The sequence below is a fragment of the Prescottella defluvii genome (assembly GCF_000738775.1).
GTDB lineage: Bacteria > Actinomycetota > Actinomycetes > Mycobacteriales > Mycobacteriaceae > Prescottella > Prescottella defluvii.
Genome location: NZ_JPOC01000036.1, coordinates 1 through 56,203, shown reverse-complemented (window position 1 = coordinate 56,203; position 56,203 = coordinate 1). Strand labels below are relative to the sequence as shown.

At 69.1% G+C, this 56,203-nt stretch carries 52 protein-coding genes and 3 tRNA genes (1 of these 55 cut by a window edge); 38 read left to right on the top strand and 17 right to left on the bottom strand.

Annotated features, from left to right (window positions below; genetic code table 11):
• The 5 genes from IJ15_RS0114175 to IJ15_RS0114155 form a co-directional block, all read left to right on the top strand.
• Window positions 1-246 carry the end of an ABC transporter ATP-binding protein gene (locus IJ15_RS0114175; RefSeq protein WP_031939000.1) on the top strand. 585 nt of this gene lie to the left of the window's left edge, so only the last 246 of its 831 coding nucleotides appear in the window; the start codon falls outside the window, past its left edge; it ends in the stop codon at window positions 244-246.
• A gap of 121 nt (window positions 247-367) precedes the next feature.
• Window positions 368-1,186 (top strand): NUDIX hydrolase, encoded by an 819-nt coding sequence (locus IJ15_RS0114170; RefSeq protein WP_051918889.1) that lies wholly within the window; start codon window positions 368-370, stop codon window positions 1,184-1,186.
• Between the two features lie 10 nt (window positions 1,187-1,196).
• Window positions 1,197-1,976, top strand: coding sequence for an enoyl-CoA hydratase/isomerase family protein (locus IJ15_RS0114165; RefSeq protein WP_031938998.1), 780 nt, complete (start codon window positions 1,197-1,199; stop codon window positions 1,974-1,976).
• A 130-nt stretch (window positions 1,977-2,106) separates the two neighbouring features.
• On the top strand, window positions 2,107-3,090 hold the full coding sequence (locus tag IJ15_RS0114160) for a class I SAM-dependent methyltransferase (RefSeq protein WP_031938997.1): 984 nt from the start codon (window positions 2,107-2,109) through the stop codon (window positions 3,088-3,090).
• A 17-nt stretch (window positions 3,091-3,107) separates the two neighbouring features.
• Entirely contained in the window at window positions 3,108-4,265 is a 1,158-nt protein-coding gene (locus IJ15_RS0114155; RefSeq protein WP_031938996.1) for a THUMP-like domain-containing protein, read from the top strand.
• 3 nt (window positions 4,266-4,268) lie between these two features.
• On the opposite strand, the gene IJ15_RS0114150 is transcribed toward IJ15_RS0114155, so the two are convergent.
• Entirely contained in the window at window positions 4,269-5,576 is a 1,308-nt protein-coding gene (locus IJ15_RS0114150; protein WP_031938995.1) for an outer membrane protein assembly factor BamB family protein, read from the bottom strand.
• 131 nt (window positions 5,577-5,707) lie between these two features.
• Here IJ15_RS0114150 and ald point away from each other — a divergent pair, with 131 nt between their 5' ends.
• From ald to IJ15_RS0114135, 3 genes are all read left to right on the top strand, one after another.
• Complete coding sequence (ald, locus tag IJ15_RS0114145; protein ID WP_031938994.1) at window positions 5,708-6,832, top strand: alanine dehydrogenase; 1,125 nt, start codon at window positions 5,708-5,710, stop codon at window positions 6,830-6,832.
• 113 nt (window positions 6,833-6,945) lie between these two features.
• Window positions 6,946-7,275, top strand: a complete 330-nt coding sequence (locus IJ15_RS0114140) for a hypothetical protein (RefSeq protein WP_031938993.1) — start codon at window positions 6,946-6,948, stop codon at window positions 7,273-7,275.
• A 53-nt stretch (window positions 7,276-7,328) separates the two neighbouring features.
• Window positions 7,329-8,120, top strand: coding sequence for an acyltransferase (locus tag IJ15_RS0114135; RefSeq protein WP_031938992.1), 792 nt, complete (start codon window positions 7,329-7,331; stop codon window positions 8,118-8,120).
• A 19-nt stretch (window positions 8,121-8,139) separates the two neighbouring features.
• Here IJ15_RS0114135 and IJ15_RS0114130 read toward each other — a convergent pair whose 3' ends face one another.
• The 3 genes from IJ15_RS0114130 to IJ15_RS0114120 are packed head-to-tail and all read right to left on the bottom strand — an operon-like array spanning window position 8,140 to window position 11,788.
• Window positions 8,140-9,384: a glycosyltransferase family 4 protein gene (locus IJ15_RS0114130; RefSeq protein WP_031938991.1), complete on the bottom strand. Its 1,245-nt coding sequence runs from the start codon at window positions 9,382-9,384 to the stop codon at window positions 8,140-8,142.
• Entirely contained in the window at window positions 9,384-10,922 is a 1,539-nt protein-coding gene (locus IJ15_RS0114125) for a 1,4-alpha-glucan branching protein domain-containing protein (RefSeq protein ID WP_031938990.1), read from the bottom strand. The genes IJ15_RS0114130 and IJ15_RS0114125 overlap by 1 nt, the downstream gene beginning before the upstream one ends.
• Before the next feature lie 41 nt (window positions 10,923-10,963).
• Window positions 10,964-11,788: a class I SAM-dependent methyltransferase gene (locus IJ15_RS0114120; RefSeq protein WP_031938989.1), complete on the bottom strand. Its 825-nt coding sequence runs from the start codon at window positions 11,786-11,788 to the stop codon at window positions 10,964-10,966.
• A 240-nt stretch (window positions 11,789-12,028) separates the two neighbouring features.
• Between IJ15_RS0114120 and IJ15_RS0114115 the strand changes: the two genes are divergently transcribed.
• Both IJ15_RS0114115 and IJ15_RS0114110 read left to right on the top strand, forming a co-directional pair.
• Window positions 12,029-12,829, top strand: coding sequence for an electron transfer flavoprotein subunit beta/FixA family protein (locus IJ15_RS0114115; protein WP_031938988.1), 801 nt, complete (start codon window positions 12,029-12,031; stop codon window positions 12,827-12,829).
• A 44-nt stretch (window positions 12,830-12,873) separates the two neighbouring features.
• Window positions 12,874-13,830, top strand: coding sequence for an electron transfer flavoprotein subunit alpha/FixB family protein (locus IJ15_RS0114110; RefSeq protein WP_031938987.1), 957 nt, complete (start codon window positions 12,874-12,876; stop codon window positions 13,828-13,830).
• A gap of 136 nt (window positions 13,831-13,966) precedes the next feature.
• Here the strand turns inward: IJ15_RS0114110 and IJ15_RS0114105 are convergent, their stop codons facing one another.
• Window positions 13,967-14,932, bottom strand: coding sequence for a hypothetical protein (locus IJ15_RS0114105; RefSeq protein ID WP_231569535.1), 966 nt, complete (start codon window positions 14,930-14,932; stop codon window positions 13,967-13,969).
• 220 nt (window positions 14,933-15,152) lie between these two features.
• On the opposite strand from IJ15_RS0114105, the gene IJ15_RS0114100 reads away from it, so the two are divergent.
• The 7 genes from IJ15_RS0114100 (at window position 15,153) to IJ15_RS0114065 (ending at window position 23,241) form a co-directional block, all read left to right on the top strand.
• Window positions 15,153-15,965, top strand: coding sequence for a GNAT family N-acetyltransferase (locus IJ15_RS0114100; protein ID WP_031938985.1), 813 nt, complete (start codon window positions 15,153-15,155; stop codon window positions 15,963-15,965).
• Window positions 15,962-16,810 carry a lysophospholipid acyltransferase family protein gene (locus tag IJ15_RS0114095; RefSeq protein ID WP_031938984.1) on the top strand — a complete coding sequence of 283 codons (849 nt, stop codon included), beginning with the start codon at window positions 15,962-15,964 and terminating at the stop codon, window positions 16,808-16,810. The genes IJ15_RS0114100 and IJ15_RS0114095 overlap by 4 nt, the downstream gene beginning before the upstream one ends.
• Before the next feature lie 53 nt (window positions 16,811-16,863).
• Entirely contained in the window at window positions 16,864-18,081 is a 1,218-nt protein-coding gene (locus IJ15_RS0114090) for a cysteine desulfurase family protein (protein WP_031938983.1), read from the top strand.
• The gene (gene mnmA, locus IJ15_RS0114085) at window positions 18,082-19,170 is read left to right on the top strand and encodes a tRNA 2-thiouridine(34) synthase MnmA (RefSeq protein WP_031938982.1); all 1,089 of its coding nucleotides are present in this window, start codon (window positions 18,082-18,084) and stop codon (window positions 19,168-19,170) included.
• Window positions 19,167-20,198 (top strand): methionine synthase, encoded by a 1,032-nt coding sequence (locus tag IJ15_RS0114080; RefSeq protein WP_031938981.1) that lies wholly within the window; start codon window positions 19,167-19,169, stop codon window positions 20,196-20,198. The genes mnmA and IJ15_RS0114080 overlap by 4 nt, the downstream gene beginning before the upstream one ends.
• 108 nt (window positions 20,199-20,306) lie before the next feature.
• Entirely contained in the window at window positions 20,307-22,412 is a 2,106-nt protein-coding gene (ligA, locus tag IJ15_RS0114075; RefSeq protein ID WP_031938980.1) for an NAD-dependent DNA ligase LigA, read from the top strand.
• A gap of 340 nt (window positions 22,413-22,752) precedes the next feature.
• On the top strand, window positions 22,753-23,241 hold the full coding sequence (locus IJ15_RS0114065; protein ID WP_031938979.1) for a GNAT family N-acetyltransferase: 489 nt from the start codon (window positions 22,753-22,755) through the stop codon (window positions 23,239-23,241).
• A gap of 9 nt (window positions 23,242-23,250) precedes the next feature.
• On the opposite strand, the gene IJ15_RS0114060 is transcribed toward IJ15_RS0114065, so the two are convergent.
• Window positions 23,251-23,901 carry an ACT domain-containing protein gene (locus IJ15_RS0114060; RefSeq protein WP_031938978.1) on the bottom strand — a complete coding sequence of 217 codons (651 nt, stop codon included), beginning with the start codon at window positions 23,899-23,901 and terminating at the stop codon, window positions 23,251-23,253.
• Window positions 23,902-24,114: 213 nt separating this feature from the next.
• Between IJ15_RS0114060 and gatC the strand changes: the two genes are divergently transcribed.
• Window positions 24,115-24,414, top strand: coding sequence for an Asp-tRNA(Asn)/Glu-tRNA(Gln) amidotransferase subunit GatC (gatC, locus tag IJ15_RS0114055; RefSeq protein WP_031938977.1), 300 nt, complete (start codon window positions 24,115-24,117; stop codon window positions 24,412-24,414).
• Window positions 24,411-25,895 (top strand): Asp-tRNA(Asn)/Glu-tRNA(Gln) amidotransferase subunit GatA, encoded by a 1,485-nt coding sequence (gene gatA, locus IJ15_RS0114050; RefSeq protein WP_031938976.1) that lies wholly within the window; start codon window positions 24,411-24,413, stop codon window positions 25,893-25,895. The genes gatC and gatA overlap by 4 nt, the downstream gene beginning before the upstream one ends.
• A 472-nt stretch (window positions 25,896-26,367) precedes the next feature.
• Here gatA and IJ15_RS0114045 read toward each other — a convergent pair whose 3' ends face one another.
• Genes IJ15_RS0114045 through IJ15_RS0114035 form a run of 3 tightly spaced genes read right to left on the bottom strand, consistent with a single transcriptional unit; the run spans window position 26,368 to window position 28,909 of the window.
• Window positions 26,368-26,895 carry a mycothiol transferase gene (locus IJ15_RS0114045; RefSeq protein ID WP_031938975.1) on the bottom strand — a complete coding sequence of 176 codons (528 nt, stop codon included), beginning with the start codon at window positions 26,893-26,895 and terminating at the stop codon, window positions 26,368-26,370.
• Window positions 26,896-26,939: 44 nt separating this feature from the next.
• On the bottom strand, window positions 26,940-28,292 hold the full coding sequence (locus tag IJ15_RS0114040; protein WP_031938974.1) for an alpha/beta-hydrolase family protein: 1,353 nt from the start codon (window positions 28,290-28,292) through the stop codon (window positions 26,940-26,942).
• Window positions 28,289-28,909, bottom strand: a complete 621-nt coding sequence (locus IJ15_RS0114035; RefSeq protein ID WP_031938973.1) for a membrane protein — start codon at window positions 28,907-28,909, stop codon at window positions 28,289-28,291. Before IJ15_RS0114035 ends, IJ15_RS0114040 begins: the two co-directional genes overlap by 4 nt.
• Before the next feature lie 168 nt (window positions 28,910-29,077).
• On the opposite strand from IJ15_RS0114035, the gene IJ15_RS0114030 reads away from it, so the two are divergent.
• The 5 genes from IJ15_RS0114030 (at window position 29,078) to IJ15_RS0114010 (ending at window position 34,836) form a co-directional block, all read left to right on the top strand.
• Window positions 29,078-30,253, top strand: coding sequence for a sensor histidine kinase (locus tag IJ15_RS0114030; RefSeq protein WP_051918885.1), 1,176 nt, complete (start codon window positions 29,078-29,080; stop codon window positions 30,251-30,253).
• A 9-nt stretch (window positions 30,254-30,262) separates the two neighbouring features.
• Window positions 30,263-30,925 carry a response regulator gene (locus IJ15_RS0114025; protein WP_031938971.1) on the top strand — a complete coding sequence of 221 codons (663 nt, stop codon included), beginning with the start codon at window positions 30,263-30,265 and terminating at the stop codon, window positions 30,923-30,925.
• Between the two features lie 92 nt (window positions 30,926-31,017).
• Window positions 31,018-32,049 carry an ATP-dependent 6-phosphofructokinase gene (locus tag IJ15_RS0114020; RefSeq protein WP_031938970.1) on the top strand — a complete coding sequence of 344 codons (1,032 nt, stop codon included), beginning with the start codon at window positions 31,018-31,020 and terminating at the stop codon, window positions 32,047-32,049.
• A 22-nt stretch (window positions 32,050-32,071) separates the two neighbouring features.
• Entirely contained in the window at window positions 32,072-33,580 is a 1,509-nt protein-coding gene (gene gatB, locus IJ15_RS0114015; RefSeq protein WP_031938969.1) for an Asp-tRNA(Asn)/Glu-tRNA(Gln) amidotransferase subunit GatB, read from the top strand.
• A 23-nt stretch (window positions 33,581-33,603) separates the two neighbouring features.
• Entirely contained in the window at window positions 33,604-34,836 is a 1,233-nt protein-coding gene (locus IJ15_RS0114010) for a cation:proton antiporter (protein WP_031938968.1), read from the top strand.
• A gap of 3 nt (window positions 34,837-34,839) precedes the next feature.
• On the opposite strand, the gene IJ15_RS0114005 is transcribed toward IJ15_RS0114010, so the two are convergent.
• The gene (locus tag IJ15_RS0114005) at window positions 34,840-35,982 is read right to left on the bottom strand and encodes a PQQ-dependent sugar dehydrogenase (protein ID WP_051918883.1); all 1,143 of its coding nucleotides are present in this window, start codon (window positions 35,980-35,982) and stop codon (window positions 34,840-34,842) included.
• A gap of 111 nt (window positions 35,983-36,093) precedes the next feature.
• Here IJ15_RS0114005 and IJ15_RS0114000 point away from each other — a divergent pair, with 111 nt between their 5' ends.
• Window positions 36,094-37,020, top strand: coding sequence for a DoxX family protein (locus IJ15_RS0114000; protein WP_031938966.1), 927 nt, complete (start codon window positions 36,094-36,096; stop codon window positions 37,018-37,020).
• A gap of 81 nt (window positions 37,021-37,101) precedes the next feature.
• Here the strand turns inward: IJ15_RS0114000 and IJ15_RS0113995 are convergent, their stop codons facing one another.
• The 3 genes from IJ15_RS0113995 to IJ15_RS0113985 all read right to left on the bottom strand — a co-directional run bounded on the left by IJ15_RS0113995 (window position 37,102) and on the right by IJ15_RS0113985 (window position 40,671).
• On the bottom strand, window positions 37,102-38,007 hold the full coding sequence (locus tag IJ15_RS0113995; RefSeq protein WP_031938965.1) for a hypothetical protein: 906 nt from the start codon (window positions 38,005-38,007) through the stop codon (window positions 37,102-37,104).
• A gap of 155 nt (window positions 38,008-38,162) precedes the next feature.
• Window positions 38,163-40,004, bottom strand: coding sequence for a dihydroxy-acid dehydratase (gene ilvD, locus IJ15_RS0113990; protein WP_031938964.1), 1,842 nt, complete (start codon window positions 40,002-40,004; stop codon window positions 38,163-38,165).
• A gap of 187 nt (window positions 40,005-40,191) precedes the next feature.
• Entirely contained in the window at window positions 40,192-40,671 is a 480-nt protein-coding gene (locus IJ15_RS0113985) for a PH domain-containing protein (RefSeq protein WP_031938963.1), read from the bottom strand.
• Between the two features lie 268 nt (window positions 40,672-40,939).
• Between IJ15_RS0113985 and IJ15_RS0113980 the strand changes: the two genes are divergently transcribed.
• From IJ15_RS0113980 to IJ15_RS0113960, 5 genes are all read left to right on the top strand, one after another.
• Entirely contained in the window at window positions 40,940-42,892 is a 1,953-nt protein-coding gene (locus IJ15_RS0113980) for an acetolactate synthase large subunit (RefSeq protein WP_031938962.1), read from the top strand.
• A complete protein-coding gene (gene ilvN / locus IJ15_RS0113975; RefSeq protein ID WP_031938961.1) occupies window positions 42,889-43,392 on the top strand; it encodes an acetolactate synthase small subunit in 504 nt (167 codons plus the stop codon). The genes IJ15_RS0113980 and ilvN overlap by 4 nt, the downstream gene beginning before the upstream one ends.
• Window positions 43,393-43,468: 76 nt before the next feature.
• Window positions 43,469-44,470, top strand: coding sequence for a ketol-acid reductoisomerase (gene ilvC, locus IJ15_RS0113970; protein WP_197059830.1), 1,002 nt, complete (start codon window positions 43,469-43,471; stop codon window positions 44,468-44,470).
• 265 nt (window positions 44,471-44,735) lie between these two features.
• Window positions 44,736-46,328, top strand: coding sequence for a phosphoglycerate dehydrogenase (gene serA, locus IJ15_RS0113965; protein WP_031938959.1), 1,593 nt, complete (start codon window positions 44,736-44,738; stop codon window positions 46,326-46,328).
• Between the two features lie 112 nt (window positions 46,329-46,440).
• A complete protein-coding gene (locus IJ15_RS0113960) occupies window positions 46,441-47,454 on the top strand; it encodes a 3-isopropylmalate dehydrogenase (protein ID WP_031938958.1) in 1,014 nt (337 codons plus the stop codon).
• A gap of 70 nt (window positions 47,455-47,524) precedes the next feature.
• Here IJ15_RS0113960 and IJ15_RS0113955 read toward each other — a convergent pair whose 3' ends face one another.
• On the bottom strand, window positions 47,525-48,727 hold the full coding sequence (locus IJ15_RS0113955) for an MFS transporter (RefSeq protein ID WP_031938957.1): 1,203 nt from the start codon (window positions 48,725-48,727) through the stop codon (window positions 47,525-47,527).
• 127 nt (window positions 48,728-48,854) lie between these two features.
• On the opposite strand from IJ15_RS0113955, the gene IJ15_RS0113950 reads away from it, so the two are divergent.
• The 5 genes from IJ15_RS0113950 (at window position 48,855) to IJ15_RS0113930 (ending at window position 51,792) form a co-directional block, all read left to right on the top strand.
• Window positions 48,855-49,628, top strand: coding sequence for a fumarylacetoacetate hydrolase family protein (locus tag IJ15_RS0113950; RefSeq protein ID WP_031938956.1), 774 nt, complete (start codon window positions 48,855-48,857; stop codon window positions 49,626-49,628).
• A 93-nt stretch (window positions 49,629-49,721) separates the two neighbouring features.
• Window positions 49,722-51,197 (top strand): glutamate--tRNA ligase, encoded by a 1,476-nt coding sequence (gene gltX, locus IJ15_RS0113945; protein ID WP_031938955.1) that lies wholly within the window; start codon window positions 49,722-49,724, stop codon window positions 51,195-51,197.
• Window positions 51,198-51,336: 139 nt separating this feature from the next.
• Window positions 51,337-51,408: transfer RNA gene (locus tag IJ15_RS0113940), tRNA-Gln, on the top strand.
• A gap of 148 nt (window positions 51,409-51,556) precedes the next feature.
• Window positions 51,557-51,632, top strand: a tRNA-Glu gene (locus IJ15_RS0113935).
• 87 nt (window positions 51,633-51,719) lie between these two features.
• A tRNA-Glu gene (locus IJ15_RS0113930) sits at window positions 51,720-51,792 on the top strand.
• A 75-nt stretch (window positions 51,793-51,867) separates the two neighbouring features.
• Here IJ15_RS0113930 and IJ15_RS26440 read toward each other — a convergent pair.
• From IJ15_RS26440 to IJ15_RS0113915, 3 genes are all read right to left on the bottom strand, one after another.
• On the bottom strand, window positions 51,868-52,035 hold the full coding sequence (locus IJ15_RS26440) for a DUF5302 domain-containing protein (protein WP_197059828.1): 168 nt from the start codon (window positions 52,033-52,035) through the stop codon (window positions 51,868-51,870).
• A gap of 90 nt (window positions 52,036-52,125) precedes the next feature.
• On the bottom strand, window positions 52,126-52,623 hold the full coding sequence (locus tag IJ15_RS0113920) for a pyridoxamine 5'-phosphate oxidase family protein (RefSeq protein ID WP_031938954.1): 498 nt from the start codon (window positions 52,621-52,623) through the stop codon (window positions 52,126-52,128).
• Window positions 52,624-52,712: 89 nt separating this feature from the next.
• On the bottom strand, window positions 52,713-53,414 hold the full coding sequence (locus tag IJ15_RS0113915) for an IclR family transcriptional regulator (RefSeq protein WP_031938953.1): 702 nt from the start codon (window positions 53,412-53,414) through the stop codon (window positions 52,713-52,715).
• A gap of 118 nt (window positions 53,415-53,532) precedes the next feature.
• Between IJ15_RS0113915 and leuC the strand changes: the two genes are divergently transcribed.
• The 3 genes from leuC to IJ15_RS0113900 form a co-directional block, all read left to right on the top strand.
• The gene (leuC, locus tag IJ15_RS0113910) at window positions 53,533-54,966 is read left to right on the top strand and encodes a 3-isopropylmalate dehydratase large subunit (RefSeq protein ID WP_031938952.1); all 1,434 of its coding nucleotides are present in this window, start codon (window positions 53,533-53,535) and stop codon (window positions 54,964-54,966) included.
• Window positions 54,967-54,992: 26 nt separating this feature from the next.
• Window positions 54,993-55,604: a 3-isopropylmalate dehydratase small subunit gene (gene leuD, locus IJ15_RS0113905; protein WP_031938951.1), complete on the top strand. Its 612-nt coding sequence runs from the start codon at window positions 54,993-54,995 to the stop codon at window positions 55,602-55,604.
• 156 nt (window positions 55,605-55,760) lie between these two features.
• On the top strand, window positions 55,761-56,203 hold a 443-nt coding region (locus tag IJ15_RS0113900), incomplete at its 3' end, for an HU family DNA-binding protein (protein ID WP_031938950.1).

Here is a 56,203-nt window from a genome sequence, read left to right as displayed (position 1 = left end):
GACCTGGCTGCGGACCCGGACTCGCCGGCGACGGTCCTCATCACCCACCACGTCGAGGAGATCCCGCCGGGATTCACGCACGCGATGCTGCTCTCGGAGGGCCGCGTGGTCTCGCAGGGACTGCTCGACGACGTCATCACGGCCGAGAACCTGAGCTCGGCATTCAGCCAGGCGATCACCCTCGACCGTGTCGACGGCCGGTTCTTCGCCCGCCGCACGCGGCATCCCGGTCTGCACCGGGCCTGAGACCGCCCGCAGCACGGTGGGACTGGTGGTGAGGCGTCCGTCACTCGGGGCGTAAGTTCCCGGTATGGGAACTTCTCGAGAGTCGGGTGCCTCCACCGCCGGTGCCCCGCAGCAGGCCGGAATGTTCGACGAGACGCAGACGGCGGCGACGGCTCCCGCGCCGAAGGACGCCTCCACCGTGATGCTCGTGCGCGACGGTGACGCGGGTGTCGAGGTCTTTCTGCTGCGGCGCGTGGTCGGCATGGCGTTCGCGGGCGGAATGACGGTGTTTCCGGGCGGCGGTGTGGATCCGTCCGACGGTGACGCCGACGTCCGCTGGGCCGGCCCGTCGGTGTCGTGGTGGGCTGAGCGGTTCGGCGTCGACGAGGCCCGCGCCAAGGCCCTCGTGTGCGCGGCAGTCCGCGAGACGTTCGAGGAGTGCGGCGTCCTGCTGGCCGGACCCACCGTCGACACCGTCGTCGCCGACACCACCGGGTACACGCAGGCGCGGCGTCAACTCGAGTCGCGGGAGTTGTCGTTCGCGGACTTCCTCGCGCGCGAGAGCCTGGTCCTGCGAACGGATCTGCTGCGTCCGTGGGCGAACTGGATCACCCCCGTCCAGGAGGGGCGTCGCTACGACACCCGCTTCTTCGTCGCGGTGCTGCCGGAGGGGCAGTTGGCGGACGGCGACACGTCGGAGGCCGCGGAGGTCGTGTGGCGGACTCCGGCCGCGGCTGTCGAGGACTGGCGTGAGCGTCGCAGTGTCCTGTTGCCGCCCACGTGGAGTCAGCTCGACGCGCTCGGCCGGTTCGACGGCGTGGACGCGATTCTCGCTGCGGAGCCGGAGATCTCGCCGATCCTGCCCGAGCTGAGCTTCGTGGACGGCAAGCCTCGGGTGGCGTTCCCCGGAGACGAGGGCTACTACGGCACCGGGGCGCTGCCCTGGGGTGGCGACCAGTAGCCTCAGTCGCATGGCTGAGTTTGTGACCCTCGAGGTTTCCGAAGGTATCGGCACGATCCGTCTGGCGCGCCCGCCGATGAACGCTCTGAACCGTCAGGTGCAGGAAGAGATTCGGGCGGCGGCCCGTCAGGCGACGGTCGATGCGGACGTCAAGGCTGTCATCGTCTACGGCGGCGAAAAGGTGTTCGCCGCCGGCGCGGACATCAAGGAGATGGCGGAACTCGACTTCGTGCAGATGAGCGAGATCATCGCCGATCTGCAGTCGGCGCTCGGTGCGATCGCCGACATCCCGAAGCCGACGGTCGCGGCGATCACCGGCTACGCCCTCGGTGGTGGCCTCGAGGTCGCGCTCGGTGCCGATCGCCGCATCGCCGGGGACAACGTCAAGCTCGGTGTCCCCGAGGTGCTGCTGGGCATCATCCCCGGCGGTGGTGGCACGCAGCGTCTGGCTCGTCTGGTCGGACCGTCCAAGGCGAAGGACATGGTGTTCACGGGCCGCTTCGTCGGTGCCGAGGAGGCCCTGCAGATCGGTCTGATCGACGAGATGGTCGCTCCCGACGAGGTGTACAACGCCGCCCGCAAGTGGGCGTCGCAGTTCACCGGTGCCGCGAGCCGTGCGATCGCCGCCGCGAAGGCCGCGATCGACCAGGGTCTCGACACCGATCTGGCGACCGGTCTGAAGATCGAGCAGCACCTGTTCGCGTCGCTGTTCGCGACCGCGGATCGCACGATCGGCATGGAGTCCTTCGTCGAGAACGGCCCCGGTAAGGCGCAGTTCACCGGCAAGTAGTTCGTCCTGCGATTTGCGCACTTGTCGCGGATTCCCGGCCCTGGGGACCGCGACAAGTGCGCGAATCGAGGCCCGGAACGGCCCAAAACTAGAACTTGTTCATTCCTTACCATTGGGTAGGATTCGCTACATGACTGCAAGCCCGAACGACGGGATCGATCCCGCCCCGAACCCGCACGCAACCGCCGAAGAGGTCGAGGCTGCGCTGAAGGACACGAAGCTCGCCCAGGTCCTCTACCACGACTGGGAAGCGGAGACCTACGACGACAAGTGGTCCATCTCGTACGACGAGCGTTGCATCGAGTACGCGCGGGGCCGGTTCGACGCCGTCGCGGGCGACCAGCCGCTGCCGTACGAGCGGGCGCTGGAACTGGGCTGCGGAACGGGCTTCTTCCTGCTCAACCTCATGCAGGGCGGCGTCGCGAAGACCGGTTCGGTCACCGACCTGTCCCCGGGCATGGTGAAGGTCGCGATGCGCAACGCCGAGCACCTGGGCCTGCCCGTCGACGGTCGTGTCGCCGACGCCGAGACCATCCCGTACGAGGACGACACCTTCGACCTCGTCGTCGGCCATGCGGTCCTGCACCACATTCCGGACGTCGAGCAGTCGCTGCGCGAGGTGCTGCGTGTGCTCAAGCCCGGTGGCCGGTTCGTCTTCGCCGGCGAGCCCAGCACCGTCGGCAACTTCTACGCCCGCTGGCTCGGGCGTGCGACCTGGGCCGCGACCACCAACGTCACCAAGCTGCCGTTCCTGTCGGACTGGCGTCGTCCGCAGGCCGAGCTCGACGAGTCGTCCCGGGCCGCCGCGCTCGAGGCCGTCGTCGACCTGCACACGTTCGATCCCACCGACCTCGAGAACATCGCGAAGTCAGCCGGAGCGGTCGAGGTCAAGGCCAAGACGGAGGAGTTCGCCGCGGCGTTGCTCGGCTGGCCGGTCCGCACCTTCGAGGCCGCCGTGCCGCCGGAGAAGCTGGGTTGGGGCTGGGCCAAGTTCGCATTCGGCGGCTTCAAGACGCTGAGCTGGGTCGACGAGAAGGTGCTCCAGCACGTCGTCCCGCGCAACTTCTTCTACAACGTGATGATCACCGGCGTGAAGCCGGGCGCCACCGACTGAGCTGAGCCGAACGAACTTTGGGATACGACTTCACGACCGACGACGTCGGATACCTGCGCAGCACCGAAGGCATTGAGGCGCTGGCGGAGACCGCGGAATCGGAGCTGTCCACGCGCACGCGACTGGCCGACATCGGCCGGGCGCGTGCGCGTTTCGGTGACCGCACCGCACTGCTGATCGAGACGGTGCTGTTGCGTCGCAAGGCGCAGGCCAAGCTGGACGGCGCCGATTCCTGGCTGTTCACCGATGATGCGTTGCAGCAGGCGACGCCGATCGCGGTGGCGCGGCACCGCGGCGTCAGGCTCGCGGGCCGCCGCGTCCACGACGTCACCTGTTCGATCGGCGCCGAGCTCTCGGCTCTGGTTCCGGTGGCGGACACCGTGATCGGCAGCGACCTCGACCCTGTCCGGTTGGCGATGGCGGCCCACAACGTTCCGGGTGCGACGCTGGTGCGGGCCGACGCGCTGCGGCCCTGTACGCGAGACACCGTGGTGATCGCCGACCCGGCGCGCCGTTCGGGCGGCAGACGCACGCACGATCCGGCGGCGCTGATGCCGCCACTGCCCGACCTGCTCGACGTGTACGCCGGGCGGGATCTGGCGGTGAAGTGCGCTCCGGGGCTGGATTTCGACCGGCTCGACTGGGACGGCGAGGTGGAGGTGGTCTCGCTCGACGGTGGTGTGCGCGAGGCGTGCCTGTGGTCGCCGGGGCTGGCGGGTGCCGGCGTGCGGCGTCGGGCGAGTGTGCTGCGTTCGGACGGGACGGGGTGGGAGATCACCGATGCCGAGTCCGACGACATCCCCGAGCGCGAGCCGGGGGAGTGGATCATCGATCCGGACGGAGCGGTCGTGCGGTCCGGTCTGGTGCGGCATTACGCCGCGCGGCACGGGTTGTGGCAGTTGGATCCTCGGATCGCCTACCTCACCGGGGACAGCGTGCCCGACGGTGTGCGTGGTTTCCGGGTGCTGGCGCGACTCAAGTACACCGAGAAGGCGCTGCGGCAGGAACTCGCCGCGCGGGACTGCGGCTCGGCGGAGATCCTGGTCCGCGGTCTCGACATCGATCCGGCCGTGCTGCGGCCACGTCTGAAGTTGCGCGGCACGACGCCGATGTCCGTGGTGCTCACCAGGATCGGCCGGACTCCCGTCGCGTTCGTGTGTGCCGCGCGGGACTGACGGCTACTTCAGGACGAACAGTTCCCCGATCAGCGTCGGGGTGAGCACCTCGCCGTCCGGTCCGATGGAGGTGCCGACGGTGTATCCGGTGGCCCCGGGAAGAGTGTCCTGGTCGAGGGTGTCGCCGGTCCCGGTGTCGAATGTCAGAAGTGCCAGTCCGGTGTCGCCGTCGCGCACGACGGTGTACCCGGTGGCGCCGGCGGTCTGCGCGGGGACGCCGAGGTGTAGCAGATCGTTTCGCTCCCAAACCGGTTCGGCGCGGTCACCGCGGTCGCGCAGCGCAAGCAGTCGGCCGTTCTCCCCGCCGGCGGGGAGGATCAGGCCGTCGGCGGACGTGGACGGGGTACCCAGGGCCGGGTAGCCGAGGTCGTGGCTCCAGCGTGGTTCGCCGGTCTCCGCGTCGACCGCCCACAGGTGCCCGGCATTGTCGTTGGCGTACACGGTCTTTCCGTCTGCCGACAGGGCGGGTCCGCCGGCGGGTCCGCCCGGTAGCGTGCTGGTCGACCAGTCCTCGACGAGTCTCGGATTCTCACCGCCGGTGTAGCGCATCGCGACCAGGTCGGCCTGTGCGGCGAAGGGGCGCCAGAAGGTGAACACGACGCGGCCGGTGCCCGGATCGATCGCCGGGGTACCCGCGACCGGGCACTGCGGACCGCCGGCGAGGCACCCGTCGAGGCCCTGATCGTTCGGAACGGGCTCGATGTTGGCGCCCTGGGTGTACGACGCCGGCGGGATCAGGTCGTACGACGGTGCCACCGTGAAACCGGTCTGCGGGTCGAGGACGTTGACCTGGCCGAGGTGCGTCACGAACAGCAGGTTGCCGTCGCCGGTGAACTGAGCGGAGCGTGGGGTTCCGGATACCGGTGTGCGCCAGCGCAGTTGGCCACGCTGATCGAACGAGGTCATTGCACCCTCGTCGCCGATGTAGACGTTGGTGGCGGCGTCCACCACGGGAGTCGAGGTGGCGGCGCCGGCGCCGATCCGGGTGCACCAGCGCTTGCGTCCGGAGTCGATCTGGAACGAGAAGAGGTTGCAACCCTCGTCGGCCTGTGCGGTGAGGAAGATCTGCCCGTTCGCTGCCACCGAGGCGTTCGTCGGGGTGAGGCCGCCGAGGGGGCGGGACCACTCGAAGTCCAATGATCGGGACCCCGTCACGGCACTGGTATTGCTGTTGCGGGCGTCGGCGTGCATGCCCGGCCATCCGCCCGCGCCGAAGACGTCCGCGGTGCCGGAGTCTCCGCCGCATCCTGTGAGAAGGAGGGCCGAGATCGCCGTCAGCGTTGCCGCCGACGACCGTAGGGCACGCCGCATTACATCTCCTCGGGTAGGGATCTGCTCGGATCAGAGATTATCCCGGCCGCCATGTGCGGTCGTCGAACCGCCCCGGCGCATTTCGTGGGACCCTCGATGAAGGATCCGGTCTGCGTGTCGGAGGAGGCATCATGCGAATCGGTGTGCCGAAGGAGATCAAGAGCGGAGAACTACGGGTCGCGTTGACTCCGCTCGCGGTGACCGAACTGCGTGCGCAGGGACACGAGGTCGTCGTCCAACGTGGGGCCGGGGACGGTTCGTCGATGTCCGACGGTGCGTTCGTCGCCGCGGGTGCCCGGATCGTCGATCGCGCCGAGGACGTCTGGGCGGCGGCCGAGCTGATCGTGAAGGTCAAAGAACCCCTGGCGCCGGAGTTCGGACTGATGCGCCGCGGGCAGGTGCTGTTCACCTATCTGCATCTCGCGGCGTCGCTCGAGTGCACCGAGGCGCTGCTGTCGAGCGGGGTCACGGCGATCGCCTACGAGACCGTCGAACGCGCCGACGGTTCGCTGCCGTTGCTCGCGCCGATGAGTGAGGTCGCCGGACGCCTCGCCACCCAGGTCGGTGCGCACGCGCTGCAGTCCACCGCCGACGGACTCGGGCGCGGCATCCTCCTCGGCGGCGTTCCCGGCGTTCCACCGGCCCGGGTGGTGGTGATCGGCGCCGGGAGCGCGGGGACGCACGCCACCGCGGTCGCGGTGGGGATGGGGGCGCGGGTGACGGTGTTCGACCGTGACGTCGAGCGACTGCGTGCGCTGCACGCCCGCTTCGGTTCCCGCATCTCGACCGTGGTGTCGACCCGGACGGAGCTCGAGCGGACGCTGGTCGAAGCGGATCTGGTGATCGGTGCGGTGCTGGTGCACGGGGCCCGCGCCCCGAGGCTGGTCACGTCCGAGCAGGTGTCCCGGATGCTGCCGGGCAGCGTGTTGGTGGACATCGCGATCGATCAGGGCGGGTGCTTCGAGGATTCGCGTCCCACGACCCACGACCGACCCACCTATATGGTTCACAATTCGATTATTTATGCGGTCCCCAATATGCCGAGCGTTGTTCCCCATACTTCTACCCGCGCGTTGGTAAACGTTACGTTGCCGTTTGTCGCGATGATCGCGGAAATCGGTTGGCGCGCGGCGATGCGCTCCGACCCGACCTTGGCCATGGGACTCAACGCCTGGTCGGGTCAGGTGACGCACGCGCCGGTCGCGATGGCGCACGCACTGCCGTGTGTGTCGGTGGAATCCGCGCTGGCCGGTTGATTCGTCCTGTTGGTGTGGACGCCACGGATGTAATTCGTCGGGGAAATTATCGTTGTCGATCGTTTATCTGATTCTGCTGCGACACGCGGTGGAGAATTGTGTCTAATGGATCCATGCAGCCGGGAGCGCGGACAGAATCTGGGTCATCCGGTGTCTCGGACATCGACAACTATCTTCTCGGCTCGCCGTCCGCGGGCCGTGTCGTCACCTCGATGCTGGTCCTCGGCATCGCCGGCGCGGTCGGGTTGGTGATGGCATCGGTGGTCGCGACGGTCGTCACCGCAGTCGTCGGCGCGCTCGTGGCGTACGCGGTCGCGCACGACGACGACTGGGTGCGGGCGGCGCGTCGTCGGCGTTCGCGGCGGCGCCGGGTGTGGGTCGAGCCGGGCTGGACCGGCAACTCGTGGGGTGGCCACAGCGTGAGCAGGCGCGCCGCCCTGTAACTGGGCGGGGCACGTGACCGGGCGCACAGTGGCGGTCCGTAGGCTTACGTGTCATGACGAGCATGTGGGGCGCACCGTTGCGCTCGAGGTGGCGCGGATCTCGACGTCGGGACAGTGAGCAGGCACGTTTCCTGACGGTGGCCTCGCTGAAATGGGTCATCGCGAACAAGGCGTACACACCGTGGTACCTGGTCCGCTACTACCGCCTGGCGAAGTTCAAGCTCGCGAACCCGCACATCATCACTCGCGGCATGGTGTTCCTCGGCAAGAACGTCGAGATCCATTCGACGCCCGGTCTGTCCCGCCTGGAGATCGGCAAGTGGGTGCACATCGGTGACGGAAACGCCCTGCGCTGCCACGAGGGATCCCTCCGGATCGGCGACAAGGTCGTCTTCGGCAAGGACAACGTCGTCAACACCTACATCGACATCGAGATCGGTGCCTCGACCCTGGTCGCGGACTGGTGCTACATCTGCGACTTCGACCACCGCATGGACGACGTCAACGTGCCGATCAAGGACCAGGGCATCGTCAAGGGCCCGGTCCGCATCGGGCCCGACACCTGGATCGCCGCGAAGGTGACGGTGCTGCGGAACACGCGCGTCGGCCGCGGCTGTGTCCTGGGCGCGCACGCGGTCGTCAAGGGCGAGATCCCCGACTTCAGCATCGCCGTCGGCTCGCCCGCGAAGGCCGTCAAGAATCGTCGGGCGGACTGGGAGTCGGGGGCAGCGGATCGGGCGAAGTACATCGCTGCGCTCGAGGACATCGCCCGCAAGAAGCTCGCCACCAACGGCGCCGACGCCGCCCCCGCGGTGAACGGGAACGGCGCCGGCGCCAAGTCCTGATCGGGTGAACGAGCGCCTGCTACCGACCCGGTAGCGGGCGCTCGGGAATCTCCGGGCGGGCCAACGGATGCCGCACCCGACGCTTGGCGGCCGCATAGACCTGAACGGTCTCCTCGGCCACCTTGCCCCAGTCGAAGTCGGCGGTCAGCCGCTCGCGGGCGGCCAGTGCCCGCACCTGGGCGGCGGCGGGATCGTCGAGCACCTCGCGTGCCGCGGAGGTCAGCCCGTCCACGTCCGCCGGCTCGAACGACAGGCCCGTGACCCCGTCCACGACGGCCTCGCCGAGCCCACCGGCGGTGGACGTGATCAACGGCGTGCCCGCGGCCGCCGCCTCGAGGGCGATGATCCCGAACGGCTCGTACCGGCTGGGCAGCACGATCGCGTCGGCGCCGTGCAGCCAGCTCAGCAGTTCCTCGTGGTCGAGGTTGCCGAGGAACGTCACCGAACGTGCCACCCGGTGGGTGCGGGCCTGCTGCTGCAGCCACTCGAACTGGGTGCCCTCACCCGCGATGGCCAGCGTCGTGCCGGGGTGGCTACGCCGGATCCTCGGCAGCGCCGCGATCGCGTCCTGCACGCCCTTCTCGTACTCGAGCCGTCCGACGTACAGCAGGGTCGCCGGTCCCGACCGCGGGGCGCGCGGGCGGAAGCTCCAGGTGGTGACGTCGATGCCGTTGCGGATCACCGTGATCGGCGGCAGTTCGGGCCCGTACAGCGCGGTGACCTCGTCCTCCATCGACGCCGAGCACGTGATGATCGAGTCCGACTCGTTCGCCAGCCACCACTCCACCGAGTGGACCTGACGGTTGATCCGACCCGAGATCCAGCCGCTGTGCCGTCCGGCCTCCGACGCGTGCAGCGTCGAGACCAGCGGGACGTCGTAGAACTCGGCGAGTGCGATCGCCGGATGCGCCACCAGCCAGTCGTGGGCGTGCACGACGTCGGGCTGCCAGCCCTCGCCGATGCCTCCCTTCGACAACGCGACACCGGCGCGGACCATCGCGTGGCCCATCGCGAGCGTCCACGCCAGCATGTCCTCGCCGAAGATGAAGTGCGGCGGGTCCTCGGCGACGGCGACGACGAGGACGCCCTCGGAGATCTCGGTGACCGTCGGGTGCGTCGTCGGATCGGTGCCCGACGGCCGGCGTGCCAGCACGACCACCTCGTGGCCGGCCGCGGCCAGTTCGGTCGCGAGGTGATGGACGTGCCGCCCCAACCCGCCGACCACGACCGGCGGGTACTCCCACGACACGATCAGAATCTTCATCACACGCTCCCAGCAGCTGCGGCAGTATCGGTCTCGCGACCGGGCAGACGCCGCGCATCGAGGGCGGCGAACAGGCCGTCGGCGGCGTTCCATCCGTCAGCGAGACGGCGTGCGGCGTCGTCCCGGCCGGATGCGACGGCGTCGGCGATCTCCCGAAGTGCGTGGGCGTGCTTGTGGGCCCGCTCCCGCGCGTACCCGGCTGCCGAGTCCTTGCTGACCATGAACGCCCAGTCGCTCGAGACCGCCATCAGCGTCTCACGCAACATCTGGTCGTGGACCCGATTCCGTAGTTCCGGTCTGTCCGGATTCGCATCTCGGGACTTGTCGATGGTGTCGAGCGCGGTCTGCACGACCTCGGCATTGAGCTGGACCAGATCCTGCACCTGGTCGCCGGCCCACACCCGCCAGTCCTTGCCCGAACCCCACGACGAGTCCTGCAGTTCCACGGGTGCGCCGACGTAGCCGTGGGCGCGGGCGTCGGCGAGGGTGCCGACGTCGATCCCGGCCTCGGGCAGTGCGCGCAGTACCTTCTCGAGCCACTGCGGTCCCTCGAACCACCAGTGCCCGAACAGTTCGGTGTCGAACGCGGCGACCACCAGTGCGTCCCTGCCGATGCGTTCGGATTCGCTGCGCAGCCGCCGCCGGACCGTCTCGACGAAGTCCTCGACGTGCTTGTCGAGCGCCTCGGCGGCCAGCGCCGGGTCGTAGGGGGCCTTCTGCTCGGACGGCACGTTGCGTCCGGTGACCCGCGCGGGCTTGAGGCCGGTGTCGTGGTCGTAGGTGTGGAAGTCGCGGTACGCGGCGTGGCCGGGGTATCCGGTCTTGGGGGACCACACCCGATAGCTGACCTCGAGGTCGCGGCCGAACGCCACGACGTCGGAGTCCCACACCGGACGTCCGGCCGACGTGTCGCCGCGCAACGCGGGACCGTCGACCATGAAGTGCGACACACCCGCGGCGGCGTACTGACGCTCCATCCCCGGGGTGTAGCCGCATTCGGGTGCCCAGATGCCGGACGGTGTGTGACCCCAGCGGGCGCGGGCGTCCGCGAGGCCCTCCGAGAGCGAGAACGCGCGCAGCCGGGGGTCGAGCAGCGGCTGGAACGGGTGTGCCAGCGGGCCGCCGAGCAGCTCGATCGCCTCGGCATCGATCAGCTCGCGAATCACCGCGGATCCGCCGTGGCGCCAACGGGTTTCGAAGTCCTCGAGGGCGGCAGCCGACGCGCGGTGCTCGCGCGCGCCGAGATCTTTGTGCGACGCCGACGGCATCCCGGCGGCCTCGTGAGCGCGGATCTGCCAGTTCCCGAGCCAGTGGTGCATGCCGTCGAGGCTGTGCGGGTCGTCGAGCTGGGCCGCGAGCACCGGGGTGATCCCCAGCGTCAGCAGACGGGTGCGGCCTTCCTCGGCGAGCCGGCGCAACACGCCCGTCACCGGCAGATAGGTCGCCGCCCAAGACTGGTACAGCCATTCCTCGCCCACCGGCCAGCGGCCGTGATTCGCCAGCCACGGTAGGTGCGAGTGCAGGACCAGGCAGAACATGCCGGGCTCGCGCGACGTCGTGGTTCCCCCCTGAGTTCGTGTCACGTCACGGGGTCCTTGATCGCGACGGCGACGAGGTCGAGGCTGTCGTCGATGTCGGCCTCGCGCAGGACGAAGTCGCCGACGTCGATGCCCTCGACGTCGCGGGTGAGATCCTCCGGCCACGGCTCACCGGCGAGGGCTCGGTCGATCTGGGCGTCGATGAACGAGCCGCCGTGCTTGGCGTCGAGGGCACGCAGGCGCTCGCCGTGGTGCACGCCGGTCATGATCGCGACGCGGAAGCCGGCTTCGACGAGCAGTTCGGTGAGCTCGGCGGCATTCAACTCACGCGTGTGGAAAGGATTGAGGGGGGTGTCGCGGCCGGGGGAGAACGTGATCCGGTTCGGCGTGCTCACGAGCAGCTCGCCGCCCGGGGCCAGGACACGGTGACACTCGCGAAGGAACTGTGCTTGATCCCACAAATGTTCGATCACCTGAAAGTTCACGACCGTGTCGACGGACTCGTCGGCGAGCGGAAGTTCCGCGAGATTGCCGTGCAGCATCTCCACGCGGGGGTAGCGGGCGCGTACGTGCTCGACCGCCGAGATGTCGTAGTCGAGTCCGGTGACCTTGCGCGCCACGTCGGCAATCATGTTGGCGCCGTAGCCTTCTCCGGATCCGGCCTCGAGGACGGCGCGTCCGGCGCAGCGAGGGAGCAGGTCTCGGTAGACCACCTCGTGGCGTCGGAACCAGTAGTTCTCCTCGGGGATTCCGGGCACGGTCCGCTCGCCGGTCAGCGGCAGCGTTGCGCCGGTGTCGGCGTCCTCGCGGGACGCTGCGCTGGTCTCGAGGGGCTCGGTTGTGGAACCAACTGTGGATTCGCTCACCCCAGCGAGGTTAGTGGCACCGGGAGTGACGACTGTCGGGGTGGTCCACATCACACGCATGAAACCCCCGGTGGGCGGTTATGGTGAGACCGGATTCCGGCTAAGTTACCCGCGGGTAACTTAAGGTGGGGTAATCTGTCGCACAGCCAACGTGCAACGAAATTACTTACGAGAGCTCGGCATCTCGCGGAGCCGCTCGCGATCATCAGGTAGATAGACACAGGAGGTCGACGAAGACCCATGACGAACATCGTCGTTTTGATCAAGCAGGTCCCCGACACGTGGTCCGAGCGCAAGCTCACCGACGGCGACTTCACGCTTGACCGCGAGGCCGCCGACGCAGTGCTCGACGAGATCAACGAGCGCGCAGTCGAGGAAGCCCTCCTCATCAAGGAGCGCGACGGCGGAGAGGTCACCGTGCTGTGCGCCGGTCCGGACCGCGCCACCGACGCGATCCGCAAGGCTCTGTCGATGGGCGCCGACAAGGCCGTCCACGTCAACGACCCGGCCCTGCACGGCTCCGACGCCGTCCAGACCGGCTGGACCCTCGCCGCGGCCCTCGGCCAGATCGGTTTCGAGAACGGCGAGGCCGCCGATCTCGTCATCGCCGGCAACGAGGCCACCGACGGCCGCATCGGCGCCGTCCCGGCCATCATCGCCGAGTACCTGGGCCTGCCGCAGCTGACCCAGCTGCGCAAGCTGACCCTCGCCGACGGCAAGGTCACCGGCGAGCGTGAGACGGACGAGGGCGTCTTCGGCCTCGAGGCGGGCCTGCCGGCCATCGTCTCGGTCACCGAGAAGATCAACGAGCCCCGCTTCCCGTCCTTCAAGGGCATCATGGCCGCGAAGAAGAAGGAAGTTCAGGTTCTGACCCTGGCCGACCTCGGCGTCGATCCGGAGACCGTGGGCGTCGCGAACGCCGGCACCACCGTCACCGCCTCCACCCCCAAGCCCCCCCGCACCGCTGGTGAGCGCGTCGCAGACGAGGGCGACGGCGGATCCAAGATCGCCGCGTACCTCGTGGGCCAGAAGATCATCTGATCGCGCCCCTCGAGACCAGCAGAGAAGACAGGGAGAAGTAAGCAATGGCAGAAGTACTCGTGCTCGTCGAGCACGCCGAGGGTGCGCTCAAGAAGGTCAGCACCGAGCTCATCACGGCCGCACGCGCTCTCGGTGAGCCGGCCGCCGTCGTCACCGGCCCGGCCGGTACCGCCGCGAAGCTGGCCGACGCGCTGGCTGCCGCCGGTGCCGCCAAGATCTACGTCGCCGAGTCCGACGACATCGACGGCTACCTCGTGACCCCCAAGGTCGACGTCCTCGCCGGCCTGGTCGAGGTCGCGAGCCCGGCCGCCGTCATCACCGCCGCCAGCACCGAGGGCAAGGAAGTTGCCGGTCGCCTGGCAGCTCGCATCGGCTCCGGCCTGCTGTCCGACGTCGTCGAGATCAAGGCCGACGGCAGTGCCGTCCACTCGATCTTCGGTGGCGCGTTCACCGTCGAGGCCAAGGCCAACGGCGAGGTTCCGGTCATCTCGGTCCGTCCGGGCGCCGTCGAGGCCCAGCCGCAGGCCGGTGCCGGCGAGCAGGTCGTCGTCGAGGTTCCGGCTCAGGACGAGAGCGCCGTCAAGGTCGTCTCCCGTGCCCCGATCGTCGGTGGCGATCGTCCGGAGCTCACCGAGGCGTCGGTCGTCGTCTCCGGTGGCCGTGGCGTCGGCTCGGCCGACAAGTTCTCGGTCGTCGAGGAGCTCGCCGACTCGCTCGGTGCCGCCGTCGGTGCTTCCCGCGCCGCCGTCGACTCCGGCTACTACCCGGGCCAGTTCCAGGTCGGTCAGACCGGTAAGACGGTCTCGCCGCAGCTGTACATCGCGCTCGGCATCTCCGGTGCCATCCAGCACCGCGCCGGCATGCAGACCTCGAAGACCATCGTCGCGGTCAACAAGGACGAAGAGGCCCCGATCTTCGAGATCGCGGACTACGGCGTCGTGGGCGACCTGTTCAACGTCGCCCCGCAGCTCACCGAGGCTGTGAAGGCACACAAGGGCTGATCCCTGCCCCACGCTCGCAGACCCCCGTCACCGGTTCCGGTGGCGGGGGTCCCGCGTTGCGCGGGCTACATTGCGCGGATCCGGTCGCGCCGCGCGCAACTTCGCCTCCCGCGCGCGCGATCGGGCGCGCGGGGCGTCAATCCGCGCGCAGCACCGCGCCCAGTGGCCGGCGGCGACCGGTATGCCGCTGCATCGCCCGCCGAATCCGTGCACCGATCACCTGCGGGGTGTCGAGGTCACGCCAAGTCCACCGCGTCACCTCCCAGCCCGCATCCCGGATCCGGTCCTCGCGCTGCTTCTCCGCGAACACGGCATCGCCCGGGTCCTGGCCGTCGCGAAGGTACTTGCCGTACTTGACCTTTCCGTCGAACTCGCCGACCACCCCTGCCTCGGCGAAGAGGAAGTCGACGCGTCCGAGCAGGAGTCCGTCGGCGTCGAGCAGCGACGCCTGCAGGTCCGGGACCGGAACGTCGAGCGCCGAGAGTGCGACGCGACTGCGTGACTCACCGACGCTCTCGCTGCGGCCGTCGAGGAAGGCGAGGGCACGCAGCGCTGCCGGGTGACCGGGTCGGCCCGCCGCGTAGTGGAGTGCGTCCGCGATCGCATCGCGGGTCAGATCGGGCCTCGCCAGTGCGCAGTCGCCGACGACCACGCCCCGCTCGAACGGTACCGTCCGGCACAGGTCCGCGACGGTGCGGGCGACGGTCGTCACGCGAGTCCCGCCCAGCTCGACGACATCGCCGGGGGTCAGTGGCGCACTGTGGGAGTGGAGGTGCCGGGTCCGACGCCCGCCGCCGGACCGATCCCGGGTGACGTGGATCCGGTCGAGCGGAATCTGCCACAGCGGCAACCCGTGCAGTACCGCCGCGGTCTGGTGGCTCACGACCGCGTCGCAGCTCAGGCCCGGGAGGGTCGCGTCGAGCAGCGCGCGGTGGCGGCCCACGTCGTCGAGTTCCTGCTGCGCTTCGGGCGACAGGTAGCTGCCCGGGCGCAGCCGGTCCCATCCGCCACTGCGGCACAGTGTTCGGAGTTCGCCGTCGGTGAAGCCCTGCGCGAGGGCACTGCGGCGGAGCAGCGGGCGGTGGGTCGGTTCGCGGGTCACAGGTCTCATCGTGCGGCACACGGGGCGCCGGGAGAGCGTTCCGTGGCAGGTTGTGGATGCCCGAGAAAGTTGTCCACAACCTCCCGCGCGCAACCTCGCCTCCCGCGCGCGCGATCGGGCGCGCGGGGCGTCAATGTGCGCGCGGCGCGTTCACCGAAGCTGCATCGACGCGACACATCGCCGACGCCTGGTCGCCGGACGGGCTCGATAGACCTTGCGCATGACAACTTCGCCACTCGTCGAGACCGTCTACACCGAGACCGGATCCCGCTACTCCCTCCTCGTCTCCTCCGATCGCGAACACCGGGAGGCGGCGCAGCGTCTGCGCTACCGGGTGTTCGCTGCCGAACCCGGCTTCGTCCTCCCCGAATCGGCCGAGCGCCTCGACGCCGACCGGTTCGACGACTTCTGCGACCATCTCCTCGTCCGTGACAACGTCTCCGGTGACTTCGTCGGCTGCTACCGGATGCTGCCGCCCGACGCCGCGATCGCCGCCGGGGGCTACTACACCGCCACCGAGTTCGACCTGTCGGCGATCGACCCCGCGGGGAGTCGCGTCGTCGAGATGGGGCGGGCCTGTGTGGACGTCGGCCATCGCTCGGGCTCGGTCCTCGCGCTGATGTGGGCGGGGATCCTGCACTACCTGCAGCTCACCGGCCACGACACCGTCATGGGCTGCGTGTCGGTGCCGATGCAGGACCGGCCCGACGCCGTCGCCGGCGCGAACGTGCGGGGTGTGCGGGACTTCCTGCTGAGCCGGCATGCAGCGGACCCGTCGACGTGGGCGCGCCCGCTGCGCCCGGTCCGGGTGGACGGCCGTCCCCTGGACGACATCGCCGCGCCGCTGCGGCCGTCGGTGCCGCCGCTGCTGCGCGGCTATCTGCGGCTGGGGGCGAAGATCTGCGGGGAACCCGCACACGACCCGGACTTCGGTGTCGCCGACTTCGTGGCGCTGCAGAGTCTGCACGACGCCGACACCCGCTACCTCGACCGGTTGCGGCGGGCGTCGGCGGTGGTCGAGGCGGCAGCATGAGCCGTTCGTGGCTGCCGACGAGCCCGTGCGGTGTCGGGTGCCTGCCGCGTCATCCCGAACGGGTTCCGGTCGCGCTCGCGTGCGGTCGGTGGATCGCGCTGGTGGCGGTGGCGTCGTCGTCGGTGCTGCTGCCGGTGGTGCGACTGCTCCCGTCGCGCCCGCGGACCGCTTGCCATCGGATGCTGGCGCGAACAGCGTTGCGCGGTATCGGTGTTCGACTCGACGTGTCCGCGCCGGCGGGTCGGGTCCCGCCGGGCACGCTGGTGGTGGCCGGGCACGTCTCGTGGCTCGACGTCCTGGTGCTCGCGGCGGTGCTGCCGGGGCGGTTCGTGGCGCGGGCCGACCTGCTGGCGTGGCCACTGCTCGGTGCGGTGGCCCGCCGGGCCGGGGTGATCCCGATCGAGCGGGGCAACCTGCGCGGTCTGCCCGGCACGGTCGCCGCGGCGCGGGACCGCCTGCTCGCGGGGGACACGGTGATCGTCTTCCCGGAGGGGACCACGTGGTGTGGTCAGGCGTTCGGTAGGTTCCGGCCGGCCCTCTTCCAGGCCGCGGTCGATGCGCAGAGGCCGGTCCAGCCGGTGCTGGTGGAGTACGTCGACGCGGCGGGGGACCACACAACCGGACCGAGCTTCGTGGGCGACGATTCGATCGCGGCCTCGATACGCCGTGTGTTGCGCAGTCGCGGCCTGCGCGCACGGGTCACACTGGGGGCGTTGCAGGCCCCGGGCGGCGACCGCCGGGACCTCGCCGAGCGGTGCGAATGCGAGGTCCGCCGCGGGGCGGCGGTGGGCGCGGACCGCATCCTCGCCCGTCTGGAGGGCCGTCGTCGCGCGCGTGCCGCGTGAGAGGGGTCTCCGCGGCGTGACGGGTCTTCGTCAACGGTTATCCTTGTCGAGTCATGATCTCGCCTGCCACCAGCTCAGCGGTCTACCTCGACCACGCCGCGACCACACCTATGTATCCGGCGACGATCGTGGCGATGACCGAGGTCTTCGCCACGGTGGGTAACGCCTCGTCGCTGCACGGATCGGGTCGATCGGCCCGGCGCCGGATCGAGGAGTCCCGCGAGTCCATCGCCGCCTCCCTCGGGGCCCGTCCGTCCGAGGTGATCTTCACCTCCGGTGGCACCGAGAGCGACAACCTCGCCGTCAAGGGCATCTACTGGGCCCGCCGCGACGCAGACCCCAAGCGCACCCGCATCCTCGCGAGCGCCGTCGAGCACCATGCCGTGCTCGACGCCGTCGAGTGGCTCGTCGCGCACGAGGGCGCCCGGGTGACGTGGTTGCCGGTGGACGCGAACGGCGCCGTCGACCCCGACGTGGTGCGTGCCGAACTTGCCGCCCACGCCGAGGAGACCGCCCTCGTCACCGTGATGTGGGCCAACAACGAGATCGGCACGATCAACCCGATCGAGAAGATTGCCGCGATTGCGTCTGCCTACGACGTCCCGATCCACTCCGACGCGGTGCAGGCCGCGGCGCACCTGCCGATCGACTTCGCGGCGAGCGGGCTGTCGGCGCTGAGCATCGCCGGTCACAAGCTGGGCGGCCCGCAGGGTGTCGGCGCGCTGCTGCTGGGGCGCCAGGTGCCGTGTGTGCCGCTCTCGCACGGCGGCGGGCACGAGCGCGATCTGCGTTCCGGCACGCAGGACACGGCGTCCATCGTCGGCCTCGCGTCCGCGCTGCGGATCACGGCGGCCGAGATGGAGGCGCGCACCGCCGAGTTGACTACGTTGCGGGAGAACCTGATCGAGGGTGTGCAGGCGATCGTGCCCGACGCGATCCTCAACGGTGCCACCGGCGACGCCCGGCTTCCCGGCAACGCGCACTTCACTTTTCCGGGTTGCGAGGGCGACTCGCTGCTGATGCTGCTCGACGTCGCCGGCGTCGAGTGTTCCACGGGGTCGGCGTGCACGGCCGGTGTCGCGAGTGCCAGTCATGTGCTGACGGCGATGGGGATCGACCCCGTCCTGGCGCGGGGATCGCTGCGATTCTCGTTGGGGCACACATCGACCGAGCGGGACATCGAGGCGCTGCTGTCGGCGCTGCCGCAGGTGATCGAACGTGCTCGTGCCGCCGGACTGGCGAGCGCAGGCGCGCGAGGAGGGAATCGTTAGATGCGAGTTCTGGCAGCGATGAGCGGCGGAGTGGACTCCGCGGTTGCCGCGGCCCGCGCGGTCGCGGCCGGCCACGACGTGGTCGGTGTCCACCTCGCCTTGTCGACGGCGCCGGGCACCCTGCGGACCGGGTCGCGCGGCTGCTGCTCCAAGGAGGACGCGGGCGACGCCAAGCGTGCGGCCGATGTGCTCGGGATCCCTTTCTACGTCTGGGATTTCGCGGACCGCTTCAAGGAAGACGTGATCGACGACTTCGTCGAGGCGTACGCGGCGGGGGAGACTCCGAACCCGTGCCTGCGGTGCAACGAGAAGATCAAGTTCGCGGCGCTCGCCGACCGCGCCTACGCGCTGGGATTCGACGCCGTCGCAACGGGGCACTACGCGCGACTCGAGGACGGCGTGCTGCGCCGCGCCGTCGACGCCGACAAGGACCAGTCGTACGTGCTCGCGGTGCTCACCGCGGAGCAGTTGTCGCGGGCCATGTTCCCGATCGGCGACACCCCCAAGGAGCAGATCCGCGAGGAGGCCGCCGAGCGCGGACTCGCGGTCGCGAACAAGCCTGACAGTCACGACATCTGCTTCATCCCTTCCGGTGACACGCGGGCGTTCCTCGGCGCGAAGATCGGCATCCGCCCCGGCGCCGTGGTCGACGCCGACACCGGCGAGGTGCTCGCGCAGCACGAGGGTGTGCACGGCTTCACGATCGGCCAGCGCAAGGGACTCGGCGTCCAGGGCCCGGCCGCCGATGGGCAGCCGCGCTACGTGACGGCGATCGAACCCGACACCGGCACCGTGCGGGTCGGTTCGGCCACCCGGCTCGAGGTGTGGACCATCACCGCCGACCGCGCGATCTGGACGTCCGGGCAGGCGCCGGAGGGTCCGGTCGAGTGTGTCGTGCAGGTGCGGGCCCACGGCGGGACCGCCCGCGCCGTCGCGGAGGAAGTCGACGGCGGCATCGTCGTGCAGTTGTCGGAACCGCTCACCGGTGTCGCGAAGGGGCAGGCCGTCGTCCTGTACCGCCCGGACGAGGCCGGCGACGTGGTCCTCGGCAGCGGCACCATCTCGGGAACCTCCGCGGACCGTCCGTGACGGCGGCCCGCATTCCCGTCGGCGTCGCGACGGGCGTCGGCTCGTGGCCCGGCACCGATCCGCGGGCGGCCGCGGAGATCGTGGTCGGTGAACTCGCAGCGCTGCCGCATCTCGTGGAGTTGCCGGCGCGCGGGCTCGGCGCCGACATGGTCGGCCGCGCCGCGGCGCTGCTGATCGACATCCCGCTCGACACCTCCACCACCGGCTACCGGCTGACCCAGCGGGTCGGAGCGGCCACCCGTACCGCCCGCGATCTGCTGGCCCGCGATCTCGACGCGTTCGAGGAATCCTGGGAGCTCGCGGGACGTCGGGGCACCGACCAGCCGGTGAAGGTGCAGGCCGTCGGCCCGCTGACGCTCGCGTCGCAACTGGAACTGTTCGGTGGGCACCGGGTGCTCACCGATCCGGGGGCGTTGCGTGATCTCACCGAGTCGCTCGCCGAGGGCGTCGCGGCCCACGTCGCGGATGCCGAGCGGCGCCTCGGTTCCCCGGTGGTGGTCCAGCTCGACGAGCCCGGACTGCCCGCGGTGCTCGCGGGCTCGCTGTCGGGGGTGTCGATCCTGCAGACCCCGCGCGCGCTGCCCGAGCCCGAGGCCCTCCACCTGCTGCAACTGGCGATCGAGCGGATCGGGGCGCCCGTGCTGGTGCACTGCTGCGCCGCCGACGCCCCGCTCGGGTTGCTCCGCCGCAGTGGTGCGTCGATGGTGGGCCTCGACGTGAGCACGCTGCGCACCGCCGACCTCGACGGCATCGGGGAACTGCTCGACGCCGGTGTCGACCTCGCGCTGGGCCTGGTGTCGACCGCTGCACCCGAGCGCACCCCGGGCTGGCGGGACCTGGCCGAGCCGGCCACCCGGCTGTTCGATCGTCTCGGGTTCTCCCGGGAGTTGCTGGCGTCGCGGGTCACGGTGACACCCGAGTGCGGGTTGGCCGGTGCGGGCGCCGACTGGGCGCGCACGGCGCTGCGGTCGGCGAACGAGCTGACCCGCGCGTTCGCCGACGGTGCCGACCCGTCCGCGATGGCCTGAACGGGAGTTCACGACACGTTTTCCGGTCCCGGCCGGTACCTCTGTTCCCGTTCGGCGACCGCTGTTGCGGCGGCGGAATCTGTCAGCTGGCTGCGATAACCTTCCCGGGTGGACCAGAACGAAGCCGCTCCTGCCGTCGCCAGCCCCTCCGATGCTGCGCCGGAACCGGCCGGCACAGAGGATCGTGAACGCTGGCAGGAACTGGCCGAGGTGGTGCGCAACCACCAGTTCCGCTACTACGTCCTCGATTCGCCGATCGTCTCCGACGGCGAGTTCGACGCCCTGCTCGGGCAGTTGAACGCGCTCGAGGAACTCCACCCGGACCTACGGACGCCGGATTCGCCCACCCAGCTCGTCGGCGGCGGGTTCGCGACCGAGTTCACCGCCGTCGACCACCTCGAGCGGATGCTCAGCCTCGACAACGTCTTCGACCTCGACGAGCTCCGCACCTGGGCCGGCCGGGTCGAACAGGAGACGGGAACTGACCTGCACTACCTGTGCGAGGTCAAGATCGACGGTGTCGCGCTGAACCTGGTGTACGAGAACGGCCGACTGGTCCGCGCGGCCACTCGCGGTGACGGGCGTACCGGCGAGGACGTCACGCTCAATGCGCGCACCATCGCCGACATTCCCGAAACTCTCACGCCCACAAGCGAATATCCGGTTCCGGCGCTGCTCGAGGTGCGCGGCGAGGTGTTCTTCCGGCTCGAGGACTTCGCGGCGCTCAACGCGTCCCTGGTCCAGGACGGCAAGGCGCCCTTCGCGAATCCGCGCAACTCGGCGGCGGGGTCGCTGCGGCAGAAGAATCCGGCCGTCACCGCCCGCCGCCGGCTCGGCATGATCTGTCACGGACTCGGCCGTACCGAGGGCTTCGACCCGGTCGGGCAGTACGACGCCTACACCGCGCTCGCGGCATGGGGGCTGCCGGTGTCGTCGCACACCTCGCGCGTGGTCGGCATCGACGCGGTGGTCGAGAAGGTGCAGTACTGGGACGAGCACCGCCACGACGTCGAGCACGAGATCGACGGTCTGGTCGTCAAGGTCGACGAGATGGCACTGCACCGTCGTCTCGGCGCCACGTCCCGCGCGCCCCGCTGGGCGATCGCCTACAAGTACCCGCCGGAGGAGGCCACCACCAAGCTCCTCGACATCCGGGTCAGTGTCGGCCGCACCGGCCGGGTCACCCCGTTCGCGTACATGGAACCGGTGCTGGTGGCCGGTTCGACGGTGGCGCTGGCAACGCTGCACAACGGGTCGGAGGTCAAGCGCAAGGGCGTGCTGATCGGCGACACCGTCGTGATCCGCAAGGCCGGTGAGGTGATCCCCGAGGTGCTGGGTCCGGTCGTCGACGTGCGCGACGGCACCGAGACCGAGTTCGTGATGCCCACCGAGTGCCCCGAATGCGGCACCACGCTCGCGCCCGCCAAGGAGGGCGACGCCGACATCCGCTGCCCCAACCAGCGTTCGTGCCCGGCGCAGTTGCGCGAGCGGGTGTTCCACGTCGCGGGCCGCGGCGCGTTCGACATCGAGGTCCTCGGGTACGAGGCGGCGACCGCGCTGCTGCAGGCCGGCGTCATCCGCGACGAAGGTGACCTGTTCTCGCTCACCGAGGACGATCTGATGCAGGCGTCGCTGTTCCGCACCAAGGCGGGGAAGCTGTCGGCGAACGGTCGGCGGCTGCTCGACAACCTCGGCTCGGCGAAGCAGCAGCCGCTGTGGCGCGTGCTCGTCGCGTTGTCCATCCGGCACGTCGGTCCGACGGCGGCACGGGCGTTGGCCGGCGAGTTCGGCAGCCTCGATCGCATCGAGAACGCCGGGGTCGACGAACTCGCGGCGGTCGACGGCGTCGGCGGCACCATCGCGGCGGCCGTCGTCGAATGGTTCGCCGTCGACTGGCATCGGGACATCGTCGAGAAGTGGCGTGCGGCGGGCGTGACGATGGAGGACGAGCGGGACGAGTCGATCGTGCGCAGCCTCGAGGGCCTGTCCATCGTCGTCACCGGTTCGCTCGAGGGATTCTCCCGGGACGAGGCGAAGGAGGCGATCCTGATCCGCGGCGGCAAGGCTGCCGGTTCGGTGTCGAAGAAGACGGCGTTCGTCGTGATCGGCGACGCCCCGGGTTCGAAGGCGGCCAAGGCCGAGGAGCTCGGCGTGCCGATCCTCGACGAGGCCGGATTCCGCAATCTTCTCGAAAACGGACCGGCCGGGATCTGACGTTTCGCGGCAGAAGCGCAGCGCGACAGGAACATTCACACTGTCGCGCCGCGCTTGTCTACGTGACGAACGCCACGCTACGACATGGTGTCGTTTTCGGAGGATTTCCGATGGTCGGAAATCCGTGCCGGACCGTCGAGTGTGCGCACAGCGAACTTCGTGCCATCGATGCTGGTCGGAACAGTTCGGGGGCGGCTGCATGCACCGCGGTGCGGCGGCGACGCGGGCGGCAGCGGCGCCGATCGCACGGCGTCTCGAATGTGGTGCGTGTCTCATCCGCGCCGGTCGGGGCATCTGAATCGGTTTTCTGACGGCGGGTTGCGGCTGACATAGTGACGCCATGATCGATATCCGGCCCGTCACCCCCGCCGACTACGACACCGTCGGCGAACTCACAGCCGACGTCTACATCGACGGTGGTTTCGTATCGGACAGCGACATGTACGCGGAGCGACTGCGCGACACCGCGACCCGGGCCGACCAGGCCGATGTCGTGGTCGCGTTGGTCGACGGTGAGATCGTCGGATCGGTGACCATCGCCGAACCGGAGTCCCCCTTCGCGGACGTCGCCGAGAAGGGGGAACTCGAGTTCCGCATGCTCGCGGTCGCGCAGTCCGCACGCGGCAAGGGCGTCGGCTCGGCACTGGTGCGCCACGTGCTCGACGTCGCGTACGACCGCGGCGACCATGCGGTCGTCATCTCGACGCAGCCCGACATGGTCGACGCGCGACGCATCTACGACCGCAACGGTTTCGTCCCGGCGCCCGAGCGCAACTGGGCGCCGATTCCCGGGATCGAGTTGACCGCGCTGGTGCGCGAACTGGTCTGACGTCAGCCGTCAGCGCAGGACGGTGGCGACGATCCCGGCGAGGTAGCCCAGTCGCGCCACCTCCGACGGGCGGAACTCCGGCCCGCCGGGGCGTCCGAGCAGCAGTACCCGACCGGTGTCACCGAGCGGGGCGGCCGCGAGGGTGGTGTCCATGTCGCGCCACACCTGCGGAACCCATTCGTCGGTGCCGTCGAGGACGGTGGCCTCCCGCAGCGGCATCCAGGGTGCGTCACCGGCGTGGGTCTCGGGTGCACCAGGGCTCCCGACGACGCGGAACGACCCGTGCGGACCGATGTCCATGACGGTGGACCAGCCGACGCGCAGCACCCGCGGCGCCCCGTCGACGAGGACCTGCAGTCGGTCGGAGTGCGCGGTGGCGACGTGGTCGATCAACTCCAGCTCGCGGTGGGTATCGAGGATGCCGGCGTACGGGCGGATGGAGTCGACCCGGACGTCGGGGAGCCTCTCGGCCGCGGTGATGAGGGTGTCCGGCAGTGAACCGGCCGCAACGTCGACCACGAGGTCGTCGACGGCGAATCCCGATCCCCGTTCGACGACGTCGAGCGACAGGATGTCCGCTCCCGCGGAGCCGAGGGCGACGGCGAGGGCGCCGAGGCTGCCGGGTCGGTCGGGGAGTTGGACGCGGAGCAGGTAGGACACGTGCTGCCTTTCCGTTCGTTCGGTGCCGGGTCCGATACCGAGGACGGGGCGGTGCCGATGGAGCCGATGAAAAGGACACGATGCGCACCCCCGCCGCCACCTATCCTTTCACCCCGCGCTGGCGGCCGCTGGGGTGACGGGCTGCACGACCGATCCGGCCACGCTCTAGGCTGGTCGGGAACGTTCACTTCGACCTGAAAGGGGTCACCGAAGGTGCCTGCCATCTCCCGTGACGAGGTCGCACACCTCGCCCGGCTGTCCCGGCTTGCCCTGACCGACGCGGAACTCGACGAGTTCGCCGGTCAGCTGGATTCGATTCTCAGCCACGTGAAGGCGGTGTCCGAGGTCGCGGCAGATGATGTCCCGCCCACCGCGAACCCCAACCCGATCGCGAACGTGACGCGGCCGGACGTCATCGTGCCGGGCCTCACGCCCGAGCAGGCACTGTCGGGTGCGCCGGCCGTCGAACAGGATCGGTTCGCCGTTCCGCAGATTCTGGGAGAGGGCGAATGAGCACCGATCTGACTCGTCTCGACGCCTCCGATCTGGCGTCGAAGATCCACTCGCGCGAGATCTCGTCGGTGGAGGCCACGCAGGCGCACCTGGACCGGATCGGTCAGGTCGACGGTGAACTGCACGCCTTCCTGCACGTCGCGGGGGAGCAGGCGCTCGTCGCGGCCAAGGAGGTCGACTCCGCACTCGCCGCCGGTGAGGCGCCATCGTCGGCGCTGGCGGGTGTGCCGATCGCACTCAAGGACGTCTTCACCACCACCGACATGCCCACCACGTGCGCGTCGAAGATCCTCGAGGGCTGGGTGTCGCCGTACGACGCGACGCTCACCACCAAGCTGCGCGAGGCCGGGATCCCGATCCTGGGCAAGACCAACATGGACGAGTTCGCGATGGGTTCGTCCACCGAGAACTCGGCGTACGGCCCGACCCGGAACCCGTGGGACACCACGCGCATTCCGGGTGGTTCGGGTGGCGGCTCGGCGGCGGCGCTCGCGTCGTACCAGGCTCCGCTCGCGATCGGCACCGACACCGGCGGCTCGATCCGGCAGCCCGCCGCGGTCACCGCGACCGTCGGCACCAAGCCCACGTACGGCACCGTCTCGCGCTTCGGTCTCGTCGCGTGCGCGTCGTCGCTCGACCAGGGCGGCCCGTGCGGTCGCACCGTCCTCGACACCGCGCTGCTGCACGAGGTGATCGCCGGCTACGACCCGCGTGACTCCACGTCACTGAACGAGCCGGTTCGTCCCGTCGTCGAGGCGGCCCGCCAGGGCGCGACCGGCGACCTGAAGGGCGTTCGCGTCGGCGTCGTGAAGGAACTGCACTCCGACAGCTACCAGCCGGGCGTCATCTCGTCGTTCGACGCCGCGGTCGCGCAGTTGACGGCGCTCGGTGCCGAGGTCGTCGAGGTCTCGTGCCCCAGCTTCGAGCATGCGCTCGCGTCGTACTACCTGGTGCTGCCGAGTGAGGTGTCGTCCAACCTCGCGCGCTTCGACGCCATGCGGTACGGCATGCGGGTCGACGAGGGCGACATGAGCGCGGACCAGGTCATGGCCGCGACCCGCGCCGCGGGCTTCGGCAAGGAAGTCAAGCGCCGCATCATGATCGGCACCTACGCGCTGTCGTCGGGCTACTACGACGCCTACTACGGTGCGGCCCTCAAGGTCCGCACGCTGATCGCGCGCGACTTCGATGCCGCGTACGAGAAGGTCGACGTCCTGGTCTCGCCGACCAGCCCGTTCACGCCGTGGAAGCTCGGCGAGAAAGTCGACGACCCGCTGGCGATGTACCTGTCCGACCTGTGCACGCTGCCGACCAACCTGGCCGGGCACTGCGCGATGTCGGTGCCGTCGGGTGTGTCCGCGGACGACGGTCTGCCCGTCGGCCTGCAGATCATGGCGCCGGCCCTGGCCGACGAGCGCCTGTACCGCGTCGGCGCGGCCTACGAGGCGGCCCGCGGGCCGATCGCGTCGCCCGTCGCGTAACCCGCTCGACCCACGCGTGTCGACAGCCCGGATCCGGACATCGGATCCGGGCTGTCGCGCGTTCTGCCGGGACCTGGCTGCGGGGCAGCAGACCGGAACCGATGGCAGGAGGGCCGAAGTGGGGCAGCCGTCGATCACGATCCTCGAACAGGGCGACGATGTCGGCGGGGTTTGGCGGGACAACACCTACCCGGGCGCCGCGTGCGATGTGCCGTCTGCGCCCGCTGATCCGGTTCGGGGTCACGGTCATCGGGGCGGAGTTCGACGAGCGCACCAACCGGTGGTCGGTGCGGACGGCCGACGGCACCGTCGTCGATGTACGGGCCCAACACGAACCTCGGTTCGGGCTCGATCGTGTACATGCTCGAGTCGCAGGCCCGGCGCATCGCCGGGCTGATCGAGTGGCTCGTCGAGCAACCGGGGTGCGCGGTCGAGGCCGATGCCGGTGTCGAGCGACGCTTCGACGACCGGATCACCGCGCCGCGAACAACCCCCGCACGTACGAAGCCTGCCCCAGATGCTGCAGGCAGTCGCCGATCACGCTGACGAGACGCACCGAGACCGTGACCGGCGGATCCCACCGCCGGTCCACGATCCGGTCGAGTTCGTCGGCGGTGAGCTCGTCGATGTACTCGAGTGTCGCCAGGTGGACATCGCCGTGGTAGTCGGCGAGCAACCGGGCGTCGGCGTGCACGTGACCGACGTCGGTGCTGCTGTGCCCGTATCCGATGTCACCGGCGGGGAACGGGAGATCGAACCGCTCCCGCCAACCGCGGGACGTCCAGGCCTGCTCCACGTCCGCCGCGTCACTCACGTGATCGTCCTGGACGCGGGTAAGGTGCCAGATCAGCCAGGCGATCGAGTTGGCCCGCGGGCCGGGGCGGTAGTCGGACATCTCGGGTGTCAGGTCGGTGCACACCTCGACCACCGACTCCCGGATGCGCTCGAAGTTGTCCCGCAGGATCTCGCGGGCGGCGTCCGTCTCCCTCTGTCCCGTCATGGGTCCACGGTAGGCGCACACCGGCGGTCGCGGGACGCTTCCGATCAGGGGCAGTCCGGCATCCGCAGGCCCTGATCGTCGCCGTACCGGTGCCCGTGCCCGGCGGGGGCGTCGAGCGCGAACAGCATGTCCACGCTGGTCTGGAGGAAGCTGATGCCGGGAATCCATTGTGGCACAGGTGCATCGATGCGTACCCGGTGGAGGTCGGGTGCTCGGGCGAGCAGCGAGGGCGACCACCACACCACCGGATCGGAACTGTTCGCCAGCACCGTCGCGTCGTCGGTTCGGACGGCTCCGGCCGGGGGCCCGGCCCACAGGACGCTGCACGTGCGTGCCTGCCGGTCCGCGGCGTCGTCGAAGATAGCGCTGCCGCCCACCGACCCCAGACTCTGCCCGTACACGTGCAGTGCCGGGCGCTCCGCCGCGGGCAACTGCCCGATCCGCTCCGACACGGCCGTGAACAGTGCGCGCGCCGATTCCTCGGCGTCGGCCCGACCGAACAGGAACGTCGCCCAACTCGGTGCATACGAGTACTGCAGGCCGACTGTCGCGACATCGCCGGCGAAGCGGCGTTCGAGCCCGCGGGCGGCCTCGCCGTCGATCCACCCCGAACCGGTGGGGACCGCGACGACCACCCGGGACCGGAGGAAGGCCCCCGCACGATCCATCTCGGCGACCGCGAGCCGGGCTCGCGCGGTCACGGTCGGGGCCGAGTCGAGGCCGACATAGGTTCGGACACTGCGCGGATCGGACACTCCGGCGACGAATCGGCGCCCTTCCGCGCCCAGGCTCGACCAGGGGACGAGTGACCGAGGATCACCGGGTGCCAGTGTCGGGTCGATCCGTGCGCTCGTGCTCCGGAAGTGCTGCGACGCAGCGGAGGCCGTGGCGGGAGCGGCGGCAGCAACGAGAACCGATCCCGCCACGAGCGACAGTGCGACCGCTCGTACCGGTCCGAGACGGCTTGCGACGCTGCAGGTTCCACGGATTACCCCGAACAGTGCCAGGCACGTCCCGCTCGCCCAGAACGCCACCTCCGCCCAGTGCCCGGCACCGACCGTCGGCGCACCCATCGCCGCCCGCACCGCGTTCTGCCAGCGATTCGCGGTCGCGACCGACCAGACGAGTGCGACGACGCCGAGCACCAACGCGACGACGCGGCCGTCCCGGTGACGTTCCACCGCGCTCGAACGCCTGAACCGGCGCATCACCGACACGGCGCCCCAGGCCAGCGCCGCCAGTGCCCCGGTCAGGACACCCTGGGGGACGGGTCCGCGGGGCAGCAGGGACGGGGCGAGCGCTGCGACGGCTCCTCCGGACAGCGCCAGCGTCGTGCTCACACGGGGAAGCGTCAGGGCGCCCGAGGTGACGGCCCGGGTGCCCGCGGCGACGCTCATGCCGCACCCCGGGACCGGACCCGGCGGATCACGAACGCGGAGGCCAGCATCCCCGCGACGGTGAGGGAGCCGCCGAGGGCGTACCGGATCCAGGGTTCGTCGACGGGGGTGCCGTAGCCCTGCCTCCGCGAGTTCCATCCGACCGCGGTCGCGGCGGTGTCTGCCATCACGAAACACTGTGCGCGGTCCCGGATCCGGGCATCGCACGCGTCGTGCAGGCGCCGGTCCAGTTGGGCATCGATCTCGGTGCGCGCCCACGGTCCGAGGTCGCCGCCGCCCAGGTGGGCGTACCGCAGCAGGTCGTAGCCGAAGTCGTGCGACTTGCATGCCGTGTCGAACTCGGACGGCAGCGGCACCGGCGACGAGCACGCCCCGTCCGGATTGACGAGCATCCCGTTCTCGACGGTGGGTCGATAGCCCATCACCTCGTCGAAATCGCGCGGCACCACGTCCGGTGACCGGTCGTCGGCGGTCAGGGTGGTCAGGGCGGTGACGGCCCGGGCAGCGACGACGTTCTCTCGCAACGGGGTGTCCGCGTCGGCTGCGGGTGCGTACGAGGCGGCGGTCACGATCGAGGTGGCGGCCAGGACCGCGCCGGCCCAGATTCTGGTTCGCATGCCAAACGACGCTAGAAATGGGTCGTACGCTGGGGCATCACCCGGCGGTGGGGATCGTGTGCAGTGCCCGAGCGGGATCGGTGCGGCGTCGCTCGTACTTCGGAGCCACGCCGATCTCACCCTCAGGTATGAGGCTCGACGAGACCGGAGTTCCTAGAGTCGGAACCTGTGAGTGGAACGAGAGTGGTCCGTGGCGCGACGAACCGGTTGCGCGGGCACGGGGTGAACGTCGTCATCGGTCTCGTCACCGTGATCCTGTTCGCGGTGGCCTGGCCGACGCTGCACCTCACCCATCAGGTGCCGCCGCCCGTGCAGCCGATCATCGCGGCGCTCGCCGCGTGGCCGTTCCTCTTCGTCCGTTCCAATCCGGCTCTCGGATGGGCGGTGTCGGCGGTGTCGGCGCTCGTGATCCCGTGGGTGTTCGATCTCGTCCCGGACTCGGGGTACGTCTACCCCTGGCAGGTCGTGCACATCATCGTGATCATGACGCTGCTGTTGGCGGTGAGTCTCGTCGCCGCTCTGCCCACCGTCGCGGTGGCGTGGATCTCGACGGTGCTGCTGTTCTTCGCGAACACCCCGGGCGACGACGGCATCGGCTGGGCGGTGGGGCTCAGCGCGCTGGTCGTCTTCGGTCTCCTGATCCGCTGGCTGGTGCTCTCCCGCCGCCAGTTGGCCGCCGAGGAGGAGGCCGGTGAACTGGAACGGGCGCGCCGGGCGATCCTCGAGGAGAAGGCGCGCATCGCCCGTGACCTGCACGACGTCGTGGCCCACCACATGTCGATGGTCGTCGTGCAGGCGCAGAGCGCGCCGTACCGGATCGCGTCGGTGTCCGACGAGGCGAAAGCCGAGTTCGAGTCCATCGGCGCCACCGCGCGGGAGGCGCTCAACGAGATCCGCGGTCTGCTGGGCGTGCTGCGCAGCGACGCCGAGACGATCGATCGGGCACCCCAGCCCGGCGTCGGCGAGATCCGGGAGTTGCTCGACGGCACCCGGCGGGCGGGGATCTCGTTGTCGTGGAACGTCACCGGCGATCCGGCGGCGCTGTCGGAGATCGCGGGACTGACGGTGTACCGGATCCTGCAGGAGTCGCTGTCCAATGCCGCCCGGCACTGCCCGGGCGCACCGGTGACGGTGGCGGTCGAGTACGGACCGACCGTCACCTCGATCGTGGTGCACAACGGTCCTGCCTCGCAGGCTGCCCGACCGCCGGAGTCGTCGGGTGGCAGCGGCATCGCCGGCATGCGCGAACGCGCGGCCGCGATCGGTGGCACCCTCGACACCCTCGTGCGGGACGACGGCGGATTCGAGGTCAGGGCGCAAATCCCGAGCGCGCCGCTCGCCTAGGCTGTGGCGGTGGCGATCACGGTATTCATTGCGGACGACCAGGCGATGGTGCGGCAGGGCTTCGGCGCGCTGCTGGGCGCGCAACCCGACATCAGCGTCATCGGAGACGCCCCCGACGGTCGTGCCGCGGTCACCGAGGTCAAGCGGCTGCGGCCGGACGTCGTGCTGATGGACGTGCGGATGCCGGAGATGAACGGGCTCGACGCGGCACGCGAGATCCTCGCGGCGGCACTGGAACCGCCGGTGCGGGTGCTGATGCTCACCACGTTCGACATCGACGAGTACGTCTACGAGGCCCTCGGGCTGGGGGCGAGCGGATTCCTGCTCAAGGACGCGCCGGCCGAGGAACTGATCCGGGCGGTGCGCGTCGTCGCGGCCGGTGAGGCGCTGCTCGCGCCGAGCGTCACCCGGAGGCTCATCGAGGACGTCACCCGGCGACGCGCGACCCCGCGCCACCGTGGCCGGCAACTCGACGCGCTCACGCCCCGTGAGCGGGAGGTCCTCGAACTGATCGCCGCGGGACTGTCGAACATCGAGATCGCCGAACGGTTGTTCGTCGCGGAACAGACCGTCAAGACGCACGTCGGGAAGGTGCTCGCGAAGCTGTCGCTGCGCGACCGCGCCCAGGCCGTCGTCCTCGCCTACGAAACCGGACTCGTCACACCCGGGTGATCGACTCGGCGTGCCTGATCGGCGCAGGCGCGGCAAGATGAGAAGGGACCGCTCTGCTCCATTCTTCTCCGTGATGGCCGAGAGGGGCCGTGATGCGCATCGGAATCCTGACCGGGGGCGGCGACTGCCCCGGACTCAACGCCGTCATCCGCGCCGTCGTGCGCACCGCGGACGCGCGCTACGGCAGCACCGTCGTCGGGTTCCAGGACGGCTGGCGGGGGCTGCTCGAGGACCGCAAGATGCAGATGCGCAACGAGGACCGCATCGATCGCATCCTCGCCCGCGGCGGCACCATCCTCGGCACCGCGCGGGTCAATCCGCAGAAGCTGCACGACGGCCTCGACCGGATCAAACAGACCCTCGACGACAACGGCATCGACGTGCTCATCCCGATCGGCGGGGAGGGCACGCTCACCGCCGCGAGCTGGCTCGCCGACAGCGGGGTCCCCGTCGTGGGGGTACCCAAGACGATCGACAACGACATCGACTGCACCGACGTCACGTTCGGGTTCGACACCGCCCTGACCATCGCCACCGACGCGATCGACCGGCTGCACACCACCGCCGAATCGCATCAGCGGGTGATGCTCGTCGAGGTGATGGGGCGGCACGCCGGTTGGATCGCGCTGCACGCGGGAATGGCGTCCGGTGCGCACCTGACCCTGGTGCCGGAGGAGCCGTTCGACGTCGACGAGGTGTGTGCGCTGGTCAAGAAGCGCTTCCAGCGCGGCGACTCCCACTTCATCTGTGTCGTCGCGGAGGGCGCCTCGCCGGACCCGGAGTCGATGACCCTCCGGGAGGGCGGCATCGACGAGTTCGGCCACAAGATCTTCACCGGGGTCGCGCAGCAACTGGCCGTCGAGATCGAACGCCGCATCGGCAAGGAGGTGCGCACGACGGTCCTCGGGCACGTGCAGCGCGGCGGCACGCCGACGCCGTACGACCGGGTGCTGGCGACCCGGTTCGGCGTCCATGCGACCGACGCCGCGCACAACAACCAGTTCGGTCAGATGGTGGCGCTGCACGGGACGAACATCGAGTTGGTGCCGCTGTCGGAGGCGACCAAACAGCTCAAGACCGTGCCCGTCGAGCGCTACCGGGAGGCGGCCGCGTTCTTCGGGTGACGGGGCGCATAAACTCATGGCCATGACTGCCGCCGTGTCCGCTGACCTTCTCGACTATGACGCCGTCCTCGCGAAGTTCGAGCCCGTATTGGGCATGGAAGTGCACGTCGAGCTGCACACCAACACCAAGATGTTCTGCCCGTGCCCCACGGCGTTCGGTGCCGAGCCCAACACCCAGGTGTGCCCCGTGTGCCTCGGCATGCCCGGAGCGCTTCCGGTGGTCAACCAGGCCGCCGTCGAGTCCGCGATCCGCATCGGCCTGGCGCTGAACTGCTCGATCACCCCGTGGGGCCGGTTCGCGCGGAAGAACTACTTCTACCCGGACCAGCCGAAGAACTACCAGATCTCGCAGTACGACGAGCCCATCGCGACCGAGGGGTACCTCGACGTCGTGCTCGACGACGGCAGCACCTGGCGCGTCGACATCGAGCGCGCCCACATGGAGGAGGACACCGGCAAGTCGCTGCACGTCGGCGGCGCCACCGGCCGGATCCACGGCGCGAGCCACTCGCTGCTCGACTACAACCGGGCCGGCGTGCCGCTCGTGGAGATCGTCACCAAGCCCATCACCGGTGCCGGTGAGCGCGCACCCGAGGTGGCCCGCGCGTACGTCGCCGCCCTGCGCGATCTGCTCAAGGCCCTCGACGTCTCCGACGTCCGCATGGACCAGGGTTCGCTGCGCTGCGACGCCAACGTCTCGCTCATGCCGATCGGCGCAGACGTGTTCGGCACCCGCACCGAGACCAAGAACGTCAACTCGCTCAAGAGCGTCGAGGTCGCCGTCCGCTACGAGATGCGCCGTCAGGCTGCCGTCCTCGTCGCCGGTGGCGAGATCATCCAGGAGACCCGGCACTTCCAGGAGGCCGACGGCACCACGTCCGCCGGTCGCCGCAAGGAGACCGCCGAGGACTACCGCTACTTCCCGGAGCCGGATCTCGAGCCCGTCGCGCCCGACGCCGCGTGGGTCGAGGAACTGCGTGGCACGCTGCCCGAGCTGCCGTGGCTGCGCCGCGCCCGCATCCAGGAGGAGTGGGGTGTCTCCGACGAGGAGATGCGCGACCTGGTCAACGCCGGTGCTCTCGATCTGGTGATCGCGACGACGGAGGCCGGAGCGCCCGCGTCCGAGGCCCGCTCGTGGTGGGTCGCCTACCTCGCGCAGCAGGCCAACACCCGCGGTGTCGAGCTGGCGGAGCTGGCGATCACCCCGGCTCAGGTCGCCAAGGTCGTCGCGCTCGTCGGCGACGGCAAGCTCACCAACAAGCTGGCCCGTCAGGTGGTCGACGGTGTGCTCGCCGGCGAGGGTGAGCCGGAAGAGGTCGTGGCCGCCCGTGGCCTCGAGGTCGTGCGTGACGACTCGGCACTGCAGGCCGCGGTCGACGCGGCCCTCGCCGCGAACCCCGACATCGCCGACAAGATCCGCAGCGGCAAGGTCGCTGCGGCAGGCAAGATCGTCGGCGACGTGATGAAGGCGACTCGCGGCCAGGCCGACCCGGCGCGCGTCAAGGAGCTCGTCATCGCCGCATGCAGCTGATGTAGCAGATAATGTAGCGCCCCATGGACGCTGCAGTCGCCACCTCGCTGTTCTGGATCGCCGTCGCAGCGGTGGTGGCGCCACTGCTCGCCGGATCACTGCCGCGCAAGCTGGTGCCCGAGGTGGTGTTGCTGCTCGTGGCAGGGATCGTGATCGGTCCCTACGTCCTCGACCTCGCGAATGCCGGCAGCGAGATCGAGATGCTGCGGGAACTCGGCCTGGGCATGCTGTTTCTCCTCGCCGGCTACGAGGTGGACCGCGACGAACTGACCGGCCGCGGGGGCCGTCGCGCACTCGTGACGTGGCTGGTGTGCCTGGCCGTCGCGTTCGCGATCGTCGCCGCGTTGGGTGCGGCGGGCCTGGTCCACTCCGAGATCGCCGTGGCGATCGCATTGACGTCGACGGCCCTCGGCACGCTGCTGCCGATCCTCAAGGATCGCGGCATCGTCACGACACCTGTCGGCAAGGCGGTACTCAACCACGGCGCGGTCGGCGAGATCGGCCCGGTGATCGCGATGGCGGTGCTGCTCGGGGCGCGCGGCGCGGTCATGTCCCTCGTCGTGCTGGCCGCCTTCGCGGTGGTGGCGGTCGTCGTCGCGATCCTGCCGGCCCGGATCCTGCGTGAGGGTTCGGACCTGGTCGCAGTGATCCGGCGCGGTGCGGACACCACCGCCCAGACGACCGTCCGCCTGGTGATGTTGCTGCTGGTGGCGTTGATCGCGGTCGCGGCGGTGTTCGACCTCGACGTCATCCTCGGTGCCTTCGCGGCGGGCTTCATCCTGCGCCGCGCGGTGCCCGACGGCAACGAGCGGCTCGAGTCCAAGCTCGAGGGCCTCGCGTTCGGACTCCTGATCCCGATCTTCTTCGTCACGTCCGGCATGGCGATCGACGTGTCCGCGGTGGCCGGTGCGCCGCTGGTCCTCCTCGCTTTCCTGGGCCTGCTGCTGGTGGCCCGCGGACTGCCGGTGTTCGTGGCGTCGCGCTACGACCGGGGACCGGACGGCGCGAACTTCGACACCCGTGAGCAACTCCAGATCGCGCTGTACTCCACGACGGGTCTGCCGCTCATCGTCGCGGTCACCGGCGTCGCTGTGGCGGCAGGTGAGATGTCCAACGGGACCGCGTCGATCCTCGTCGCGGCCGGCGCGATCACGGTCCTGGTGCTGCCGATGATCGCGAGTGCGCTGACCCGCGACGACCGGGGTGAGCGCCGCGATCGGACGGATCGGCAGCCGACCGGACCCGCGAGCGTCTGAGCGTCAGTCGGTCCCGCCGCCTCCGCTCGGCAACGGAATCTTGACGACGCGATCGTCGGTGGGGCCGGGCTCGCCGCCGGACTTGTTCACCGTGGCCGCCCAGATCTCGCCGGCACCGTTGATCACCGTCCCGCCGAGACGGCCGTAGAGGTTCTGCGCGAGCAGGGCCGGCGCCGACGTGACGGCACCGGTCTCCGGTTCGGTCGCCAGGACCGCCATCGCCTTCGCGTCCGTCAGGGCCACAGCAACCGCACCGGGCGTGGCGGCGCAGCCTGCGACGCCCGGCTTGTCCGGCCACGTCCACGCCGGCGAGCCGACGGTTCCGTCCGGTCGGACGCGCTGGATCCGATCCTCGAGCGCCGTGCGGTCCGTGACCCACACACCGCCGCCGTGGTCCGCACACACGTCGCCCGCCCGGCCCAGCCCGGACAGCACGACGGCCGGTCGTGGCGGATTCGGGGCCGACGACAGGGCCGTGACCCGGAGCAGCTTCCCGGCGAGTGACGCGGGATCCGCCGCGGCCGCCGGATTGCCGGCATCACCGGTCAGGACCATCAACTCGCCGGGCGTCGAGAACGTCAGCGCCCCGGCGTTGCCGACGTCACCGCGCGGGATGCCGGTCAGCACCTCCTTCGGCGTGTCCCCGGCGGCGATACGGACGACCCGGTTGTCGCTGCCGGTCGTGATGTAGGCGTACAGCAGGCGGTCCTCGGCGAACGTGGGGGACAGCGCGATGTCCAGCAGACCGCCGTCGGATCCGGAATCGACGGGGATCCGGGCGAACTCGGTCGGCTGCTCGCCCGGCGCCACCCGCATGATGCGCCCGGTGCGCCGCTCGGTCACGAACGCGGCCCCGTCCGGCAGCATCACCAGCCCGCCGGTCGCGTCCAGGCACGTGGCGACGACATTGGGGTCGCGGTCGAAGCAGGGATCGTTCGGTACAGACGGCTCGGGCGGCACCGACGAGGGGGCCGACGGCTCGCGGGGCTGGACTTCGGCACCGGACCCGAACGTCGGCTCGGGGGTGAAGGGCGACGACGTGGAGTCGTCGAACCGTGCGCATCCGGTGGCTGCCACCACCGCGATCGAACAGATGGCTGCCGCGGCCGCCCCTCGCACCTTTCGGCCCGGTACACCCTTCGTCATGATGCAGACGTTACGGAAGGCCGACGGGGGTACGCCACGCGGCGCGGTGTGACCGGCGCGCCGGGCCGCGCTACCCGGTCAACCCCCACCAACCGTCCTAGGCTGCAATTCGTGACCGACACGTCGAAAGATCACACCGAGTCCACCGGCGCGGGAACGGCGCCGAGCCCGTACGATCAGCCGACCGCGAGGATCCCCGCGCAGTCCGTCGACCGGGTGAACCGACCGTTGGCGCACACCGACGACGACCTGGACTTCTACGACAGGCACGCCGCGAGTCTGCCGACGGAGCAGATTCCCACCTTTCGTCCCGCGCCCGCGCCGACCGGCCTCGACGACCAGCCCACCACCGTGATCTCGCGCGGCGAACCGACGGTCCCGACCCGCGCGGTGCCCACTCCGGTCGCCACCGATCCGATCATGTCGGAACCGATCGTGTCGGAGCCGATCGGCGATGCGCTGACGGTCGCTGCCCCGGTCGCGGTCGTGCCGACCCCGGCACCGGACGGCGGGGTGGACAACCGGCGCGGCACACTGGATCTCGGTCTGCTCATCTTGCGTCTCGCGGTGGGTGGCACACTGCTCGCGCACGGCCTGCAGAAGCTCGCCGGGTGGTGGAACGGGCCGGGGCTGGGCGGCTACCGGGACGTCCTGATGGACTCCGGTTTCGATCACGCGCGCGTCCTCGCGGTCGTCGGCGCGGTCGGTGAGGTCGCGGGCGGAGTGCTGCTGATCCTGGGTCTGCTCACACCCGTCGCCGCTGCCACCGTGGTGGCCGTCATGATCAATGCCTGGTGCGTGAAGCAGTCCATGGTGCCCGGCCTCGAGTACTTCGCTCCCGACGGCATCGAGTACGAGACCGTGCTCGCCGCCGCCGCGGCCGCGATCATCCTGACCGGCCCCGGCCGGATCTCCTTGGACGGCCGCCGCAAGTGGGCCACCCGCCCGTACGTCGGGTCGGCGGTGATCCTGATCCTCGGTGTGGCCGTCGGCGTTGCTGTGTGGATCCTCCTCAACGGGGCGAACCCCGTCATCTGACGGCACTGCCGCTCCGGTTCTCGTCGTGCCGCTCCTCCCATCGGGGGAGCGGCACGACCATTTCTGGAGCGGCAGCGGGGTTCAGCCGAACGCGCGTCGCAGTCGTCGAACCACCTCCTCGGGTGAGCTCAGCTCCCGCCAGCCCCACCGGGCGACGCCGTAGCCGGCACCTCGGATGCGGTCCTCGCGGAGCTTCTCCTCGATTACGGCCTGCGCGGTGGTCTGCCCGGGACGCAGGTGCTCGGTGTACTTGCCGAGACCGTCGAACTCGCCGACCGCGCGTTCGTTCTCGAAGAGGAAGTCGACCCGCCCGATCGATCCCTGCTCGTCGATGATCACACGCTGGAGGTCCGGGGTCGGAAGCCGCAGCCGATGGATCAGGACGCGGCTACGTGACTCTCCTACGCTCTCGCTCCGCCCGTCCATGAACGCCACGGCTCGCGCCGCCTGCGCTGCTCCGCGCCGTCCCCGACAGCGGGCGAGTGCGTCGTCGAGGCTCGCGCGGGTCACCAGTCCGGTTGCCAACGCGTGGTCCCCCGACACCACGGCGCTCTCGAACGCAGCCGTGCGCGCGAGGTCGACGACCGTGCGGGCGGGTGTCGTGACGCCCACCCCGTCCACGACGCCGACGTCGTCGGACAGTCGCGCGACGTGCACGTGACGGCGCGTGGTGATCTTGCCGCCGGAGGCGCGGTCGAGGGTGGAGTGGACCCGCCTCAGCGGCACGTTCCAGACCTCGATCCCGTGCAGTACGGCCGCTGACACGTGGCTGACGACGGCGTCCGGGCACGCGGACGCGGTGGCGAGGACTGCCAGGCGGTGCTGCGCGACGGAATCCAGCTCGGCGAGGTCGGTCGCGCGGACGTACGCCCCCGGCCTGACTGCGAGCAACTCACGTGACCGCCGGGCGGCCCGCAGTTCGTGATCGGTGAAGCCACGGTCGAGCGCGTCGGCTCTGAACACCAGTGGTGTGCCCTCGAATTCCATGGCCCGAGCCTGCCGCTCGGAAGCGGGCCGAGGGCGCCCGGTTCGTGATCTGTGGATGGATTTCTCGTTATCCACAGGTCCGCCGCTCCGGAAATGGCTGTGCCGCGCCTCCGATCGGAGACGCGGCACAGCGAAAAGTGGAGCGGCGGGCCCGGTTACGGTACGTAGCGGACGGCGCCCTTGTCGGCCGAGGTTGCCAGCGCCGCGTAGGCGCGCAGCGCGGTGGTGACGGTGCGCTGACGGTCCACCGGCTGCCACGGACGCTCGGACGCCTCCATCTTGGCGCGACGCTGCGCGAGGGTCTCGTCGTCGACGAGGACCTCGAGGGTGCGGGTCGCGACGTCGATGCGGATCTGGTCACCGTCCTCGACGAGGCCGATCACACCGCCCGACGCGGCCTCGGGGGAGACGTGCCCGATGGACAGGCCGGACGTGCCACCGGAGAAGCGGCCGTCGGTGACCAGTGCGCACACCTTGCCGAGCCCGGCGCCCTTGAGGAACGCGGTGGGGTGCAGCATCTCCTGCATGCCGGGGCCGCCCTTGGGGCCCTCGTAGCGGACGACGATGACGTCGCCGGGCTTGATCTGCTTCTGCAGGATCACCGACACCGCGGCCTCCTGAGACTCGACGACGACGGCCGGACCCTGGAACGAGAACAGTTCCTCGTCGATGCCGGCGGTCTTGAGGATCGCGCCGTCGACGGCGATGTTGCCGCGCAGCACGCACAGGCCACCCTCGACGGTGTAGGCGTGCTCGAGGTCGCGAATGCAGCCGCCCTCGGCGTCGGTGTCGAGCGCGCTCCAGCGGTTGTTCGTCGAGAACGGCTCGGTGGTGCGCACGCCGCCCGGGGCCGCGTGGAACAGTTCGATCGCCTCGTCGGACGCCTTGCCGGAGCGGATGTCCCACGTGTCGAGCCACTCGTCGAACGACTTCGTGTGGACGGTGGAGACGTCTTCTTCCAGCAGGCCCGCGCGGCGGAGTTCACCGAGCAGGGCGGGGATGCCACCGGCGCGGTGCACGTCCTCCATGTGGTAGTCCGAGTTGGGGGAGACCTTCGACAGGCACGGCACCTGGCGGCTGATCTCGTCGATGGTGGTGAGGTCGAAGTCGACCTCGCCCTCCTGCGCGGCGGCGAGCGTGTGCAGGACGGTGTTGGTGGAGCCGCCCATCGCGACGTCGAGTGCCATCGCGTTGCGGAACGCCTTGGGGGATGCAATGTTCCGCGGCAGGACCGACTCGTCCTCGTCGCGGTAGTAACGCAGCGCGGCCTCGACGACGGTGGTGCCGGCGCGGCTGAACAGGGCGCGGCGGGCCTCGTGGGTAGCCAGCGTGGAGCCGTTGCCGGGCAGCGCCAGGCCGAGGGCTTCGGTGAGGCAGTTCATCGAGTTGGCGGTGAACATGCCCGAGCACGATCCACAGGTCGGGCAGGCACTGCGCTCGACCTCGTCGAGGCCTTCCTCGGTCACGGCATCGTTGGCGCTCGCCGAGATCGCGGTGATCAGGTCGGTGGGGGCCTGTGCGACGCCGCCGACGACGACGGCCTTGCCGGCTTCCATCGGACCGCCGGAGACGAAGACCGTCGGGATGTTCAGGCGCATCGCGGCATTGAGCATGCCGGGGGTGATCTTGTCGCAGTTCGAGATGCAGACCAGGGCGTCGGCGGTGTGCGCGTTGACCATGTATTCGACGGAGTCGGCGATGATCTCGCGGCTCGGCAGCGAGTACAGCATGCCGCCGTGTCCCATCGCGATGCCGTCGTCGACGGCGATGGTGTGGAACTCGCGGGGCACGCCACCGGCGGCGCGGACGGCCTCTGCAACGATGTCGCCGACGTTCTTCAGATGAACGTGGCCGGGCACGAACTGCGTGTAGGAGTTCGCGATCGCGACGATCGGCTTACCGAAATCGGAGTCGGTCATGCCGGTCGCGCGCCAGAGCGAGCGGGCTCCGGCAGCGTTGCGTCCGACGGTGGTGGTGCGTGACCTCAGCGGGGGCATGGGCGAATTCCTTCGTCGATCAGCGATTCTCGGCGGCGGGCTGTGCTCGCCGAGCGCGGCGTAATGCGTGAACTGGTGGGCCCGTGAAGGTGCTGGTCGCTGGACCCGATTTCGGCTGGTGTGGCAGCCTCGTCATCTCCGGTGGGAGCGAGAGACATCCTGCTTGGACGCTACTCCCGCGGGCGAGCTAGTCGGTATCCGGCTCCGAGTCTCCGGCGGACTCGGCTTCGGCGCGTGCCTTCTCTGCCTGCGCCACGCGGGCGGCGGCGTAGGGGTCGGTGACGCGGCCGCCGCTGGCCGACGCGAGCTGGGGGAGACGTCCGAAGGTCACGTTCGGCAGCGACACCTCGGTGCCGTCGAGCAGCTCCGCGCGCGCCCAGCCCCGCTTGGGGAAGCGGAAGCCCTTGATCTGATCCCACGATATGGACTGGCTGGAGAAGGTGCGCCGCAGCTCGAGGCCGCCCGGGGTGACGGTGGTCCGCACGCGCAGCACCCAGGCTCCGATGAGGAACGGGATCACCAGGGTCCAGCCGAAGGCGGCCGGCCACCCGAGAACGGGGAAGCTCAAGCAGAACAGCAGGAACAAGCACGCGATCAGGGCGAGCGGGGAAATCCGGATGACCTGTCGGTCGTCCGCGGGCGTATGGGATGATGGCACCGGTGGCACGGGCTGCTGAGGAGATGACACCTCTACATCTTCGCACTGCAGCCGAGGCATCTTACATTCTGGGACAGCGCACTCACCAAAGTTGACTGTCTACCATTCACGCGCCTACCGTCGAGCGCGTGAAACAGAATGAGTTGCTCGTAATCGGCCGGCGCGTCGTCGCCTGAGCCGGTTCCTTCAACTCGCCAGATAACGACGCGCCACCCTCGTACAGCGGATGCTGACGAGGGTTTTTTGTTGCCCGGAGCCAGAATCAGAGGACTTTCCAGTGAGCGCACCAACCGCACGGCCTCAACCCACGCCGCGCAAGTCGGGAGCTGCCGGCCCGACCAACGCGGCCGCCGCCACGCCGACCGGTAACCGTCGTCAGGTCGCCCCCGAGCGGGTCACCGGCGCGCAGTCCGTCGTCCGCGCCCTCGAGGAGCTCGAGGTCGACACCGTGTTCGGTATCCCGGGTGGTGCCGTTCTGCCGGTGTACGACCCGCTCTTCGATTCGCAGAAGGTTCGGCACGTCCTGGTGCGCCACGAGCAGGGCGCAGGTCACGCTGCGACCGGCTACGCCCAGGCCACCGGCAAGGTCGGTGTCTGCATGGCGACGTCGGGTCCGGGTGCGACCAACCTGGTGACCCCGCTCGCCGATGCGCAGATGGACTCGGTCCCCGTCGTCGCGATCACCGGACAGGTCGGCCGTGGGCTGATCGGCACCGACGCGTTCCAGGAAGCCGACATCTCCGGCATCACGATGCCGATCACCAAGCACAACTTCCTCATCACCGACGGCGTCGACATCCCGCGGATCCTGGCCGAGGCGTTCTACCTCGCGTCCAGTGGCCGCCCGGGTGCGGTCCTCGTCGACATCCCCAAGGACATCCTGCAGGCGCAGACCACGTTCTCGTGGCCGCCGGAGATGCACCTGCCCGGCTACCGTCCGGTCACCAAGCCGCACGGCAAGCAGGTTCGCGAGGCTGCGCGGCTCATCGCCGACGCCAAGTCCCCGGTCCTGTACGTCGGCGGCGGTGTCATCAAGGCCGACGCGTCCGCCGAACTGCTCGAACTGGCCGAGCTCACGGGCATCCCCGTCGTCACCACGCTCATGGCCCGTGGCGCGTTCCCGGACAGCCACCAGCTCAACTGCGGCATGCCGGGCATGCACGGCACCGTCGCGGCCGTCGCCGCGCTGCAGCGGAGCGATCTGCTGATCACCCTGGGCGCCCGCTTCGACGACCGTGTCACCGGTCAGCTCGACTCGTTCGCACCCGACGCGAAGGTCATCCACGCGGACATCGACCCCGCGGAGATCGGGAAGAACCGTCATGCGGACGTCCCGATCGTGGGCGACTGCAAGGAGGTCATCACCGAGCTGATCGAGGCGATCCGCGCCGACCAGGCGACGGGCACGACCCTCGACCTCACCGAGTGGTGGGCATACCTCGACGGCATCCGCCGCACCTACCCGCTGGCGTACGACCGTCCGGCGGACGGCTCGCTGTCGCCCGAGTACGTGATCCAGGCCGTCGGCCGTCTCGCGGGCCCGGACGCGATCTACTGCGCCGGCGTCGGCCAGCACCAGATGTGGGCGGCGCAGTTCGTCAACTACGAGAAGCCGCGCACGTGGCTCAACTCCGGTGGCCTGGGCACGATGGGCTACGCCGTGCCTGCCGCGATGGGCGCCAAGATGGGCATGCCGGACCGTGAGGTCTGGGCCATCGACGGTGACGGCTGCTTCCAGATGACCAATCAGGAACTGGCCACGTGTGCGCTCGAGGGCGTGCCGATCAAGGTCGCGCTCGTCAACAACGGCAACCTGGGCATGGTCCGCCAGTGGCAGACGCTCTTCTACGACGAGCGTTACTCCAACACCAACCTGGGCACCCACGGCGCCGTGCGGATCCCGGACTTCGTGAAGCTGGCCGAGGCGTTGGGCTGCGTCGGCATCCGCGTCGAGCGCGAGGAGGACGTCGAGGACGCGATCCGCACCGCGCAGTCGATCAACGACAAGCCCGTCGTCATCGACTTCATCGTGGGCGCCGACGCCCAGGTGTGGCCGATGGTCGCCGCCGGCACCAGCAACGACGAGATCATGGCGGCCCGGGGCATCCGGCCGCTGTTCGACGATGACGAGGCTGCGGACGACCCCGCAACCATTCACGAGGCCATGAAGGAAGGCGCCGCGCGTGAGCAGGCTGCCACCGAGGCCGCTGCAGGAGAGGATCGCCCGTGAGCACCAGTCACACCCTCAGTGTTCTCGTCGAGGACAAGCCGGGCGTGCTGGCCCGCGTCGCCGCACTCTTCTCCCGCCGGGGATTCAACATCGAGTCGCTCGCCGTCGGCGGCACCGAGGTTCCCGACATCTCGCGCATGACGATCGTCGTGACGGTCGACGAGTTCCCGCTCGAGCAGGTGACGAAGCAGCTCAACAAGCTGGTCAACGTCATCAAGATCGTCGAGCAGGACACCGAGGCCTCGGTGGCGCGCGAACTGATCCTGATCAAGGTGCGCGCCGACGCCAGCGTGCGCACGCAGGTCATCGAGACGGTGAACCTGTTCCGCGCCAAGGTGATCGACGTCGCTCCGGAGGCCGTCACCATCGAGGCCACGGGAACGCGCTCCAAGCTCGATGCGCTCCTGCGCATGCTCGATCCGTTCGGTATCCGCGAGATCGTGCAGTCCGGTGTGGTGGCGGTCGGCCGTGGGCCGAAGTCCATCACGGCCACCCGCTAGAACCGTTCACCCACCAACAACAGACAATCAAGCGTTCATAGAACCCAGAGGGAAGGTAAGAACTGTGGCAGTCGAGATGTTCTACGACGACGATGCAGACCTGTCGATCATCCAGGGCCGCAAGGTCGCGGTCATCGGCTACGGCAGCCAGGGCCACGCGCACTCGCTGAGCCTGCGCGATTCCGGTGTCGATGTGCGCATCGGCCTCAAGGAGGGTTCGAAGTCCCGCGCCAAGGCCGAGGAGCAGGGCCTGACCGTGGGCACGCCGGCCGAGGTTGCCGAGTGGGCCGACGTCATCATGGTGCTCGCCCCCGACACCGCTCAGGCGTCGATCTTCAAGAACGACATCGAGCCGAACCTGAAGGACGGCGACGCGCTGTTCTTCGGCCACGGCCTCAACATCCACTTCGACCTGATCAAGGCTCCGGAGAACGTCACCGTCGCCATGGTCGCGCCGAAGGGCCCGGGCCACCTGGTCCGTCGTCAGTTCGTCGACGGCAAGGGCGTTCCGGCCCTGATCGCCGTTCACCAGGACCCGAAGGGCGAGGGCCAGGCCCTGGCTCTGTCCTACGCGAAGGCCATCGGTGGCACCCGCGCCGGCGTCATCAAGACCACGTTCAAGGAAGAGACCGAGACGGATCTCTTCGGCGAGCAGGCTGTCCTCTGCGGCGGCACCGAGGAACTCGTCAAGACGGGCTTCGAGGTCATGGTCGAGGCCGGCTACGCGCCCGAGATGGCGTACTTCGAGGTGCTGCACGAGCTCAAGCTCATCGTCGACCTCATGTACGAGGGTGGCATCGCTCGCATGAACTACTCGGTGTCCGACACCGCGGAGTTCGGTGGCTACCTGTCCGGTCCCCGCGTCATCGACGCCGGCACCAAGGAGCGCATGAAGGCGATCCTGGCCGACATCCAGTCGGGCGAGTTCACCCGTCGCCTGGTTGCCAACGTCGAGAACGGCAACACCGAGCTCGAGGGCCTGCGCAAGGCCAACGCCGAGCACCCCATCGAGGTCACCGGCAAGAAGCTGCGCGACCTGATGAGCTGGGTCGATCGTCCGATCACCGAGACGGCCTGATCTACAGCTGACCTTTCGGCCCGAGGCCGTGCGCTTCAGTGCGCGCGGCCTCGGGCCGAAGTCGTTCCCGGAATGTGGCGTGGATCTCCGAAATATCGTCCTCGGGTGTCCACTATGTGGTAGCCGATACCCGCCCTGCGGAATCGCCGCGCCGCGCCAACTAAACTGATCTCGATCACGGCCGTCCGTGCGCGCCCTCGTGGCGCCCGGCCGTGGACATCTGCTCGACCCGATCCAGTCCGCATCCAACACAGGAGAGTTCCTCGTGAGCCAGAATGGCCGTCCCGTTGTCCTGATCGCCGACAAGCTCGCACAATCGACCGTCGATGCGCTCGGTGACGGTGTCGAGGTGCGCTGGGTGGACGGTCCCGACCGTCCCGCTCTGCTCGCGGCCGTGCCCGAGGCCGACGCGCTGCTCGTCCGCTCCGCCACGACGGTCGACGCCGAGGTGCTCGCCGCCGCGACGAAGCTGAAGATCGTCGGCCGCGCCGGTGTCGGCCTCGACAACGTCGACATCCCGGCTGCCACCGAGCGTGGCGTCATGGTCGTCAACGCACCGACCTCCAACATCCACTCGGCCGCCGAGCACGCTGTCTCGCTGCTGCTGTCGACCGCGCGCCAGATCCCGGCCGCCGACCGCACGCTGCGTGAGAAGACCTGGAAGCGTTCGAGCTTCAACGGCACCGAGATCCTCGGCAAGACCGTCGGCGTCGTCGGCCTGGGCCGCATCGGCCAGCTGTTCGCGCAGCGCCTCGCCGCGTTCGAGACCGAGATCATCGCGTACGACCCCTACCTGCCGGCCGCTCGCGCCGCGCAGCTGGGCATCGAGCTCGTCGACATCGACCAGCTGGTCGAGCGCGCCGACTTCATCTCGGTGCACCTGCCCAAGACCAAGGAGACCGCGGGTCTGCTGAACGCCGAGCGCCTGGCCAAGGCCAAGGACGGCGTCATCATCGTCAATGCGGCCCGCGGTGGCCTCATCGACGAGGACGCGCTGTACGACGCGCTCGTGAACGGCAAGGTCCGCGCCGCCGGCCTCGACGTGTTCAACACCGAGCCGTGCACCGACTCCAAGCTGTTCGACCTCGACAACGTCGTCGTCACTCCGCACCTCGGTGCCTCCACCTCCGAGGCCCAGGATCGCGCCGGCACCGATGTCGCGAAGAGTGTCCTGCTGGCCCTGGCCGGCGAGTTCGTGCCGGACGCCGTCAACGTCTCCGGTGGCCCGGTCGGCGAAGAGGTCGCCCCGTGGCTCGAGCTGGTCCGCAAGCTGGGTCTGCTCGCCGGCACCCTGTCGCCCGAGGCCGTCCAGAACGTCCAGGTCGTCGTCAGCGGCGAGCTGTCCGCCGAGAACGTCGAGATCCTGGGCCTGGCCGCCCTGCGTGGCCTGTTCTCGGCCAGCAGCGACGAGGCCGTCACGTTCGTCAACGCCCCGCAGCTCGCCGAGCAGCGCGGCGTGAGCGTCGAGGTCGAGAAGCACAGCGAGGCGCAGACGCACCGCAGCGCCGTCGAGGTCCGCGCGGTTGCCGCGGACGGCACCGTCACCGCCGTCGCGGGTGCGCTGACCGGCCTGCAGCAGGTCGAGAAGATCGTCAACGTCAACGGCCGCAGCTTCGACCTGCGCGCCGAGGGCCACAACATCGTCGTGCACTACGCGGACCGTCCGGGTGTCCTGGGTGTGCTCGGCACCGTGCTCGGCAACGCCGGCATCGACATCCAGGCCGCCGCGCTGAGCCAGGACGTCGAGGGCACCGGTGCCACCGTGATCCTGCGCGTCAACCAGGTCGTCGGTGACGCCGAGGTCGCTCAGATCGTGGAGCAGCTCGATGCCCGCGTTGCGCAGGTCGACCTGTCCTGACCTTCCCCCATCTGTACCCGGTGGCCGCGATCGTCGAGGACGGTCGCGGCCAGCGGCGCAACCGGGGTGTCTCACGCCACCGGTGGATTCTCAGTGAAAGAGAGTGTGTCCCATGAAGCTTGCGGTCATCCCCGGTGACGGTATCGGTGTCGAGGTCACGGCCGAGGCGCTGAAGGTGCTGCGGAAGCTGGTTCCCGATGTGGAGACCACCGAGTTCGATCTCGGTGCCAAGCGCTACAACGAGACCGGCGACCTGCTGCCCGACGCCGAGCTCGACGCGATCCGTCAGCACGACGCGATCCTGCTCGGCGCCATCGGCGATCCGCGGTTCGTCGCGCCGGGCATCCTCGAGCGTGGTCTGCTGCTGAACATGCGGTTCCTGCTCGATCACCACGTGAACCTGCGCCCGGCCCGCACCTACCCGGGTTCGAGCTCGCCGCTGGCCGCGAACCCGGACATCGACTTCATCGTGGTGCGCGAGGGCACCGAGGGCCCGTACACCGGCAACGGTGGCTCGATCCGTGTCGGCACCCCGCACGAGGTCGCAACCGAGGTCTCGGTCAACACGTGGTTCGGCGCCGAGCGCGTCGTGCGTGCCGCGTACGAGCTGGCACAGACCCGACGCAAGCACCTGACGCTCATCCACAAGACGAACGTGCTCTCCAACGCGGGCCGCATCTGGACCCGCGCGATGGAGACGATCGGTGCCGAGTACCCGGACGTCGAGACGGCGTACTGCCACATCGACGCCGCGACCATCTACATGGTCACCGATCCGACCCGCTTCGACGTCATCGTCACCGACAACCTGTTCGGCGACATCATCACCGACCTGGCGGGTGCCGTCACCGGTGGCATCGGTCTGGCGGCCAGTGCCAACATCGACGCGTCGGGCACCAACCCGTCGATGTTCGAGCCCGTGCACGGTTCGGCGCCGGACATCGCCGGCCAGGGCATCGCCGATCCCACTGCCGCCATCCTCTCGGCTGCGATGCTGCTGCGTCACCTCGGTCGTGGCGACGACGCCGCGCGCATCGAGGCCGCCGTCGAGGCGGACCTGTCCTCGCGCGGTGACGCCCCGATCGTCACCGCCGAGGTGGGCGACCGGATCGCTGCTGCCGTCTAGTCATTCGTTCGAACGACGTGACCGCCGCCCGGATTCCGGGCGGCGGTCACGTCGTTTTTCGTCCTGATGTTCAGCGTCGTTCGGGTTGATCCCCGGGAACCAGGGGTGCCGCGACGAGTGGGAACAGTGCGGTGATCGCGAAGGCGACGGGAAAGCTCACCGCCGCGATCAGCCCGCCGAACAGCGGCGGCACCACCGACGCCGCGAGGTACTGGCTCGTGTTCTGGGCGCCGAGCGCGCGTCCGCTCCAGTACGGTCCGGCGATCTCGGCGACGGCCGTGAAGGCCAATCCGTTGTCCGCCACCGTGATCACCGACGCGACGACCAACAGCGCCACGGACGCGGGGGAGTCCAGCCAGTCGGTCAGCGCCAGCGCGCCCATCGAGATCGCGGCCGCGACGGCAACCCAGCGCAGGGGGCGCATCCTGCTCCCCACCCGATCCGACAGTGCCCCCGCCGCGATCCGGCCTGCGGCGCCGAGCAATTGCGTCACGGTGATGAGCAGACCGGCCGATGCCGCGGACCAGTTCCGCTCCGTCATCAGCCACAGCAGCGAGAACGTCCACACCAGGTACTGCGGAACCACCAGCAGCACCGAGACGCCGTGAATCCGCCACAGCACGCCCGAGTTCCGGTACGGATTGTCCAGCAGGCCCGTCTCCCGTGCCGCCGATCGCGCCGGCCGGGGTGGATCGACGATGAACAGGCAGGCGATCGCAGCGACGAACGTCACAGCGGTGGGCAGTACCAATGCCCAACCGACTCCGTGGGATTCGGCGACGCGGGGCACCGTCAGTGCGGCCAGCGCGACGCCCAGCGGCAGGGCCATCTGGCGGATTCCCATCGCGAGTCCGCGTCGTTGCGGCGGGAACCAGCCGACCACGACGCGTCCGCTGGCGGCGTTCGCGCTCGACGCGGCCATTCCGCCGATCAGCAGGAAGATGCCGAGCATCGTGAACGAGGAACTCAGGGCGGCGCCCGCACTCGCCAGTGCCGTGACGGCCATGCCCACCACCAGGACCCGGCGTTCGCCGATGCGATCGACGACGGCACCCCACGCCATGAGGCTGACGAGGAAGCCGATCGTCGGCGCAGCGACGACGAGGCCGGCGCGCGGCAGGTCCAGACCGTGCACCTCCTGCAATGTGGGCAGCAGGAACGCCGGAGCATTCGAGAACACGGCGCCCGCAGCCTGCGCGAGCACACCCAGTCCCAGCATCGACCAGCGTTTCGCCGAACTCACCCGAACATCCTCGCCTATTGCCACGTCCATGGTCCCGTCCCAATATGTGAAATGAAGTTCCTACAATGTGGATACTGGCCGAAGTGTAGACCCTTCGCCGGCGAGTGCGCGACGGGTACGCCGCGGTGATGCCGCCCGACTCGATAGACTCGGCCCCATGCGCCTTGGTCGAATTGCCAGTCCCGATGGAGTTGCCTTCGTGTCGATCGAGGGGGAGGGCGACGCGCAGACTGCGAAGGAGATCGCCGAACACCCCTTCGGCACACCGACTTTCACCGGTCGTAGCTGGCCGCTGGCCGACGTCCGCCTGCTGGCGCCGATCCTGGCCAGCAAGGTGATCTGCATCGGCAAGAACTACGCCGCGCACGCGGCCGAGATGGGTGGCGAGGCACCGCAGGATCCGGTCATCTTCATCAAGCCCAACACGTCGATCGTCGGTCCGGGCGCGCCGATCATGCTGCCGCCGTCGTCGAACGAGGTCCACTACGAAGGCGAACTCGCAGTCGTCATCGGTCGTCCCTGCAAGGACGTCCCCGCCGCGAAGGCGCTCGACGTGGTCCTCGGCTACACCGTCGCGAACGACGTCACCGCACGCGACCAGCAGCGCCACGACGGCCAGTGGACGCGCGCCAAGGGTTACGACACGTTCTGCCCGCTCGGCCCCTGGATCGAGACGAAACTCGACGTCTCGGACGTCGAGGTCAAGACCGAGGTGGACGGCGAGGTCAAGCAGCGCAGCCGCACTTCGCTGCTGCTCCACGACATCCCGAAGATCATCGAGTGGATCTCCGGTGTCATGACGCTCCTGCCGGGCGACGTCATCCTCACCGGTACCCCGGAAGGGGTCGGGCCGATCGTCGACGGCCAGACCGTGAGCGTCACCGTCGAGGGGATCGGCACGCTGACCAATCCGGTTGCCGCCAAGCGCTGATCGGATCCCGATCCGGGTGGGCACGGCACGGCCACGGGACTAGCCTGTAGAGGTCCTTTTCTCAGCGCCCTGCAGCGTGTATCGAAGTGAGCCATGACCACCAGTGAAGTACGCGTCCGTTTCTGTCCGTCGCCCACCGGCACCCCGCACGTCGGGCTCGTTCGAACCGCCCTGTTCAACTGGGCCTTCGCGCGGCACCACGGTGGCACGTTCGTGTTCCGCATCGAGGACACCGATGCAGCCCGCGACACGGAGGAGTCGTACCAGGCGATCCTCGACGCGCTGCGCTGGCTCGGCCTGTCGTGGGACGAGGGGCCCGAGGTCGGAGGCCCGCACGAGCCGTACCGGCAGTCGCAGCGGCGTGACCTGCACCTCGAGGTCGTGCGGAAACTGCTCGACGCGGGGGAGGCCTACGAGTCGTTCTCCACGCCCGAGGAGGTCGAGGCGCGGCACAAGGCGGCCGGACGCGATCCCAAACTGGGCTACGACAACTTCGACCGCGACCTGACGGCCGAGCAGGTGCAGGCGTACCTGGACGAGGGCCGCAAGCCCGTCGTCCGCCTGCGCATGCCCGACCACGATCTGACGTGGAACGACCTGGTGCGCGGTGAGACCACCTTCAAGGCCGGCACGGTGCCCGATTTCGCGCTCACGCGGGGCAACGGCATCCCGCTGTACACGCTCGTGAACCCGGTCGACGACGCGCTGATGAAGATCACCCACGTCCTGCGCGGCGAGGACCTGCTGTCGTCGACGCCGCGTCAGCTGGCCCTCTACGAGGCGCTGCAGCGCGTCGGTGTCGCCGATTTCACACCCGAGTTCGGGCACCTGCCGTTCGTGATGGGTCAGGGCAACAAGAAGCTGTCCAAGCGTGATCCGGAGTCGAACCTGTTCATCCACCGGGATCGGGGGTTCATCCCGGAGGGGCTGCTCAACTACCTGGCCCTGCTGGGGTGGAGCATCGCCGACGACCACGACGTCTTCTCGCTCGACGAGATGGTCGCCGCGTTCGATATCTCCAAGGTGAACTCGAATCCCGCGCGTTTCGACCAGAAGAAGGCCGACGCGATCAACGCCGAGCACATCCGCCTGCTCGAGCCGGCCGACTTCTCGGCCCGTCTGCGCGCGTACCTGACGACGCACGGGCATCCTGTCGACGCGCTGACGGACGAACAGTTCGATGTGGCGGCCGATCTCGTGCAGACCCGGATCGTCGTGCTGTCGGACGCGTGGGACCTGTTGAAATTCCTACTGGTGTCGGATGCCGACTTCCGGATCGACCCGGCCGCCGCCGCGAAGAATCTTGGCGCCGATTCCGGTCCCGTACTGGACGCGACGATCGAGGCACTGGATTCGCTGTCGGAATGGGTCACCGCGGATATCGAAGAGGCCCTCAAGGCCGCGTTGATCGAGAAGATGGAACTGAAGCCGCGTAAGGCGTTCGCGCCGGTGCGTGTCGCGGTCACGGGCTCGCACATCAGCCCGCCGTTGTACGAGTCGATGGAGTTGCTCGGTCGCGACGCGACGCTCGCTCGTCTGCGCTCGGCCCGCGCCCAGATCGGCAGCTAGGCTCCGCGGTCGGCGGTCAGAGGGCAATTTCAGCCCTCTGACCAGCCGATTTGGAGAAACACTGGGGGGCTTTGATATTGTTCTCCTCGTTCGAAAGGCAAGCCCCCGGCCGCAAGGTCAAGCAAGCCTGGAAGAGCATTGGGGTATGGTGTAATTGGCAACACAGCGGTTTCTGGTACCGCCATTCTAGGTTCGAGTCCTGGTACCCCAGCGGAGAGTTCGAGTGATTATCACTCCGAACTCCGGTCAGCTCAGCTGGTCGAGTTTCCATCGCAGATCTGATCCGATGAGGATCCGATCGAAATCGGAAGCAATCCATCGTGTCGCGAGCATGCGGCGACACACCTTGGAAATGTTCTGGCCCCGTCGTCTAGCGGCCTAGGACGCCGCCCTCTCAAGGCGGTAGCGCGGGTTCGAATCCCGTCGGGGCTACCAAGAAACACCCTCCGATCCTGGATCGGGGGTCTTTCTCTCGGTGAGAGCATCTATCCTGGTGCACAACATGTGAACATTGAAGATCCTGGCCCCGTCGTCTAGCGGCCTAGGACGCCGCCCTCTCAAGGCGGTAGCGCGGGTTCGAATCCCGTCGGGGCTACAACACGAAATACCCTCCGATCAACATGATCGGAGGGTATTTCGCTTTCTCCGGTTCTCGCCGTTCGTTCCGCGGCTATCCGCTCTTCCTGCGGAATTCGCGCTTGTGCTCGGCGCTGCCGTGCGCGTCGTGCACCTTCGACTGTCCGTCCAGGTGTGCTGCGGAATTCGACTGCTGATGATTCTTGCGGTCGAGTGCCTCGCGGAACTTGCGCTTGATCTCGTCGCTGCGGGGTTCGCTCACGTCGTCCTCCTCCCTGCCTCGGTGGTGGCTCGTCTGTCGGAATCTACCGCCGAGGAGGGGGTTGCGTCGTGTGGTTTTCCGGAACCTGCCCTACAGGTAGGCGGCGGTCGATCCGCCGACGGGCATGGCGGGCAGGCCGAGCTTGCGGTGATCCCACGAACGGAGCCGGTCCGGGACGACACGGACAGCGACGCGCTTGTGCAGCATCATCTCGACCGCCGGCTTGACGTCCTCGGAGTATGGGCCGGTGTAGCGCTCCCAGATGCTGATGCCGACCTTGAACAGCGCCTCCGGGTCGTCGACGATCTCTGCGCGACCCTCGATCGACACACCGCGCAGGGTGTCGTAGGTGTCACCGTCCTCGATCATCATCGTGATCCGGGCGTCGCGGCCGAGGTTGACGGCCTTCTGGGACTTGCCCTTGGTCTCGAACCACAGTTCGCCGTCGATCACCGCGTACCACATGGCCACGAGATGCGGCATGCCGTTCGGTCCGATGGTGGCCATGGTCGACACCCGGCTCCGCTCGATGAACTCGGTGATCTCGGCATCCGTCATCGTGATCTGACCGCGCTGGTTGGTTCCCACAGCAGCTCCTCCGCTCGCCTGGAATTCGTTGTGGCGAGAACTGTGCCACGAATCACTGCGACCGACGCCGAGTGGGGTGCGGCACGGAGTCAGAGGCGCTTGTGCAACGCGTCCGCCGCCGCCAGGAGGTCGGCCGCCCAGCGGGCGCCGGGACGGCGACCCATCCGGTCGATCGGCCCGGACACGGAGATCGCGGCGACGACGTTGCCCGAGGCGTCCCGGACCGGTGCGGCGACACTCGCGACACCCGGTTCGCGCTCGGCCGCGCTCTGCGCCCAACCGCGCCGGCGGACCTCGACGAGGACGCGCTCGCCGAACGAGGCGTCGGGCAGGATCGCACGCTGCGTCTGGGCGTCCGCCCACGCGAGGAGGACCTTGGCACCCGATCCGGCCGTCATCGGCAGGCGTGCGCCGACGAGGACGGTGTCGCGGAGGCCTGTGGGTGGCTCCATCGAGGCGATGCACACCCGATGGGTGCCTTCCCGGCGGTACAACTGCACGCTCTCGCCGGTGATCTCGCGCAACCGGGGCAGAACGAGGGTGGCGGCATCGACCAGGGTGTCGCGGGCGCTGGCGGCCAGCTCGCCGAGCCCGGGGCCCGTGCACCACAGTCCGTCCGCGTCGCGAGTGAGGAGTCGATGAACTTCGAGCCCGACGGCGAGGCGGTGGGCGGTGGCTCGGGGGAGTCCCGTGCGGTCGCACAGTTCGGTGAGGCTGCAAGGCTGTTCGGCCACCGCATGCAGGACGCCCATTGCTTTGTCGAGCACTCCGATGCCGCTATGCTGTCTCATAGGTCGATACTCAGTTCTCGCATATTGGGATCATAGCCGATTTCGCGAGGGGCGGTTCGACACATCACGCGACCCGGGCCGGCCCTGAAGCCCGGCGGCGCGACATCCGGATACAGAGGTGGAGAAGATGGCGAACAGAGGACGCACTCTGGCCGAGAAGGTGTGGGACGAGCACGTTGTCGTGCGCGGTGAAGGTGAGGGCTCGGCGCGACAGCCGGATCTCATCTACATCGACCTGCACCTCGTTCACGAGGTCACCAGCCCGCAGGCGTTCGACGGGCTCCGGCTCGCGGGGCGCCCGCTGCGTCGACCGGATCTGACGATCGCCACCGAGGACCACAACGTCCCGACGATCGACATCGACCAGCCCATCGCGGACCCGGTCTCTCGCACGCAGGTCGACACCCTGCGGAAGAACTGTGAGGAGTTCGGCGTCCGCCTGCACCCCATGGGCGATCTCGACCAGGGCATCGTGCACGTGGTCGGCCCGCAGCTGGGTCTGACCCAGCCCGGCATGACCGTTGTGTGTGGTGACAGCCACACGTCGACGCACGGCGCTTTCGGTGCTCTCGCAATGGGAATCGGCACCAGTGAGGTCGAACACGTCATGGCGACGCAGACTCTCTCGCTGCGTCCGTTCAAGACGATGGCGATCACGGTGGACGGCGAGTTGCCGGCCGGTGTCACGAGCAAGGACCTCATCCTCGCGGTGATCGCGAAGATCGGTACCGGTGGGGGACAGGGGTATGTCCTCGAATACCGTGGTGAGGCCATCCGGAAGCTGTCGATGGATGCCCGGATGACGATCTGCAACATGTCGATCGAGGCGGGCGCTCGTGCCGGAATGATCGCGCCGGACGAGATCACCTACGAGTACCTCGAGGGTCGCCCGCACGCGCCGCAGGGTGCCGACTGGGATGCCGCGGTGACCGCGTGGGAGCAGTTGAAGACCGACGACGATGCGGTCTTCGACGCCGAGGTGCACATCGATGCGGCCTCGCTGACGCCATTCGTCACGTGGGGAACCAACCCCGGTCAGGGTGCTCCGCTGGGAGATTCGGTGCCGAACCCGGCGGAGATCGCCGACGAGAGCGCGCGGAACGCGGCGGAGAAGGCGTTGGCCTACATGGGTCTCGAGGCCGGAACTCCGCTGCGGGATGTGGCGGTGGACACCGTATTCGTCGGCTCGTGCACGAACGGGCGTATCGAGGATCTGCGTGCAGTTGCAGATGTCCTGAAGGGTCGTCGGGTCGCCGAGGGCGTCCGAATGCTGATCGTCCCGGGCTCCATGCGCGTTCGCGCACAGGCCGAGGACGAAGGGCTGGGGGAGATCTTCACCACTGCGGGAGCCGAATGGCGTCAGGCCGGATGCTCGATGTGCCTGGGGATGAACCCGGATCAGCTCGCCCCCGGTGAGCGCTCCGCATCGACATCCAACCGCAATTTCGAAGGCCGCCAAGGCAAGGGCGGGCGTACCCACCTCGTCTCTCCTGCCGTTGCTGCTGCCACGGCAGTGCGGGGCACGCTGTCGGCACCGGCAGATCTGGCATAGGGCGCAAGGGAACTAGGAGAAAATCGATGGAAGCCTTTACCACTCACAAGGGAATCGGTGTTCCGCTGCGCCGGTCCAACGTGGACACCGATCAGATCATCCCCGCGGTGTACCTGAAGCGGGTGACCCGAAGCGGATTCGAGGACGGGCTCTTCGCAGCCTGGCGCACCGATCCGGACTTCATCCTCAACGCTGCGCCGTACGACAAGGGCAGTGTCCTGGTCGCCGGGCCGGACTTCGGGACCGGTTCGTCCCGCGAGCACGCCGTGTGGGCGTTGTCGGACTACGGTTTCCGGGTCGTCATCGCGTCGCGGTTCGCCGACATCTTCCGCGGCAACGCCGGCAAGGCCGGTCTGCTGGCGGCGCAGGTCGATCAGAGCGACGTCGAGTTGCTCTGGAAGCTGCTCGAGGAGCAGCCCGGTCTCGAGTTGGTGGTCGACCTCGAGGGGAAGACCGTGACCGCTGGAACGACGGTGGTGCCGTTCGAGATTGATGACTACACACGGTGGCGGCTGCTGGAGGGCCTGGACGATATCGGGCTGACGTTGCGCCAGGTAGAAGCGATTTCCGAGTTCGAAAAGTCAAGGCCTTCTTGGAAACCTGAGACGCTTCCCGCTCGCGTCGCGAAGGACAATTGACGCAATCGGACAACCGGCCCGGCCCCCCGACCTAGCACAGATCGGGGGGCCGCGCTTGATGAGAATTGGCGTGGCACATAGACTCTTGCCGATTTCGGGTTTACCGTAGTTCGTAGTCGGTCCGACGGTGGACCATTAGTTTGCGGAGGAATTTCCATGAACAAGGCAGAGCTCATCGATGTTCTGACCGAGAAACTCGGCACGGACAGGCGTACCGCCACCGAGGCCGTCGAGCACGTCGTCGACACCATCGTGCGTGCAGTGCACGCCGGTGAGAGCGTCACGATCACCGGTTTCGGTGTTTTCGAGCAGCGTCGCCGCGCAGCTCGTGTCGCTCGCAACCCGCGCACGGGTGAGACGGTCAAGGTCAAGCCGACCTCGGTTCCGGCCTTCCGTCCCGGCGCGCAGTTCAAGGCGCTCATCGCCGGCGGCCAGAAGCTTCCCTCTTCGGGTCCGGCCGTCAAGCGTGGTGCCGCTGAGCCGGTGAAGAAGGCAGCCAAGAAGACTGCGGCCAAGAAGACCGCAGCCAAGAAGACTGTCGCGAAGAAGACTGCGGCCAAGGCTCCGGCCAAGACCGTGGCGAAGAAGACTGCGGCCAA

Excerpts from the sequence above, each read along its gene's own strand:
- IJ15_RS0114165 (WP_031938998.1), top strand. The coding sequence starts at position 1,197 with ATGGCTGAGTTTGTGACCCTCGAGGTTTCCGAAGGTATCGGCACGATC.
- IJ15_RS0113955 (WP_031938957.1), bottom strand. The coding sequence starts at position 48,727 with ATGGACGTGGCAATAGGCGAGGATGTTCGGGTGAGTTCGGCGAAACGC.
- mnmA (WP_031938982.1), top strand. The coding sequence starts at position 18,082 with ATGCGAGTTCTGGCAGCGATGAGCGGCGGAGTGGACTCCGCGGTTGCC.
- IJ15_RS0114010 (WP_031938968.1), top strand. The coding sequence starts at position 33,604 with ATGGACGCTGCAGTCGCCACCTCGCTGTTCTGGATCGCCGTCGCAGCG.
- IJ15_RS0114135 (WP_031938992.1), top strand. The coding sequence starts at position 7,329 with ATGACGAGCATGTGGGGCGCACCGTTGCGCTCGAGGTGGCGCGGATCT.
- IJ15_RS0114125 (WP_031938990.1), bottom strand. The coding sequence starts at position 10,922 with ATGTTCTGCCTGGTCCTGCACTCGCACCTACCGTGGCTGGCGAATCAC.
- IJ15_RS0113915 (WP_031938953.1), bottom strand. The coding sequence starts at position 53,414 with ATGAGACAGCATAGCGGCATCGGAGTGCTCGACAAAGCAATGGGCGTC.
- IJ15_RS0114140 (WP_031938993.1), top strand. The coding sequence starts at position 6,946 with ATGCAGCCGGGAGCGCGGACAGAATCTGGGTCATCCGGTGTCTCGGAC.
- gatA (WP_031938976.1), top strand. The coding sequence starts at position 24,411 with ATGAGCACCGATCTGACTCGTCTCGACGCCTCCGATCTGGCGTCGAAG.
- IJ15_RS0114130 (WP_031938991.1), bottom strand. The coding sequence starts at position 9,384 with ATGAAGATTCTGATCGTGTCGTGGGAGTACCCGCCGGTCGTGGTCGGC.
- IJ15_RS0114110 (WP_031938987.1), top strand. The coding sequence starts at position 12,874 with ATGGCAGAAGTACTCGTGCTCGTCGAGCACGCCGAGGGTGCGCTCAAG.
- IJ15_RS0114150 (WP_031938995.1), bottom strand. The coding sequence starts at position 5,576 with ATGCGGCGTGCCCTACGGTCGTCGGCGGCAACGCTGACGGCGATCTCG.
- ald (WP_031938994.1), top strand. The coding sequence starts at position 5,708 with ATGCGAATCGGTGTGCCGAAGGAGATCAAGAGCGGAGAACTACGGGTC.
- ilvC (WP_197059830.1), top strand. The coding sequence starts at position 43,469 with ATGTTCTACGACGACGATGCAGACCTGTCGATCATCCAGGGCCGCAAG.
- IJ15_RS0114115 (WP_031938988.1), top strand. The coding sequence starts at position 12,029 with ATGACGAACATCGTCGTTTTGATCAAGCAGGTCCCCGACACGTGGTCC.
- IJ15_RS0114035 (WP_031938973.1), bottom strand. The coding sequence starts at position 28,909 with ATGCGAACCAGAATCTGGGCCGGCGCGGTCCTGGCCGCCACCTCGATC.
- IJ15_RS0114065 (WP_031938979.1), top strand. The coding sequence starts at position 22,753 with ATGATCGATATCCGGCCCGTCACCCCCGCCGACTACGACACCGTCGGC.
- IJ15_RS0114100 (WP_031938985.1), top strand. The coding sequence starts at position 15,153 with ATGACAACTTCGCCACTCGTCGAGACCGTCTACACCGAGACCGGATCC.
- IJ15_RS0114095 (WP_031938984.1), top strand. The coding sequence starts at position 15,962 with ATGAGCCGTTCGTGGCTGCCGACGAGCCCGTGCGGTGTCGGGTGCCTG.
- gatB (WP_031938969.1), top strand. The coding sequence starts at position 32,072 with ATGACTGCCGCCGTGTCCGCTGACCTTCTCGACTATGACGCCGTCCTC.
- IJ15_RS0114170 (WP_051918889.1), top strand. The coding sequence starts at position 368 with ATGTTCGACGAGACGCAGACGGCGGCGACGGCTCCCGCGCCGAAGGAC.
- IJ15_RS0113995 (WP_031938965.1), bottom strand. The coding sequence starts at position 38,007 with ATGGAATTCGAGGGCACACCACTGGTGTTCAGAGCCGACGCGCTCGAC.
- IJ15_RS0114005 (WP_051918883.1), bottom strand. The coding sequence starts at position 35,982 with ATGACGAAGGGTGTACCGGGCCGAAAGGTGCGAGGGGCGGCCGCGGCA.
- IJ15_RS0114040 (WP_031938974.1), bottom strand. The coding sequence starts at position 28,292 with ATGAGCGTCGCCGCGGGCACCCGGGCCGTCACCTCGGGCGCCCTGACG.
- IJ15_RS0113960 (WP_031938958.1), top strand. The coding sequence starts at position 46,441 with ATGAAGCTTGCGGTCATCCCCGGTGACGGTATCGGTGTCGAGGTCACG.
- IJ15_RS0114160 (WP_031938997.1), top strand. The coding sequence starts at position 2,107 with ATGACTGCAAGCCCGAACGACGGGATCGATCCCGCCCCGAACCCGCAC.
- IJ15_RS0114045 (WP_031938975.1), bottom strand. The coding sequence starts at position 26,895 with ATGACGGGACAGAGGGAGACGGACGCCGCCCGCGAGATCCTGCGGGAC.
- leuD (WP_031938951.1), top strand. The coding sequence starts at position 54,993 with ATGGAAGCCTTTACCACTCACAAGGGAATCGGTGTTCCGCTGCGCCGG.
- gltX (WP_031938955.1), top strand. The coding sequence starts at position 49,722 with ATGACCACCAGTGAAGTACGCGTCCGTTTCTGTCCGTCGCCCACCGGC.
- ilvD (WP_031938964.1), bottom strand. The coding sequence starts at position 40,004 with ATGCCCCCGCTGAGGTCACGCACCACCACCGTCGGACGCAACGCTGCC.
- IJ15_RS0113950 (WP_031938956.1), top strand. The coding sequence starts at position 48,855 with ATGCGCCTTGGTCGAATTGCCAGTCCCGATGGAGTTGCCTTCGTGTCG.
- IJ15_RS0114090 (WP_031938983.1), top strand. The coding sequence starts at position 16,864 with ATGATCTCGCCTGCCACCAGCTCAGCGGTCTACCTCGACCACGCCGCG.
- IJ15_RS0114020 (WP_031938970.1), top strand. The coding sequence starts at position 31,018 with ATGCGCATCGGAATCCTGACCGGGGGCGGCGACTGCCCCGGACTCAAC.